The sequence below is a fragment of the Streptomyces sp. NPDC127129 genome (assembly GCF_042671585.1).
Taxonomy (GTDB): domain Bacteria; phylum Actinomycetota; class Actinomycetes; order Streptomycetales; family Streptomycetaceae; genus Streptomyces.
Genome location: NZ_JBHXTV010000014.1, coordinates 1 through 55395, shown reverse-complemented (window position 1 = coordinate 55395; position 55395 = coordinate 1). Strand labels below are relative to the sequence as shown.

The 55395-nt window shown below is 71.3% G+C and carries 54 protein-coding genes and 1 pseudogene (1 of these 55 only partly in view); 34 read left to right on the top strand and 21 right to left on the bottom strand.

The window, feature by feature from the left end; genetic code table 11:
* Positions 1–357 carry the 3' end of a YihY/virulence factor BrkB family protein gene (locus ACFVGW_RS25515; RefSeq protein WP_385853610.1) on the top strand. Its footprint begins 648 nt before the window's first position, so the window shows 357 of its 1005 coding nt (coding positions 649–1005); the start codon falls outside the window, past its left edge; its stop codon occupies positions 355–357.
* 340 nt (positions 358–697) lie between these two features.
* On the opposite strand, the pseudogene ACFVGW_RS25510 reads toward ACFVGW_RS25515, so the two are convergent.
* Positions 698–1420, bottom strand: a pseudogene (locus tag ACFVGW_RS25510) (D-alanyl-D-alanine carboxypeptidase family protein); the annotation flags it as partial.
* A 256-nt stretch (positions 1421–1676) separates the two neighbouring features.
* On the opposite strand from ACFVGW_RS25510, the gene ACFVGW_RS25505 reads away from it, so the two are divergent.
* The 3 genes from ACFVGW_RS25505 to ACFVGW_RS25495 all read left to right on the top strand — a co-directional run bounded on the left by ACFVGW_RS25505 (position 1677) and on the right by ACFVGW_RS25495 (position 5029).
* Positions 1677–1922 (top strand): SCO4848 family membrane protein, encoded by a 246-nt coding sequence (locus tag ACFVGW_RS25505; RefSeq protein ID WP_383223287.1) that lies wholly within the window; start codon positions 1677–1679, stop codon positions 1920–1922.
* A gap of 12 nt (positions 1923–1934) precedes the next feature.
* Positions 1935–3248 carry a metallophosphoesterase gene (locus ACFVGW_RS25500; RefSeq protein WP_385853609.1) on the top strand — a complete coding sequence of 438 codons (1314 nt, stop codon included), beginning with the start codon at positions 1935–1937 and terminating at the stop codon, positions 3246–3248.
* Between the two features lie 224 nt (positions 3249–3472).
* On the top strand, positions 3473–5029 hold the full coding sequence (locus tag ACFVGW_RS25495) for an ABC transporter substrate-binding protein (protein ID WP_385853608.1): 1557 nt from the start codon (positions 3473–3475) through the stop codon (positions 5027–5029).
* Between the two features lie 376 nt (positions 5030–5405).
* On the opposite strand, the gene ACFVGW_RS25490 is transcribed toward ACFVGW_RS25495, so the two are convergent.
* From ACFVGW_RS25490 to ACFVGW_RS25480, 3 genes are read right to left on the bottom strand one after another with little or no spacing between them, the layout of a single operon-like run.
* Positions 5406–6188: a TetR family transcriptional regulator gene (locus ACFVGW_RS25490; protein ID WP_385853607.1), complete on the bottom strand. Its 783-nt coding sequence runs from the start codon at positions 6186–6188 to the stop codon at positions 5406–5408.
* Positions 6189–6208: 20 nt separating this feature from the next.
* Positions 6209–6631, bottom strand: coding sequence for a thiol-disulfide oxidoreductase DCC family protein (locus ACFVGW_RS25485; protein WP_385853606.1), 423 nt, complete (start codon positions 6629–6631; stop codon positions 6209–6211).
* A 10-nt stretch (positions 6632–6641) separates the two neighbouring features.
* Positions 6642–7073: a hypothetical protein gene (locus ACFVGW_RS25480; RefSeq protein WP_385853605.1), complete on the bottom strand. Its 432-nt coding sequence runs from the start codon at positions 7071–7073 to the stop codon at positions 6642–6644.
* 137 nt (positions 7074–7210) lie between these two features.
* Between ACFVGW_RS25480 and ACFVGW_RS25475 the strand changes: the two genes are divergently transcribed.
* The gene (locus tag ACFVGW_RS25475; protein WP_352191954.1) at positions 7211–7996 is read left to right on the top strand and encodes an alpha/beta hydrolase; all 786 of its coding nucleotides are present in this window, start codon (positions 7211–7213) and stop codon (positions 7994–7996) included.
* On the opposite strand, the gene ACFVGW_RS25470 is transcribed toward ACFVGW_RS25475, so the two are convergent.
* The gene (locus tag ACFVGW_RS25470; RefSeq protein WP_385853604.1) at positions 7968–10457 is read right to left on the bottom strand and encodes a DUF4132 domain-containing protein; all 2490 of its coding nucleotides are present in this window, start codon (positions 10455–10457) and stop codon (positions 7968–7970) included. The genes ACFVGW_RS25475 and ACFVGW_RS25470 overlap by 29 nt on opposite strands.
* 44 nt (positions 10458–10501) lie before the next feature.
* Positions 10502–11734, bottom strand: coding sequence for an MFS transporter (locus tag ACFVGW_RS25465; protein WP_385853603.1), 1233 nt, complete (start codon positions 11732–11734; stop codon positions 10502–10504).
* 86 nt (positions 11735–11820) lie between these two features.
* Between ACFVGW_RS25465 and ACFVGW_RS25460 the strand changes: the two genes are divergently transcribed.
* Complete coding sequence (locus ACFVGW_RS25460; RefSeq protein ID WP_383223302.1) at positions 11821–12366, top strand: MarR family winged helix-turn-helix transcriptional regulator; 546 nt, start codon at positions 11821–11823, stop codon at positions 12364–12366.
* Here ACFVGW_RS25460 and ACFVGW_RS25455 read toward each other — a convergent pair.
* The 7 genes from ACFVGW_RS25455 to ACFVGW_RS25425 all read right to left on the bottom strand — a co-directional run bounded on the left by ACFVGW_RS25455 (position 12341) and on the right by ACFVGW_RS25425 (position 18467).
* Positions 12341–13426, bottom strand: a complete 1086-nt coding sequence (locus ACFVGW_RS25455; RefSeq protein ID WP_385853602.1) for a serine hydrolase domain-containing protein — start codon at positions 13424–13426, stop codon at positions 12341–12343. The two genes, ACFVGW_RS25460 and ACFVGW_RS25455, sit on opposite strands and share 26 nt — an antisense overlap.
* 172 nt (positions 13427–13598) lie before the next feature.
* Positions 13599–14141 (bottom strand): hypothetical protein, encoded by a 543-nt coding sequence (locus tag ACFVGW_RS25450; RefSeq protein ID WP_385853601.1) that lies wholly within the window; start codon positions 14139–14141, stop codon positions 13599–13601.
* A 126-nt stretch (positions 14142–14267) separates the two neighbouring features.
* A complete protein-coding gene (locus ACFVGW_RS25445; protein ID WP_352191934.1) occupies positions 14268–15026 on the bottom strand; it encodes a succinate dehydrogenase iron-sulfur subunit in 759 nt (252 codons plus the stop codon).
* The gene (gene sdhA / locus ACFVGW_RS25440) at positions 15026–16780 is read right to left on the bottom strand and encodes a succinate dehydrogenase flavoprotein subunit (protein ID WP_383223308.1); all 1755 of its coding nucleotides are present in this window, start codon (positions 16778–16780) and stop codon (positions 15026–15028) included. The genes ACFVGW_RS25445 and sdhA overlap by 1 nt, the downstream gene beginning before the upstream one ends.
* Before the next feature lie 25 nt (positions 16781–16805).
* Positions 16806–17279 carry a succinate dehydrogenase hydrophobic membrane anchor subunit gene (locus ACFVGW_RS25435; RefSeq protein ID WP_260229269.1) on the bottom strand — a complete coding sequence of 158 codons (474 nt, stop codon included), beginning with the start codon at positions 17277–17279 and terminating at the stop codon, positions 16806–16808.
* An 8-nt stretch (positions 17280–17287) separates the two neighbouring features.
* Complete coding sequence (sdhC, locus tag ACFVGW_RS25430) at positions 17288–17668, bottom strand: succinate dehydrogenase, cytochrome b556 subunit (RefSeq protein WP_352191932.1); 381 nt, start codon at positions 17666–17668, stop codon at positions 17288–17290.
* A gap of 154 nt (positions 17669–17822) precedes the next feature.
* Positions 17823–18467, bottom strand: a complete 645-nt coding sequence (locus ACFVGW_RS25425; protein ID WP_385853708.1) for a 2-oxo-4-hydroxy-4-carboxy-5-ureidoimidazoline decarboxylase — start codon at positions 18465–18467, stop codon at positions 17823–17825.
* Positions 18468–18766: 299 nt separating this feature from the next.
* On the opposite strand from ACFVGW_RS25425, the gene ACFVGW_RS25420 reads away from it, so the two are divergent.
* The 3 genes from ACFVGW_RS25420 (at position 18767) to ACFVGW_RS25410 (ending at position 21736) form a co-directional block, all read left to right on the top strand.
* On the top strand, positions 18767–20380 hold the full coding sequence (locus tag ACFVGW_RS25420; RefSeq protein WP_385853600.1) for a glycoside hydrolase family 20 protein: 1614 nt from the start codon (positions 18767–18769) through the stop codon (positions 20378–20380).
* A 95-nt stretch (positions 20381–20475) separates the two neighbouring features.
* The gene (locus ACFVGW_RS25415; protein WP_385853599.1) at positions 20476–21126 is read left to right on the top strand and encodes a DUF4328 domain-containing protein; all 651 of its coding nucleotides are present in this window, start codon (positions 20476–20478) and stop codon (positions 21124–21126) included.
* A 58-nt stretch (positions 21127–21184) separates the two neighbouring features.
* Positions 21185–21736, top strand: a complete 552-nt coding sequence (locus ACFVGW_RS25410; RefSeq protein WP_383223318.1) for a hypothetical protein — start codon at positions 21185–21187, stop codon at positions 21734–21736.
* 107 nt (positions 21737–21843) lie between these two features.
* Here ACFVGW_RS25410 and ACFVGW_RS25405 read toward each other — a convergent pair whose 3' ends face one another.
* Positions 21844–22578 carry a Clp protease N-terminal domain-containing protein gene (locus ACFVGW_RS25405; protein ID WP_385853598.1) on the bottom strand — a complete coding sequence of 245 codons (735 nt, stop codon included), beginning with the start codon at positions 22576–22578 and terminating at the stop codon, positions 21844–21846.
* 75 nt (positions 22579–22653) lie between these two features.
* On the opposite strand from ACFVGW_RS25405, the gene ACFVGW_RS25400 reads away from it, so the two are divergent.
* The 6 genes from ACFVGW_RS25400 to ACFVGW_RS25375 all read left to right on the top strand — a co-directional run bounded on the left by ACFVGW_RS25400 (position 22654) and on the right by ACFVGW_RS25375 (position 27368).
* A complete protein-coding gene (locus ACFVGW_RS25400) occupies positions 22654–23349 on the top strand; it encodes a hypothetical protein (protein WP_385853597.1) in 696 nt (231 codons plus the stop codon).
* A gap of 56 nt (positions 23350–23405) precedes the next feature.
* The gene (locus ACFVGW_RS25395) at positions 23406–23849 is read left to right on the top strand and encodes a hypothetical protein (protein WP_383295177.1); all 444 of its coding nucleotides are present in this window, start codon (positions 23406–23408) and stop codon (positions 23847–23849) included.
* 117 nt (positions 23850–23966) lie between these two features.
* Complete coding sequence (locus ACFVGW_RS25390) at positions 23967–24545, top strand: RNA polymerase sigma factor (RefSeq protein WP_383223327.1); 579 nt, start codon at positions 23967–23969, stop codon at positions 24543–24545.
* Positions 24542–25264 (top strand): hypothetical protein, encoded by a 723-nt coding sequence (locus tag ACFVGW_RS25385; protein ID WP_385853596.1) that lies wholly within the window; start codon positions 24542–24544, stop codon positions 25262–25264. Before ACFVGW_RS25390 ends, ACFVGW_RS25385 begins: the two co-directional genes overlap by 4 nt.
* Positions 25265–25554: 290 nt before the next feature.
* A complete protein-coding gene (locus ACFVGW_RS25380) occupies positions 25555–26220 on the top strand; it encodes an RNA polymerase sigma factor (RefSeq protein WP_383223331.1) in 666 nt (221 codons plus the stop codon).
* Positions 26220–27368 carry a hypothetical protein gene (locus ACFVGW_RS25375; protein ID WP_385853595.1) on the top strand — a complete coding sequence of 383 codons (1149 nt, stop codon included), beginning with the start codon at positions 26220–26222 and terminating at the stop codon, positions 27366–27368. The genes ACFVGW_RS25380 and ACFVGW_RS25375 overlap by 1 nt, the downstream gene beginning before the upstream one ends.
* A gap of 179 nt (positions 27369–27547) precedes the next feature.
* Here the strand turns inward: ACFVGW_RS25375 and ACFVGW_RS25370 are convergent, their stop codons facing one another.
* Positions 27548–28393, bottom strand: a complete 846-nt coding sequence (locus tag ACFVGW_RS25370; protein WP_383295186.1) for a L,D-transpeptidase family protein — start codon at positions 28391–28393, stop codon at positions 27548–27550.
* A 181-nt stretch (positions 28394–28574) separates the two neighbouring features.
* On the opposite strand from ACFVGW_RS25370, the gene ACFVGW_RS25365 reads away from it, so the two are divergent.
* From ACFVGW_RS25365 to ACFVGW_RS25355, 3 genes are all read left to right on the top strand, one after another.
* Positions 28575–30155 (top strand): methylmalonyl-CoA mutase, encoded by a 1581-nt coding sequence (locus ACFVGW_RS25365; protein ID WP_385853594.1) that lies wholly within the window; start codon positions 28575–28577, stop codon positions 30153–30155.
* 121 nt (positions 30156–30276) lie between these two features.
* Positions 30277–30933 (top strand): leucine efflux protein LeuE, encoded by a 657-nt coding sequence (leuE, locus tag ACFVGW_RS25360; RefSeq protein ID WP_383223339.1) that lies wholly within the window; start codon positions 30277–30279, stop codon positions 30931–30933.
* A gap of 37 nt (positions 30934–30970) precedes the next feature.
* Entirely contained in the window at positions 30971–31795 is an 825-nt protein-coding gene (locus ACFVGW_RS25355; RefSeq protein WP_385853593.1) for a MerR family transcriptional regulator, read from the top strand.
* A gap of 61 nt (positions 31796–31856) precedes the next feature.
* On the opposite strand, the gene ACFVGW_RS25350 is transcribed toward ACFVGW_RS25355, so the two are convergent.
* Both ACFVGW_RS25350 and ACFVGW_RS25345 read right to left on the bottom strand, forming a co-directional pair.
* Positions 31857–33170 (bottom strand): alpha-2,8-polysialyltransferase family protein, encoded by a 1314-nt coding sequence (locus ACFVGW_RS25350; protein ID WP_383296391.1) that lies wholly within the window; start codon positions 33168–33170, stop codon positions 31857–31859.
* Positions 33167–34159, bottom strand: a complete 993-nt coding sequence (locus ACFVGW_RS25345; RefSeq protein WP_385853592.1) for a glycosyltransferase family 2 protein — start codon at positions 34157–34159, stop codon at positions 33167–33169. The genes ACFVGW_RS25350 and ACFVGW_RS25345 overlap by 4 nt, the downstream gene beginning before the upstream one ends.
* Before the next feature lie 187 nt (positions 34160–34346).
* Here ACFVGW_RS25345 and ACFVGW_RS25340 point away from each other — a divergent pair, with 187 nt between their 5' ends.
* The 13 genes from ACFVGW_RS25340 to ACFVGW_RS25280 all read left to right on the top strand — a co-directional run bounded on the left by ACFVGW_RS25340 (position 34347) and on the right by ACFVGW_RS25280 (position 48511).
* Complete coding sequence (locus tag ACFVGW_RS25340; RefSeq protein ID WP_385853591.1) at positions 34347–35615, top strand: DUF6716 putative glycosyltransferase; 1269 nt, start codon at positions 34347–34349, stop codon at positions 35613–35615.
* The gene (locus ACFVGW_RS25335; RefSeq protein ID WP_385853590.1) at positions 35615–36820 is read left to right on the top strand and encodes a cytidylyltransferase domain-containing protein; all 1206 of its coding nucleotides are present in this window, start codon (positions 35615–35617) and stop codon (positions 36818–36820) included. Before ACFVGW_RS25340 ends, ACFVGW_RS25335 begins: the two co-directional genes overlap by 1 nt.
* Positions 36821–36834: 14 nt before the next feature.
* A complete protein-coding gene (locus ACFVGW_RS25330) occupies positions 36835–37728 on the top strand; it encodes an N-acetylneuraminate synthase family protein (protein WP_385853589.1) in 894 nt (297 codons plus the stop codon).
* A complete protein-coding gene (locus ACFVGW_RS25325; protein WP_383223356.1) occupies positions 37725–38900 on the top strand; it encodes a hypothetical protein in 1176 nt (391 codons plus the stop codon). Before ACFVGW_RS25330 ends, ACFVGW_RS25325 begins: the two co-directional genes overlap by 4 nt.
* A gap of 116 nt (positions 38901–39016) precedes the next feature.
* The gene (locus ACFVGW_RS25320; RefSeq protein WP_383223357.1) at positions 39017–40237 is read left to right on the top strand and encodes a M20 family metallopeptidase; all 1221 of its coding nucleotides are present in this window, start codon (positions 39017–39019) and stop codon (positions 40235–40237) included.
* Between the two features lie 276 nt (positions 40238–40513).
* Complete coding sequence (locus ACFVGW_RS25315) at positions 40514–41551, top strand: BMP family ABC transporter substrate-binding protein (RefSeq protein ID WP_352192285.1); 1038 nt, start codon at positions 40514–40516, stop codon at positions 41549–41551.
* A 145-nt stretch (positions 41552–41696) separates the two neighbouring features.
* On the top strand, positions 41697–43340 hold the full coding sequence (locus tag ACFVGW_RS25310) for an ABC transporter ATP-binding protein (protein WP_383296397.1): 1644 nt from the start codon (positions 41697–41699) through the stop codon (positions 43338–43340).
* Positions 43337–44449, top strand: coding sequence for an ABC transporter permease (locus ACFVGW_RS25305; protein WP_352192284.1), 1113 nt, complete (start codon positions 43337–43339; stop codon positions 44447–44449). Before ACFVGW_RS25310 ends, ACFVGW_RS25305 begins: the two co-directional genes overlap by 4 nt.
* On the top strand, positions 44446–45735 hold the full coding sequence (locus tag ACFVGW_RS25300; RefSeq protein WP_352192283.1) for an ABC transporter permease: 1290 nt from the start codon (positions 44446–44448) through the stop codon (positions 45733–45735). The genes ACFVGW_RS25305 and ACFVGW_RS25300 overlap by 4 nt, the downstream gene beginning before the upstream one ends.
* Positions 45732–46136, top strand: a complete 405-nt coding sequence (locus tag ACFVGW_RS25295) for a cytidine deaminase (protein WP_352192282.1) — start codon at positions 45732–45734, stop codon at positions 46134–46136. The genes ACFVGW_RS25300 and ACFVGW_RS25295 overlap by 4 nt, the downstream gene beginning before the upstream one ends.
* Positions 46137–46221: 85 nt before the next feature.
* Positions 46222–47499 (top strand): thymidine phosphorylase, encoded by a 1278-nt coding sequence (locus ACFVGW_RS25290; protein ID WP_385853588.1) that lies wholly within the window; start codon positions 46222–46224, stop codon positions 47497–47499.
* Between the two features lie 100 nt (positions 47500–47599).
* Positions 47600–48175, top strand: a complete 576-nt coding sequence (locus ACFVGW_RS25285; protein WP_385853587.1) for a Uma2 family endonuclease — start codon at positions 47600–47602, stop codon at positions 48173–48175.
* Between the two features lie 66 nt (positions 48176–48241).
* On the top strand, positions 48242–48511 hold the full coding sequence (locus tag ACFVGW_RS25280) for an STAS domain-containing protein (protein ID WP_383223362.1): 270 nt from the start codon (positions 48242–48244) through the stop codon (positions 48509–48511).
* A gap of 9 nt (positions 48512–48520) precedes the next feature.
* Here ACFVGW_RS25280 and ACFVGW_RS25275 read toward each other — a convergent pair whose 3' ends face one another.
* The 3 genes from ACFVGW_RS25275 to ACFVGW_RS25265 all read right to left on the bottom strand — a co-directional run bounded on the left by ACFVGW_RS25275 (position 48521) and on the right by ACFVGW_RS25265 (position 51615).
* Positions 48521–49495, bottom strand: a complete 975-nt coding sequence (locus ACFVGW_RS25275) for a sigma-70 family RNA polymerase sigma factor (RefSeq protein WP_385853586.1) — start codon at positions 49493–49495, stop codon at positions 48521–48523.
* 82 nt (positions 49496–49577) lie between these two features.
* Complete coding sequence (locus ACFVGW_RS25270) at positions 49578–50225, bottom strand: L,D-transpeptidase family protein (protein ID WP_383296394.1); 648 nt, start codon at positions 50223–50225, stop codon at positions 49578–49580.
* Between the two features lie 127 nt (positions 50226–50352).
* Positions 50353–51615 carry an MFS transporter gene (locus ACFVGW_RS25265; protein ID WP_385853585.1) on the bottom strand — a complete coding sequence of 421 codons (1263 nt, stop codon included), beginning with the start codon at positions 51613–51615 and terminating at the stop codon, positions 50353–50355.
* A gap of 62 nt (positions 51616–51677) precedes the next feature.
* Between ACFVGW_RS25265 and ACFVGW_RS25260 the strand changes: the two genes are divergently transcribed.
* Positions 51678–52631 carry a LysR family transcriptional regulator gene (locus ACFVGW_RS25260; protein WP_383223368.1) on the top strand — a complete coding sequence of 318 codons (954 nt, stop codon included), beginning with the start codon at positions 51678–51680 and terminating at the stop codon, positions 52629–52631.
* A 62-nt stretch (positions 52632–52693) separates the two neighbouring features.
* Here the strand turns inward: ACFVGW_RS25260 and ACFVGW_RS25255 are convergent, their stop codons facing one another.
* A complete protein-coding gene (locus tag ACFVGW_RS25255; RefSeq protein ID WP_385853584.1) occupies positions 52694–53470 on the bottom strand; it encodes an alpha/beta hydrolase in 777 nt (258 codons plus the stop codon).
* Between the two features lie 115 nt (positions 53471–53585).
* Between ACFVGW_RS25255 and ACFVGW_RS25250 the strand changes: the two genes are divergently transcribed.
* Positions 53586–54740: an adenosine deaminase gene (locus ACFVGW_RS25250; RefSeq protein WP_383223373.1), complete on the top strand. Its 1155-nt coding sequence runs from the start codon at positions 53586–53588 to the stop codon at positions 54738–54740.
* A gap of 172 nt (positions 54741–54912) precedes the next feature.
* The gene (locus tag ACFVGW_RS25245; protein WP_383223376.1) at positions 54913–55269 is read left to right on the top strand and encodes a hypothetical protein; all 357 of its coding nucleotides are present in this window, start codon (positions 54913–54915) and stop codon (positions 55267–55269) included.
* The last annotated feature ends 126 nt before the right edge of the window (positions 55270–55395 follow it).

Here is a 55395-nt window from a genome sequence, read left to right as displayed (position 1 = left end):
CGCCGCCGCCTGGTGGTGGCGGCGGTGATCGGAGCGATCGGCTTCGAGCTGCTGAAGCTGCTGATCGGCGGCTACATGCGGGAGGTCGCGGGAAAGTCGATGTACGGCGCGTTCGGCGTGCCGGTCGCGCTGCTCCTCTGGATCAACTTCACCGCGAAGCTCCTGCTGTTCTGCGCCGCCTGGACGGCTACGGGGTCGGGGTCCGGTCCGGACCGCCCGGAGCTTCCGGACGGTCGGGATCCTGAACCGCGTCAGGACCCTGAACCGCGTCAGGACCCTGCACCGCGTCAGGACCCGCCGGGCCGTCGGTCCGAGGGCGGCGCCGGACCAGCTCCGGCAGCGGCCAGCGACGGTTGACGAGGAAGGCGGCGCCCGCCAGCAGCACCAGCAGGCCGCCGACGATCCCGAGCGCGGTCCCGACGCCACCGACCTTCCCCCCGGCGGAGGCCTTCTGCGCGGCGTCCGGGGCGTTCTTGCCGGGCGCCGGCGACGAGCCGTCGCTCTCGGTCCCCGGGTTCGTCACGGCGGACTTCGGCGGGACCAGCTCGCCCACCGGCTGCACCTTCCCGGCCGCGGCGAAGCCCCAGTCGAGGAGCCGCGCGGTCTCCTTGTAGACCGCGTGCTGCTCCTTGGACGACGGGTTCAGCACCGTCACGAGCAGGACTTTGCCGTTGCGCTCCGCAACGCCGGTGAACGTGGCGCCGGCGTGCGTGGTGTTGCCGTTCTTGACGCCGGCGATGCCCTGGTACGGGGCGACGCCCAGGTCGCCGGTCAGCAGCCGGTTCGTGTTCTGGATCTCGAAGGTCTCGCGCTTCTTCCCCGGCTTCTCCTCACCCGGGAAGGCGGCGCGCGCGGTCGCCGCGTACTCGCGGAAGTCCGCGTTCTGCATCCCGCTGCGGGCGATGAGCGTCAGGTCGTACGCGGACGAGACCTGGCCCGGGGCGTCGTAGCCGTCCGGCGACTCCACGTGGGTGTCGAGCGCCTGGAGCTCGTCGGCGCGGTCGTTCATGTCCTGCACGGTCTTCGCGAGGCCGTTGTTCATCGAGGAGAGCACGCGCACGGCGTCGTTGCCCGAGCGAAGGAAGACACCGAGCCAGAGATCGTGGACGGTGTAGGTCGACTTCTCCTTGATCCCCACGAGGCTCGATCCCGCGCCGAGGCCGGCCAGATCCTCGGGCGTGACGGTGTGCTTCGTCGTCCTGGGGAACTTGGGCAGCACCGTGTCCGCGAAGAGCATCTTGAGCGTGGAGGCCGGGGCGAGGGGCCAGTGGGCGTTGTGCGAGGCGAGCACGTGACCCGTCTCCGCGTCCGCGACGATCCACGACCGCGCGCTCAGCTCCCTGGGCAGTACCGGCGCTCCGGGCCCGAGCCGCACCTGCGTACCGGGCACGCCGAGCAGCGACCCGCCGACCGACGACATCTTGGCGGGCGGCCTGGGCTGCTTCTCCTCCTTGTTGTCCGCCGTGTCCGCGTGGGCGGGGAGGGCGGTCAGGAGCGGAAGCAGCGCAGCAGCAGTGACCGCCCAAGCGGTCTTCTTCGAAGCAGACACGATCGAAAACGTACAGGCACGGCCCGACGATCCGAACCCCGCCGGGCGGTTCGCCCGGTCACCACCACTCGGGTGCCCGGGCCGCCCCGGAGACGAGGTGCCCGGGGCCGGTGGTGATACTGAGGGTATGAAGCTCAGCCGTCCCGTCTCCTGGTTCCTGCTCGCCTTCGGGGTGTGGAGCTGGTTCATCTGGATCACTTTCGTCAAGAACCTGTGGAACGACGGGAGCGGTCTCGCCTTCGACGACGCGGGCGAGCCGACGGCCTACTTCTGGGTTCATCTGCTGCTCGCCATCACGTCCTTTGTTCTGGGGACGGTGGTCGGCACGATCGGGTTGCGTGGAGTGCGCGCGTCGCGACGCGCGCACGGATAGGGGTTGGGGCGCGTGCTCGTCTTTCTGCTCGTGTTCGTCGTGATCCTCGGGCTCCTGGCCACGGTTCACTGGTACGTGTGGCGGCGCCTGGTGCGCGATGTCACCGCGCGGGGGAGCGTGGCGCGGCGGCTGGGGACCGTGGCGGCGTTCGCGCTGCCCGCGCTGTCGTTCGCGGCCCTGGTCTCCGCCCGGGCCGGCGCCCCCTTCTGGCTCCAGCAGGCCGTGGCCTGGCCCGGCTACCTGTGGCTGGCCGTCCTGCTGTACCTGACCCTCGCCCTGGTGGTCGGCGAGGCCGTCCGCCCGCTGCTGCGGCGTGCCCTTGAGCGCGGGGCGACCGCCCCGAGCCCTTCCGCGGCATCCGTGCAGGCTCCGGCCCCCGCCCCGGCCACGGTCCCGCCCTCCGCTCCCTCCGCCCCGGCCCCCGGGCCCGCCGGGAGCGACGAGCCCGCCGCCCCCGCCGAGAGCGACGAGGCCGCGGGCGTCGCCGGTGCCACCGCCGTCTCCCGGCGGCTGTTCGTCTCGCGTGTCGTCGGCGGGGCCGCGGCGGCCGCCGCCGTGGGGACCGTCGGGTACGGAACGTACGGCGTGCTGCGCGGGCCGCGCGTCAAGCGGGTGACCGTACCGCTGGCCAAGGTGCCGCGGGCCGCGCACGGGTACCGCATCGCCGTCGTCTCCGACATCCACATCGGACCGATCCTGGGCCGCGCGCACACACAGCGCATCGTGGACGCCATCAACCGCACCCAGCCCGACCTGATCGCCGTCGTCGGCGACCTCGTCGACGGCAGCGTCGAGAACCTCGGCCCCGCCGCCGAGCCCCTCGCGCAGCTGAGGGCCCGGCACGGCTCGTTCTTCGTGACGGGCAACCACGAGTACTTCTCCGGCGCCGACGCCTGGGTCGACCATGTCCGCGAACTCGGCCTGCGGCCGCTGCGCAACGCGCGCCAGGAGATCGCGGCCGGATTCGACCTCGCGGGCGTCGACGACATCGCCGGCGAGAGCGAGGGCAAGGGCCCGGACTTCGCCGCCGCCCTCGGCGACCGCGACCGTGCCAGGGCCGCCGTGCTCCTCGCGCACCAGCCGGTCGTCATCCACGACGCCGTACGCCACGGCGTCGACCTCCAGCTCTCCGGCCACACCCACGGCGGTCAGCTCTGGCCCGGCAACTACCTCGCCGAGCTCGCCAACCCGACCGTCGCCGGTCTGGAGCGGTACGGCGACACCCAGCTCTACGTCTCGCGCGGCGCGGGCGCCTGGGGCCCTCCGGTCCGGGTCGGCGCGCCCTCCGACATCACCGTCGTGGAGCTGGCCTCCCGGCAGGCATAGAGGGGCATGTCCGGCATAGCGGGATGGTGTAGCGGAACGGGTCACTCATCGCGCTGGGGCCGATACATGCCGTTGAGTCCCCCGAAGTCGCTCATCACGGACATATACCTGCACTGTGAAGGTTTACTCTTCCACTTGTGAATTCCGTGTGATTGGGTGACGCCATCGCGGCATGGCTGGGTGCCGCCGCGCCAGGGGTGGGCTCGAAAAAAGGAAGCACGGCAATGCGGTCGAAGGTCCGTCTGCGGATCCTCATCACTTGTGGAGTTCTGGTGGCCGCCGGGGTGGGAGGCTGGCAGCTGCTGCCTTCCGACGACGTCCGGACCGACCCGATCACCGTCGGCACCACGGACGAGGTCACCTCGCTCGACCCGGCCGGGGCGTACGACGCAGGCTCGTGGGCGATGTACAGCAACGTCTACCAGTCGCTGCTCTCCTTCAAGCCCGGCTTCGTCACGCCGGTCCCCGACGCCGCCGAGAACTGCAAGTTCATCGGCACCCGGCTCACGACGTACCAGTGCGAGCTCCGGGACGACCTGACCTTCCCCGGCGGCCGCAAGGTGACGGGCGAGGACGTCAAGTACTCCTTCGAGCGCATGCTGAACATCAAGGCGGACGTCGGTCCCGCGCCGCTCTTCGCGACCCTGAAGAGCGTCGTGGCCGACGGCCAGAAGGTCACCTTCAACCTGACCGGCCGGGACGCGACCTTCCCGCTGAAGCTCGCCACGGGCGCCGGCTCGATCGTCGACCGTGACCAGTACCCGGCCAAGCAGCTGCGCGAGGGCACGACGGTCCAGGGCACGGGGCCATACCTCCTCAAGGAGTACAAGCCCGGCGAGAGCGCGCGCCTGGAGCCGAATCCGAACTACCGGGGCGCGGTGGAGAAGCGCGGCGGAACGGTCGTCGTGAAGTACTTCACGGAGTCCGAGGAGCTCGCCGACTCCTGGGAGAGCAAGCAGGTCGACGTCGCGCACCGGCAGATGCCGCCGGAGTTCCTCTCGACGGTGAAGGACGGCAAGGACACCGCTCGGATCACCGAGGCGCAGACGGCCGAGATCCGCAATCTCTACTTCAACGTGAAGTCCGGCTCGCCGATGGCGAAGAAGGCGGTCCGGCAGGCGGTCGCCGCGTTGATCGACCGCCCGGCGATCGTCACCGGCGCGTACCACGGCACGGTCGAGCCGCTGTACTCCCTCATCCCGCAGGGCTTCAACGGCCACAGCACCTCGTTCTACGACACGTATCCCGAGCCGTCCAAGAAGACGGCGAAGAGCCTGCTGAAGGCGGCGGACGTCGACACGCCGGTGAGCTTCACCCTCGGCTACCGCAAGGACGCCACGTACGGCGCCGAGGCGGCGGAGCTGAAGAAGCAGCTGGAGATGAGCGGCCTGTTCAAGGTCAAGCTGGTCGAGGCGGAGTGGAAGGAGTTCCAGCAGGGGTACGTGAAGGGCGACTACGACGCGTACCCCGTCGGCTGGCTGCCCGACTTCCCGGACTCCGACAGCTTCACCGCCCCGCTGGTCGGCACGGACAACGCGATGCACAACGGCTTCGGCAGCAAGAAGATCGATTCGCTGATCTCCGCGACGCAGCAGTACAGCGACCGGGCGGCGGCGGCCAACGACTTCGAGGACATCCAGGCCGAGGTCGCCGAGGACGTCCCGCTGATCCCGCTCTGGCAGAAGAAGGACTACGTCCTGGCGACGACCGAGGTCGCCGGCTCGCAGTACCTGACCGACGGCACCGGCATCTGGCGCCTCTGGGAACTCAGCTGGATCTGACGGGCGCGCGCCCGGACGTCGGCGGCTCGGCCCCTCGGGGCTCGGGCCGCCTTCGGTTTGGGGCCGCTCTCCGGCTGGAGCCGCTTCGGGGCCCGAGCGGCCTTCTGGATTGAGCGGCCTTCCGGCTGGAGCCGCTTCGGAGCCCGAGCAGCCTCCGGCCCGAGCAGCCTCCGGCCCGAGCCGCCTTCGGTTTGAGCCGCCTTCCGGCCCGAGCCGCCTTCGGTTTGAGCCGCCTTCCGGCCCGAGCCGCCTTCGGTTTGGGCCGCCTTCCGGCTGGAGCCGCTTCGGAGCCCGAGTCGCCTTCCGGCCTGAGCCGCTTCGGGGCCCGAGCAGCCTCCGGCCTGAGCCGCTTCCGGAGCCCGAGCGGCCCCGGTCGTCAGTCCTTCGCGGGCTTCGGCCGCTTGGGCTTGCCCGAGGCCGCCATGCCGGCCGCCGTCGGCATGAAGTCGGCGAGGAGGTCGTGGGTCTCGACGACCAGGGGGCGCAGCAGCCGGAAGCGCGAGAGCGAGATCGCGCGGGCGGTGACCGGTGCGAGGCGCTGGACGAGGCGGCGGCTGTTGGCGCAGCCCTCGGAGCGGTCGTACACCCAGAACAGCACCAGGCCCATCTGCTGGAGCCAGAGCAACTGGGGAAGCGGCTCGGCCAGTTCGGGGTCGACCTTGACGTCGGCCCCGGCGATGACCCTGCGGTGGACCTCGATCGCGGCCTCGCGCGGGCCCTCCGACTCGGGGGAGAAGGGGCTGAGCGGGCTGTCCGGGTCGGCCGCGTTCTTGAAGAACTGGGCCGCGAACTCGTGGTACGGCTCGGCGATGTCGAGCCAGCCGAGGAGGACCCCGCGGATGCGGGCCGTGAGGTCCTTCTCGCCGCCGTCGAGCACGTCGGCGACGGCCGCCTGGTGCTCCTCGGCGATCCGGTCGTAGAAGCCCTGGACCAGGTGTTCCTTGGAGGCGAAGTAGTAGTACGCGTTGCCGACGGAGACTCCGGCCTCCTGGGCGATGGCCCGCATGGTCGTCTTGTCGTAGCCGCGCTCCTTGAAGAGCCGGAGCGCGGTTTCGAGGATGAGCGTGCGGGTCTGTTCGCTCTTGGCGGCCTTGGCCGGGGCCTTGGCCCCGGCGTCGGTTCCGGTCCGCTCGGGCTCGGCGGGCTGCACTTCCTTCACGTCCTTCACAGTGCCCGAGCCTAGCCGGGCCTGCCGGGCACTTCGCAGCGCCCGTCGTCGCAGGCCGGTCCGCCCCCCTTGAGCGCCTCGCGCCACTTGGCGGCGGCGAGGACGGTCGCCCGGGCGAAGGGCTGTCCGGCGGGCGTGGCCAGCCAGTGGGCCTTGGGCCGGTGTTCGGCCAGGGCCCAGAGGCAGACGATCCAGGCGGAGGTGGAGCGGTAGACCTGCCCCCGGTCACCGATCACGGTGATCTCCCTGAGGGTGGACTCGTGGTCGAGGTCGGGGAAGCGGCGCCTGGCCTCCTGCGAGGCGGCCGGGACCAGGTCGAGCGGGACGAGCCGGTGCTGCCGCAGCAGCCAGTGACGCAGATGGACGCAGAGCGGGCAGTCGGCGTCGTACAGCACGGTGAGGCGGTGTACGGGGGTCACGGGCGGCCGGCTCATCCGTCTCTCCTCACGCTCCGGCGACGGGCGGAGCCCAGGGGCCCTTGGCCGGGCCGGTCCAGCCCTGCGGCGGCACCGGCGGCACCTGCTCGCGCTCCATCACGCCCCGGCGACGGATCTTGTTGAGGACGTAGACGTTGCCCAGGTGCATCACGCCGAGGACCAGGAGGACCACGCCGAGCTTGACGGACAGGGCCTCGAAGAGCCCCCGGGCGTCGGCGACGGTCTCGTCCTGATTGAGGTAGAGGGCGACGAAACCGAAGTTGACGAGGTAGAAGCCGACCACCAGGAGGTGGTTGACGGCCTCGGCGAGCTTCTCGTTCCCGTGCAGGACGTCTGCCAGGAAGATCCTTCCGTTGCGGCTGAGCGTGCGGGCGACCCAGACGGTCAGAGCCACGCTGATGAGCAGGTAGACGATGTACGCGACGACAGTGAGGTCCATGCCCCACCCTCCCTTGAACGCGTTCAAAAGCTGGCGGTCATGACTGTAGACCTCCGTTTGAACATGTTCAAGTGAGGGTCGGCGGAGGGGCCGGGAAATCCGTAGGTGATCGGGGAGCGCGGCACCTAAGGTGACGCCTGATGCTTTCCTATGACGTGGCCGGTGAAGGCCCTTCCACAGTTGTCCTGCTCCACTCCGGCGTCTGCGATCGGAGGATGTGGGACGCGCAGTTCGCGGCGCTGGCCGCCGCCGGGCACCGCGTGGTCCGCTGCGACCTCCGCGGCTTCGGCGAGACCCCGATCGACCGCCCGCACACCCACTGCGACGACGTCGTGGAACTCCTCGACGCCCTCGGCGTCGAACGGGCCGCGCTCGTCGGCTCCTCCTTCGGCGGCGAGGTCGCGCTGGAGACCGCCGTCCGGCACTCCGGGCGCGTCTCGGCGCTCGCGCTGCTCTGCTCCGGCATCCCCGACTACAGCCCGAGCGACGAACTGCGCTCCTGGGGGCGGCGCGAGGACGAGCTGCTCGAAGCGGGCGACGTGGACGGGGCGGTCGCGCTCAACGTCGACACGTGGCTCGGCCCGGAGGCCGACGACGAGGCACGCGAGCGGGTACGCGTGATGCAGCGGCGCGCCTTCGACGTACAGCTCGCCGCCTCCGACGAGGTCCGCCCGGTCGACGCCGGTGTGACGTCGGCGGAGCTGGCCGGGACCGACCTGCCGTGCCTGGTCGTCTCCGGGGCCCACGACCTGCCCGACTTCCGGGCGATGTCGGCCCGCCTCGCGACGCTGCTGCCCGGCGCCCGTCACGTCGAACTGGAGTGGGCGGCCCACCTTCCGGCTCTGGAGCGCCCCGAGGAGACGAGCGCGCTCCTCGCCGGATTCCTGGCGGAGGTCACAGCCCCCGGCGTATCCGTGAGCTGATCGTGCGGTCGGTGATCCCGGCGTCGGCGGCGAGCAGGAACGCCTTCGCGAGGATCACCGACAGCATCCCGCCGTCCTCCTCGAACGGCAGGAAGAACTTCTCCGGGGTCTGCGACGAGCGGTCCGGCCCGAGGTGGAGCGGGGCGTCCTCCGGCTCCATCAGGACGTTGCCCGAGCCCAGGTGGATCCGGTACACGCGCAACTCGCCCCGGACTCTCAGGAAGCGGTCCGTCAGCTCCGCACGGTCGGCGATCCCGGTGCGTGGCAGCAGCCGTGCCAGCGTCTCCCGGCGGATCCGGGCCGACGCGGTCAGCTCGCCGAACGACCGGCTCTCCCAGTACCCGTCGTACGCCCTCTCCTCGCCGCGGTCCCGCCACTCCGGGTCCGCGCCGATGGACGCCACCGCCACGAACAGATCGACGTCCCGCAGCGCCTCCGACAGTACGAGCGCCGGAACGCCGGCCGGTGCGACCGTCTCCCAGACGCCCCGCGCCCCCGAGGAGGCCACGCGGCGCTCGAAGCGGACCTGGTCGGTGGAGCAGAGCACGGCGATCCCGTCGGCGGAGCTGCCGGCGTCGACCAGCCCGACGAAGAACCGGGCCCGCCAGAACACCCCCTCGCCGACCGGCAGATCACCGGGCCGTGGCAGCTCCCGCACCATCTCGGAGGAGCCGCCTGCCCCGAAGTACCCCAGGTGGTCACCGGTCCAGCCGCGCTCCGCCATCAGGGCGCGCGCCTGCCCGTAGCGCAGGATGTGCCCGGCGAACCGGTTCGAGTACGAGCCGGTCGCCACCTCGGCCGGGGTGAGCGGGTACACCTCGCGGAAGACCTGCTTGAACGGCTGGCGCAGCTCCCGCTCCGTCAGCTCCTCCCGCCACTCGCCCACTTCGTCGGCCTCGGCCCGTATCGGATGCCACAGCCGCAGCCGGGCCCCGGGGGCGACCGGGGTCGCCGTGCCGTCCGCGCCGGCCAGTGCCCAGCCGCCGCCGGTCCGCTCGGGAACCCCGGCCGTCCAGCGCCCGTCGGCCTCCGGCGCGACCTCCCACAGCAGCGCGCGGGCGGCGCGACCGGTCACCGGGTGGTCGATGTAGTACCGCTGCCAGTCCTCCGCGGGCCACGTCGTCCCCGCCGCCAGGTGCTCCTCCAGCCGGGCGCGCTCCACGGCCAGCAGGGTTCTGAGCTCCTTCAGCGCGGTGCGGAGCGGCGCCAGTCGCTCGCCGTACGCCTCACGGACCGCCTTCGGCGCCGACTTCAGCACCCGGCCCTGGGGGCCCCGGAACGACAGCGAGGCCACGCCTGGCTCCTGCACGGAGAGCACCGCGGTGTACTCCCCGAGCGTCTCCTCCCGCATGCCCCGCCCGTCGAGCCCGTGCGCCGGGGTGCCGCGCTCGCGCAGCATCGACGGCGTGAGCCCGGCCCGCCCCGAGACGGCCTCCAGGGCCTTGGCGGCCGCCTTGAGCACCGTCCGGTTGCGGACCTTCCCCCTGACCCGCCCGAGCCACTGGACGGCCTCCTCGCCGTCCGGTCCTTCGCACTCGCCCAGCACGGCGACGGCGGTGGTGGCCAGCGGCTGGCTGCGGCACTCGCCGCCCGATCCGCCGGCCCCCGTGGCCGCGTACAGTGCGACCGCGCCGGTCAGCGGAACGGTCCACGTGTCGTCCAGGTCGAGAGACGCCCACAACAGCCCTCGTACGAGGCACGTGTTGCCGTCGCCCGCGAGGCCCCAGACCCTCATGCCCCACGGGTTGAGATCGGTCACCTCGTGTTCGGGCTGGGCGGCGATCCCCTCCAGCAGCCGCCGCACCAGCTCCGCGCCGGACTCCGTCTCCGCCAGCAGCGCCGAGGCCGTCCTGCGCCAGGTCCTGGTGGCCTTGACCTTGTCCATGAGGGCGCAGTGCGCGAGGAACGCCGACACGCCGCGGCCCGCGAGCAGCTCGCCGTGCGCGGCCCGCATCGCGGGGCCGTAGTCGTCGTGGGCGTCCAGCAGGTGCCGGGGCAGCCGGCCCTCGAAGGCCGGCGTCTCGCGGCGCAGCAGCGCGTCGATCCGGTCGCGTATCCCCGCGAACTCGTCGCTCCGGTAGACACGGAGGTTCTCGGCGGCCCGGCGCAGCACCCGTACCCGGGGCCGGTCGAACTCCTCGGCCTGCTCGGCGGCCGACAGCGCAATCGGCACGAGCGCCCGGAACCTGTCCTGCAGTTCGTGCGGGGCGACGGCGGCGTCCTTCCCCGCCAGCCGCGCGAGCAGCATGTCCGAATCCGCCGTCGACCAGCCGAGCTCCTGCCCGGCGAGCCGGTCGAGCGCGCTCGCCACGGCCGGATCGGCGCGTCGGCACATCGCCTCGTGGAGCAGCAGCCCGCTCTCCCGCCGCCCCGCCGCGTCCAGTCCGTCCAGGAACTCCCGGACCCGGCCCGTCTCCAGTGCCGCGTACAGCCCGCTCTTCACACTCGTGGTCCCCACCATGCGTACGAAGGTAGGCGACCCCACTGACAGCGTCACCGGCCCCCTCAGCGGAACTTCCGGACCCCCGGGACCAGCGCCGTCCCCAGGCAGCAGCCGCCCACCACGACCGCGGCGGCGATCAGCGGGACCTCCGGGCCCCAGGCGTCGGCGGCGATGGGGGCCAAGGCGTAGCCGAGCGGCATGGCGGCGAGCGAGAGCAGCCAGTCGTAGGAGTCCACGCGGGCCAGGGCGTGGGGCGGGACGGCCCGTTGGACGGCCGTCTCCCAGACGGGGGTGAGGAAGCCGAGACCGGCCTGGGCGAGTCCGTACGCGGCGATGGTCAACGGCGCGGGGGCGGGGACGGCCAGCAGGAGGAGCGGCAATGCGTAGACGGCGAGACCGAGGTTGGCCGCCAGGACGGGGCGCCGGGGGCGCAGCCGGTCGGCGAGCAGGGCGCCGGCGAGGAAGCCGACCGCGCCGACCTGGAGGAGCACCACCCAGACGGTGCTGCCGCCGAGATGGGTGAGGGCGATGCCCGGGCCGAGGGTCATCAGGACGGCCGCGGCGCCGTTCCAGGCGCTGTGGCCGATGAGGCTGGTCCAGTACCAGTCGCGGGACCTGACCTCCCGCCAGCCCTCCTTGAGGTCGGTGAGCAGCGAGCTGTGCGGGAGGGGCACGCGCTCGACCCGGACGGCGAGCAGCAGCAGGGCGCTGAGCGCGAAGGTGGCCGCGTCCAGGACGAACGCCCACCCGGCGCCCGCCGTGACGATCAGGGTGCCGGCGAGAGCGGGTCCGGCGAGGCGGGCGACGCTCCCGGCCACCCCCATGGCGGCGTTGGCGCGGTGCAGGGCCTCGGGGGCCACCGTCCCGGTGATCAGGGGGGAGTTGGTGGGCATCGCGAAGGCGCTCGCGGCCCCGCCGACGACTTCGGCGCCGGCGATGGCCCAGAGGGACGGGTCGCCGCTCAGCAGTTGGGCGCCGACGAGGAGTTGGGCCGCGCAGCGGACGAGGTCGGTGGTCAGCGCGACCGTACGGGCGTCGAAGCGGTCGCCGACCACTCCGCCGAGGGGAAGCAGGAGCAGCTTGGGGACCATCGCGCAGGCCAGGACGATCGCGAGCGCGGAGGTCGATCCGGTGGCCTCCCAGACGGCGATGGCCAGCGCGGCGGGGATGGCGGCGTCGCCGAGGAGCGAGAGGAGGCGGCCGGTGAAGAGGATGCGGAAGGAGCGGGTGCGCAGGGGATGGGGGACGGGTGCGGGCGCGGGCACGGTGACCGTGCCGGACGGGGCGGTGGGCATGACAGGGAAGGTAGTTCGGCATCAAATGATTCGTCAACGAAATATTCGTCCTCGAAAAATCATGGAGAGCGACGTACGATCGACCCATGGAGCCGAGCGCGCCCACAGGGCCCACACCGCGCGACTGGACCGACGAGCACGTGACCCGCTGGCAGCCCGTCCTGCCCGGCCTCGACCCGGTGGTGGAGGGCGCCGTGACCCGGATGAAGAAGCTCTCCGTCCATCTGCGGCGGGTCCGCGAGCAGTCCCTCGTCGACTTCGAGCTGGAGCGCCACGAGTTCGACACCCTTCACAAGCTCGCCGGCCGCGGCGGCACCGCGGCACCCTCCGAACTGGCCCAGGACCTCGATCTCGCCCCCGCCTCGGTCACCGGCCGCCTCGACGCCCTGGAGAAGCGGGGCTTCGTCCGCCGTACGCAGTCCACGACCGACCGCCGCCGGGTCGTCGTCCAGCTCACCGACGCCGGCCGGGAGACCTGGCTCGGCGCGATGGACGTCCTCGGTCACGAGGAGGAGCGGCTGCTCGGCGTCCTCGACGAGAAGGAGCGGGCCCTGCTCAACGACATGCTCCGCCGGATCATGATCGTCGCCGAGGAGTCGAACGGGCTCACCGACGCTCCTCGTACCCCTTGAACCCGGCGCCGACGATCCGCAGGACCCGGTCCAGCTCCTGATCGGCGTCCTTCCCCGTCGGGAGCGTGGAGTACACCACGACACGCTCCAGGCCCGGCGTGGCGAACACCCCGCCCGTGTATCCCCGGTTGGTCCCCGTCTTGCCCCAGACGACGGGGCCTCCGCCGGGGGCCGGGGTCCGCATCAGGCCGCCGTAGCTGAACCGCGCGTCCGGTATGGAGGGCGTCCTGAACAGCGCCGCCTGCTCGGCGGGGCGCAGCAGCCCGCCCCGCATCAGCGCCTTCATGAACCGCGTGACGTCGGAGGCGGTGGAGACGATCCCGCCCTCGGCCCACGCCCAGTCGTCGGCGGGCAGGTGGGTGTGGCGCAGTCCGAGCGGCCGCAGGACGCGGTCGTGCAGCTCCGTCGCGTACGGCCTGCCGGTCACCTTCTCGATGAGGAGGCCCGCGACGAAGTAGTTGATCCCGTTGTACTGGACGGCCGTGCCGGGGGCCGTCGGCGTCCCGCAGGAGACCGCGGAGGTCACGACCTCGACCGGCGTCCCCGGCCGGACACATGTGGGCTTCTGCAGCCCGCTGCTGTGGCTCAGCAGCTGCCCGACGGTGATGGGGGCGTACGAGGCGGGCAGCAGGCCCGGGAGATGCTCCTGGACCGTGTCGTCCAGGGAGAGCCTGCCCTCGCCGACGAGCTGGAGGGTGAGGGCGCCGGTGTACAGCTTGGTGACGCTGCCGATGGCGTACGGCGCGTCCGCGGACGTCCAGGCGCCGGCCGTCCCGGTCCATCTGCCGTCCCGTCCGACGACCCGGACCATCGCCCCGCGTACATGGTCGTCGGGCAGCCCGGCGAGCGCGTCCCGCAGGGCGCCCTGATCGATCCGGCCGTGCCCGTGTGCCGCCACGTGGGCGGGCACGGAGACCGGAGCGCCCGCCCCCGACACCGGCGCACGTACCGCCGCCGGCGCGGCGACGGCCGGTACGGCCGCCCCGAACACGCCCACGAGTGCGGCCCCGGCCGCGATCGTCGCCGTCCAACGTGCCCTGCTGATCCGTGAGTTCGTCATGGATCAAGGTTCCCGCCCTCGGCGCCCCCGGACCATCGGGGACACCCCTGGCCGGACCCCGGACCGACCCGGGCACGCCCCTGACCCGAACCCCCTAGGACGATCACGGCGCTCAGCCGCTCAGCCCCGCTCAGCGGCTCAGCCGTTCAGCCCCGCTCAGCCGTTCAGTCGCTCAGACACTCAGCGAGCGGGCGAAGTTGACCTGGCTCATCACCCAGTGGAAGGTTTCGGGGCCGGTCGCGGGGATCATCGTGGAGTGATGCCGGCCGCCGCTGGTCACCGTGATCTGGATGAAGCCGGTCGTCTGCTTCTCCTTCATCAGCAGGAACAGCAGACCCAGCAGACAGAAGATGAAGAAGATGACGGCCAGCACGATCGCGACCGTGGGCATCTTCTCCTCCGTCCGCGACATGTCCATCGCGTTCCACACGGCGCCCTTGAGCGGCATCGCACCGGCCGGAGTGATGATCTGGTCGCCGACGACGGTGATGTCGCCGAGGCTCAACAGCGGTGCCCCGCCGCCTCCCTGACCCATCGGCGGGTGCTGCGGCGGCACCGGCACGCCCGCTGCCAGGGTCGGCTCGTACGAAGGTCCGGGCACCGCCGGCGGATACCCGTAGCCCGGCGCCCCCTGCGGGTACCCGTACGCGGGCGTTCCCGGCTGGTCGGGCCCCCACTTGTACTCACCGTCCGCGTAAGGGTTCGGCTCGCTCATCAATCCCCGCTCTCCCCGAAGTGTTTCGGACACATGGTTCGGACACATGGTGCGCACCTGGAAAACCCGAAGGCCCGTTCCCGCACGCCGCAGCGTACAGAAACGGGCCTCCGGCCGTGGCGACGGTCAGAAGCGACGCGTGATCAGCGCGCGCTTCACTTCCTGGATCGCCTTCGTGACCTCGATGCCACGCGGGCAGGCGTCCGTGCAGTTGAACGTCGTGCGGCAACGCCACACGCCGTCCTTGTCGTTCAGGATCTCCAGGCGCTGCTCGCCCGCCTCGTCACGCGAATCGAAGATGAATCGGTGCGCGTTGACGATCGCGGCCGGGCCGAAGTACTGCCCATCGTTCCAGAAGACCGGGCAGGACGACGTGCACGCGGCGCACAGGATGCACTTCGTGGTGTCGTCGAAGCGCTCACGGTCCTCGGCCGACTGCAGACGCTCGCGCGTCGGCTCGTTGCCCTTGGTGACCAGGAACGGCATGACGTCCCGGTACGCCTGGAAGAAGGGCTCCATGTCGACCACGAGGTCCTTCATCACCGTGAGGCCCTTGATGGCCTCGACGGTGATCGGCTTCTCGGGGTTGATGTCCTTGATCAGCGTCTTGCAGGCGAGCCTGTTCTTGCCGTTGATCCGCATCGCGTCCGAGCCGCAGATGCCGTGCGCGCAGGAGCGGCGGAAGGTCAGCGACCCGTCCATGTCCCACTTGATCTTGTGAAGGGCGTCGAGGACACGCTCCTTCGGGTCGATCTCGATCTGGAAGTCCTCCCAGACCGACGCGTCCGACACCTCGGGGTTGAAGCGGCGGATCCGCATCGTGACCGTGATGTACGGGGAGGCGGCGGACTCCGCCTCGACCTTGTCCAGTACGGGGGTAGCCATCAGTACTTACGCTCCATCGGCTGGTAGCGGGTCTGGACGACCGGCTTGTAGTCGAGACGGACGGTCTCGGAGCCGTCGTCGCCGACCTCGCGGTACGCCATGGTGTGGCGCATGAAGTTGACGTCGTCGCGGTTGGGGTAGTCCTCGCGGTAGTGACCGCCGCGGGACTCCTTGCGCGCCAAGGCCGAGACGGCCATGACCTCGGCCAGTTCGAGCAGGTTGCCCAGCTCGATCGCCTCGAGGAGGTCCGTGTTGAAGCGCTTGCCCTTGTCCTGGATGGACACGTTCTCGTAGCGCTCGCGCAGCTCGGCGATCTTCTCGACGGCCGTCTTGATCGTCTGCTCGGTGCGGAACACCATCACGTTGGCGTCCATCGTCTCCTGGAGCTCACGGCGGATGTCGGCCACCCGCTCGCTGCCCGTGGAGTTGCGCAGCTTGTCGATCTGCGCGACGACGAGGGCCTCCGGGTCCTCCGGCAGCTCGACGAAGTCGTGCTTGGCGGAGTACTCGGCGGCGGCGATGCCGGAGCGCTTGCCGAAGACGTTGATGTCGAGCAGCGAGTTGGTGCCGAGGCGGTTGGCGCCGTGCACCGACACGCAGGCGACCTCGCCGGCCGCGTACAGACCCGGGACGACGGTGGTGTTGTCCGCCAGGACCTCACCCTCGACGTTGGTCGGGATGCCGCCCATGGCGTAGTGCGCGGTGGGCTGGATCGGGATCGGGTCCGTGTACGGCTCGATGCCGAGGTACGTACGGGCGAACTCGGTGATGTCCGGGAGCTTGGCGTCGAGCTGCTCCGGCGGAAGGTGCGTCAGGTCGAGGTAGACGTGGTCGCCCTCGGGACCGCAGCCGCGGCCCTCGCGGATCTCCGTGTAGATGGAGCGGGAGACGACGTCACGGGACGCGAGGTCCTTCATGACCGGCGCGTACTTCTCCATGAAGCGCTCGCCGTCCTTGTTGCGGAGGATGCCGCCCTCACCACGGGCGCCCTCCGTCAGCAGGATGCCCATGCGCCAGATGCCCGTCGGGTGGAACTGGAAGAACTCCATGTCCTCCAGCGGCAGGCCGCGGCGGTAGCAGGCCGCCTGGCCGTCACCCGTCAGCGTGTGCGCGTTGGAGGTCACCTTGAAGAACTTGCCCGTGCCGCCGGAGGCGTAGATCACGGCCTTGGCCTGGAAGATGTGGATCTCACCGGTGGCCAGCTCGTACGCGACGACGCCGGCGGACTTCTTGACGCCGTCGACCTCGGTGATCAGCTGGTCCAGGACGTAGAACTCGTTGAAGAACTCCACGCCCTCCTTGACGCAGTTCTGGTACAGCGTCTGGAGGATCATGTGGCCGGTGCGGTCCGCGGCGTAGCAGGACCGGCGGACCGGCGCCTCGCCGTGGTTGCGGGAGTGGCCGCCGAAGCGGCGCTGGTCGATGGTGCCGTTCGGGGTCCGGTTGAACGGCAGACCCATCTTCTCCAGGTCGAGGACGGCGTCGATGGCCTCCTTCGCCAGGATCTCGGCGGCGTCCTGGTCGACCAGGTAGTCACCGCCCTTGACCGTGTCGAAGGTGTGCCACTCCCAGTTGTCCTCCTCCACGTTGGCGAGCGCGGCGGCCATGCCGCCCTGCGCGGCGCCCGTGTGGGAGCGGGTGGGGTAGAGCTTCGTCAGGACGGCGGTGCGGCTGCGCTTCGTCGACTCGATGGCGGCGCGCATGCCGGCGCCGCCGGCGCCGACGATGACGGTGTCGTACTTGTGGATCTTCATGACGTGGATTACCTCAGCCCCGTGCCTAGCGGATGTTCGGGTCGAAGGTGAAGATCACCAGCGTGCCCAGAAGGATGGTGAACACCGTGGCGGTGTACAGCAGGCCCTTGAGCCACAGGCGCGTGTTGGCCCGCTCCGCGTAGTCGTTGATGACCGTACGGAGGCCGTTGGCGCCGTGCAGCATGGCGAGCCAGAGCATCAGCAGGTCCCAGACCTGCCAGAACGGGGACGCCCAGCGGCCGGCCACGAAGGCGAAGCCGATCTTGGAGACGCCGCCGTCGAGGAAGAGCTGGATCAGCAGGTGGCCGAGGACCAGGACGACGAGGACGATGCCCGAGAGGCGCATGAAGAGCCACGCGGCCATCTCGAAGTTGCCTCGCGTCGCCCGCGGGGTCTTGCCGGTGCGCTTGCGGGGGGCCTCGATGTACGGGGCCGGGTTGTCCACGTCGTAGGAGGCGCCTTCGACGGGACCGATCGCGGAAGTGGTGTCAGCAGACATGTCTGGCGTCAGCTCCCGAACAGTTCACGTGCGGCGTGGCCGAGGACGGGGTAGATGGAGCCCGCCATCAGCACGACCCAGATGCCCACGACGGTCCAGAGCATCTGCTTCTGGTAGCGCGGGCCCTTGGACCAGAAGTCCACGGCGATGACCCGCAGGCCGTTCAGCGCGTGGAAGAGGATGGCGGCGACCAGGCCGTACTCGAGGAGTGCGACGATCGGCGTCTTGTACGTGGCGACCACGTCGTCGTAGGCCTCGGGAGAGACGCGGACGAGAGCGGTGTCCAGCACGTGTACGAACAGGAAGAAGAAGATGAGGACGCCGGTGACTCGATGAGCCACCCAGGACCACATTCCTTCCCGGCCGCGGTACAGCGTTCCAGCCGGCACGGAAAAACCCTCCGGGAGCGGGGATCAGGGTCGGCCGGCTTCAGTGTCGGTCTGACCCGGCCGGGTACGGTCCACCGGCCCTGGTCATCGTAGCGACGACTTGTCGGTTCGCTCGCGCGGGGTCCATAGGTGTGATCAAAGAGGCACGGACGGGCTATCGTCGCCGCCCGAATCGCCGCATTCCGGACGCCTGTACGGGGGTGGCCGCCGCGCCGGGAGAGGACGGCGCGCCGGGAGCGGGGGTGGCGCCGGGAGGGGCTGCGTCCGGAGCGAGCGTCACGCCGATGTGGTGGGCGAGGCGGGCGCGCGCCAGTCGGCGCAGCTCGTCGGCGGCGACCACCCGCTCCTCCTCCGGCTCGTTGGCGAGCCGGGACCGGATGCCGGCGAGCACCTGGTCGAGGCGCTCACCGGGCCGTACACCGTCGAGGCTGATCACGAAGGCGTGCCCGAACCTGCTCTCGTACGCGGCGTGGGCGGCCCGCAGCGCGGTCTGCGCGGCGGGCGGGGCGTCGGGACGGGGTGCGGCGGAGGACTCGGCGGCCAGCGCCTCCTGACGGTCGGCGGCCGGCAGGTCGTACCCGGCCTCGTCGGCGGCGGCGAGCAGCGCGTCGAGCGTCGGGTACGGACGGTGCGCGGTCACCCGTTCGGCCCAGCGGGGGCTGTGGCAGCAGGAGAGGAGCAGCTCCTCGGCGACCTCGGCCGGGACGGCGTTGAAACACGCGAGACCGTCGGGCGTGGCGGGCGTGGCGGGAGCGGCGGTCACGGCGGGGTGCCGGGGATCGCCCTGCTGGGCAGGTATCGCGGGGCGCGCGGAGTGCGGGGGATTCGCGGGCGTCCCGGGCGTCGCGGCGGGTGTCCCGGGCGTCGCTGCGGAGCCCGGGGTCCGGTTCCGGGACGGGGCGCGGGTGTCGCTGGTCAGCGTGGACTCCGGGAAAGGTGGGGTGGGTGTGACGCAACGTTATCGAGGGGGTGCGGGAACTGTCCGACCGATGCACGAATTTCACCCGGAAGGGAGAGTTTCGGAACGTGTCCGTGACGTTCCGGGGTCGGGATCCTGCCCCGAATGGCCGCACGCGGCCGCCTGAGGGAGGATTCCGAATGATGCGGTACGCCATACGAAGGCCCCACGCGGGCCCCACCCTCCTCGCGGCCGCGGTGGCGCTGGTCACCGTGACCTCCTGCTCCGACGGCGCGTCCTCCGGCCCGACCGCCGGTGCCGGTACGCCGTCGCAGGTCACCAGCGCCCCGGCGAGCACACCGCCGCCCAGCCCCACGCCCACCCGGACGTACCCCCTCTCCTCCGCGCCGCTCACGGTCCCCGCCGTCCGCTCGCACGAGGCGGCCAGGGGCCCCGGCTGGCGCCCCACGCCGCAGGCCGGTGTCGTCGTCGCCGCGGGCAGCGAGGGCCTCGCCGACGAGGGCCGGCTGCTCGCGGGGGAGCTCAAGATCGCGTACCGGGGTGCCGTCGCCGCCCGCGCGGGCGACGTCGAACTGGCCCTCGGCGGCAAGGGCGCGCCCGAGTCGTACACCCTCACCACCCGCGACGACCGGGTCAGGATCACCGGCCCGGACCAGGCCGGGGTCTTCTACGGGACCCGCACCCTGAAGCAGTCGGTGAACGGCTCGGGCGCGATGCCCGAGGGCACCGTCACCGACGCGCCCGCCAAGCCCCAGCGCGGCCTGAACCTCGACATCGCCCGGAAGTTCTTCACCGTCGAGTGGATCGAGGCGCGGCTCCGGGAGATGGCGGACCTCAAACTCAACCAGTTCGGTCTGCACTTCTCCGACGACCAGGGGTTCCGGATCCAGTCGGACACCCACCCCGAGATCGTCTCGGCCCAGCACCTCACCAAGGCCGAGGTGCGCCGGATCCTCGCCCTCGCGCAGACCCTGCACATCACCGTCGTACCCGAGATCGACTCGCCCGGACACCTCGGCGCCGTCCTGCGCGCCTACCCGGACCTCCAGCTCCGCAACGTCCAGGGGGTCCCGCGCCAGGGCGCCATCGACATCTCCAAGCCCGCCTCGGCGCGGCTCGTGGACGAGCTGCTGCGCGAGTACGCCGGGCTGTTCCCGGGCGGCTGGTTCCACGTCGGCGCCGACGAGTACCAGGCGCTGACCGTCCGCGACCCGGCGGCCTCCTACCCGCAACTGGCCACGGCGGCGCGCCAGAAGTACGGCCCCCAGGCGGGCGTCCAGGACCTGGCGGAGGGCTGGCTGAACGACCGGGCGGCCGTGGTCCGCTCCCAGGGCAAGACGGCGAAGGCCTGGAACGACGGCTTCTTCCGCGGCGGGGTCGTCCACGCCGACAAGGACATCGAGGTCGAGTACTGGACCGGCAAGGAGATCGGAGCCCGGCCGCCGGCCGAGTACCTGGCCGAGGGCCGCAAGGTCGTGAACCTGAACGACGAGTTCCTGTACTACGTCCTCGGCGAGCCGAACCAGTTCACGTACCCCACGGGCCGCCGCATCTACGAGCAGTGGACCCCGCGGGTGCTGCGCGGCACGACCCCCGTGCCGGCGCGGTACGACGCCCAGATCCTGGGCGGCCGGTTCGCGGTCTGGTGCGACCTGTCCCAGTCGCAGACGCAGGCGCAGGTGGCGGAGGGGATCCGGATGCCGCTGACGGCGACGGCGCAGAAGCTGTGGGACGCGCGGACGCCGACGATGACGTGGGAGCAGTTCCGGGCGCTGGCCGCGAACGTGCGCTGAGCGGGTGGGAGTACGCTCCCCCAGCGCGGTGGCCGCCCGGGCCGCCCCGGTGCCTCGGGGAGGGGCACCGCTCACCCTCGGGGGTCCGTCCGGTCATGCTCCGCAATCCCATAGGACTGTCGTACGCCGTGGTGGCGCTGCTCGCGGCCACGGCCGTGGTCGACGTCGCTCTCTTCGCCGCGGCCCTCGACGTACGGCTGCTGATGTCCGGCGGCCTGAAGGACCACCCCGACCCCGCGGGCTTCGCCCACCTGGGGCTCGACGTCGCGACGGTCGTCCAGGTGCTGAGCCAGCTGGCGCTCGGCGTCGTCTTCATCATCTGGTTCTTCCGGGTCCGCAAGAACGCCGGGGTCTTCGCGCCCGATGGGCACCGGGGCGGTCCCGGCTGGGCCATCGGAGCGTGGTTCGTCCCGGTCGCCAACCTCTGGTGGCCGCGGACCGTCGCGGCCGGCACGTGGCGGGCGAGCCGCCGTGGCGCGTACGGCGACGGCGCCGGCAAGGGCGAGTCCCTCGCCCTGCTCAACTGGTGGTGGGCCTTCTGGATCCTGACGAGCCTCGCCGGCTACTTCGCGGGCGCGGTGTACGACGACGCGGACACGGTCGAGGAGTTCGCGGCGGGGGCGGGGTTCCTCATGGGCGCGTCGGTGGTGGACATCGTCGCCGCCGTTCTCGCGATCCTGTTTGTCCGGCGTTTGACCTCTATGCAGCACCACAAGGCCACTGGCATGATTCCGGCCGCGCAGTGACGTAATCGCGCCAAGTGGCGCAGTAAGGGAAGTACTGCGTCCGCAACGGGAGGCCCCGATGAGCCTGCTGGAACTGATCGACCGCGCCGACGAACGGAGTCTGGCGGCCTCCGGGCTCGCCTGCCTGGACCGGTGCCTGCCGCTGCTCGCACCCGACGGCGGCGAGGTCCTGCGGCCCGTCTGGGCGGCGGTGGCCCGCGGGGACGGCGGGGCCTGGGGCGAGGCGGTCGCCAAGGCCCGTGTCGAGCTGGACGGTGCCGGTACGCAGGAGGGCGAGGCGGCCGGGCTCGTACGCGAGATGCTGGGCGCCGCGCCCGCCGAGTGGGCCGACGGGCCGCTGCGGGCATGGGCCTCCGGATGCTCCGTCACCGCGCTCGCCCTGCACGGCCGGTACGACGCCGCCGCAGTCACCGACGAGTCGATCGCGCGCTGCAGGGCCGGGGACGGCTCCGGCGCGGGTCCGCTCCTCGCCGGTGAGCTGCGCCGGCAGGAGACCGTCCTCGAATCGGTCGCGCACGGCCCGACGGGCCTGCGCCGGGCCCGCGAACTCTCCACGGAGGGCGGCCGCGTCCTCCGCGCCGTGGTCTCCCGCCGCGCCCGCACGACCTGAGGCTGAGCCCGGCCGGACCGCACGCGCGCCGGGCCGTCCGGGCCCGGGGCGCGGTCCCGGGGCCGGACGGCCGGGCGCGGACGGCCGGGGCCGTCATCGCCTCGCCGTCACTCCGCCGGCTTGATCGCGATCTGCTCGATCACCGCGGCGATGTCCGCCTCCGCCCGGGCCTTGTCGAGGCCGAGGCCCGTGAGGGGGCCCTCGCCGTCCTCGAACTCCAGCAGCGCCAGCAGGATGTGCTCGGTGCCGACGTAGTTGTGGCCGAGCCGGAGCGCCTCGCGGAAGGTCAGCTCCAGGACCTTCTTCGCCGCCGCGTCGTACGGGATGAGCTCGGGCACCTCCTCGGCCGCCGGCGGCAGCGTCGGGGTGATCGCCTCGCGCAGCGCCTCGGCCGTCACGCCCTGTGTGGTCAGCCAGTGCACCGCGATGCCCTGGGGCTCCGCGAGCAGTCCGAGCGCCACGTGCGCCGTGCCGATCTCGGCGTTGCCCGCGGCCGAGGCCTCGTTCTGGGAGGCCACGACCACGTTCCTGGCCCGGGGCGTGAACCGGCTGAACCCGGCGCTCGCGTCCATCTTCTCCGCGTCCGGGTCCTTGGGGACGAAGCGCTTCTGGGCCGCCTGGCGGGTGACGCCCATGCTCTTGCCGATGTCGGTCCAGGAGGCGCCGGAGCGCCGGGCCTGGTCGACGAAGTGACCGATCAGATGGTCGGCCACGTCGCCGAGATGGTCCGCCGCGATCACCGCGTTCGACAGCTGGTCGAGCGCGTCGGTGTGGCTCTTCTTGATCGCTTCGATGAGGTCGTCGAGCCGGACGGGAATGGTCTTGCCGACTGGTTTCGTCATAGAGGCAACCCTAGGTTGACAGTAGTGGGGTGTCAACCTTCGGTTGACAGTTCGACGCACGTCATGATGATCGCCATGACGACGACGAGCGGCCCCACCGCCCCCGGCATCACCGCCGACGACCTCCAGCACGCCGTCCGCCTCTCCCTCACCACCCTGCGCGGCGCCGCCGCGGCGGCGACCGCCGCCGACGACTGGCAGCGTCCCGCCGGCACGCTGTCCTGGAGCTGCTGGGAGACCGTCGAGCACCTCGCCGACGACCTCTTCGCCTACGCCGCTCAGCTCGGTCTCGACGCCCCGGCGCTCGACACCGAGGTGCCCTTCCTCTGGGAGCGGCGCCGCGAGGGCGGCCCCGCCAACGTCACGTACGCCGACCCCCGGGCCGGGACCACAGGGCTGCTCCAGGTCCTGGAGTCCTGCGGCGCGCTGCTGACCGCCGTGGTCCGCACGGCTCCGGCCGACCGGCGCGCCCACCACGGCTTCGGCCGCTCCGACGCCGAGGGCTTCGCGGCCATGGGCATCGTCGAGACGCTCGTCCACACGCACGACATCGCCACCGGCCTCGGGGTCCCGTTCCATCCGCCGGCCGGCCTCTGCGGCCAGGTGCTCGCCCGGCTCTTCCCCGACGCCCCCGCGGACACCGACCGCTGGCCGACCCTGCTGTGGGCCACCGGCCGCGGCGAACTCCCCGGGTTCGAACGGCGCACGTCCTGGCGCTGGTTCGGCGCACCGCGTACGGAGGGGGAGCCGGCCGCCGATCTGACGGTGTGACCAGCGCCACTTCCGTCACCAGTGACACTTGCGTCCCATCGGTCGCTTGGTTGGGCATGTACCCGGAATCCGACAACGTGCCGGCCCTGCCGTCCGCCGACGGAATGCGCGCCTACGTGTCCCATGTCGTCGAGCGGCTCACGGCCAGAAGCCGGCTGCCGCTCGACTACTCCGTGGCCAGCCTCCGCCTGGTCGACCTGATCGTCGACGGGCTGCGCCGCGACCACCCCGACCGCGACCGGGTCGACGGCATCCTCCAGGGCCTCGGCGCGTACACCGGCGAGGTCATCGTGCGCCGGGCGGGCGCGCGCTGGGTGGACTTCGACGAGGGGCAGCGGGAGTTCTTCCGTCAGCCGGTCGGGATACGGATGCCCGACGGGCGGGCCTGGAACCCGCTCGGAAAGGTCGTCAACCGATTCGAGACAGGTCCGGAGGAATCCGTACAGCGCTTCTACCTGCTGCTGCACGGGCGGGCCAGGACGCCTGTGCGCTGCCTGTGAACCAGTGACGTTTCGGCGGGTCCGCGCGCTGAGAGAAGGGGGGACGGCGCGTCGCGCCCTGCCTCACGCGGGGCATGGGCACGGTGTGCGGTGCCGAGTCGGCACGAAGAGGGAAGTGTGGGCGCGTACGACGCGGAACTGGGCCTTCTCGTCGAGCGCGCGCAGCGCGGGGACGAGGACGCCTTCGCGGCGGCCTACCGTCTCGTTCACCCCGGACTGCTCGGCTACGTACGGGGTCTGGTCGGCGAGGACGCCGAGGACGTGGCGTCCGAGGCCTGGCTGGAGATCGCCCGCGACCTCGGACGGTTCCGCGGCGACGGGGCGGGATTCCGTGGCTGGACCGCGGCGATCGCCCGCCACCGCGCGCTCGACCATCTGCGCCGGCAGCGGCGACGGCCCCTCACCTCCTTACTGGAGCAGGACGTGTGGGAACTGCCCGGCGGTCTCGACACGGCGGACGCCGTCCTGGAGCGGCTGTCGACGCAGGAGGCGCTCGCCCTGGTGCGCACCCTGCCGCGCGACCAGGCCGAGGCGGTGCTGCTGAGGGTGGTCGTCGGCCTGGACGGGCCGGCCGCGGCCCGCGTCCTGGGCAAGCGCCCCGGCGCGGTCCGCACGGCGGGCCACCGGGGGTTGAGGAGACTGGCGGGACTGCTCGCCGCCGCGGAGCCGCCGCGACGGCGGAAGGATGGGACATGACACGCGAACCGGACGGGCTCGCCGACGCGCTGAGCGCGGCGCTGCGGCGCGAACAGGACGGTGCCGACACGGGCGAGGCCCGGGCGCGCGCGGCCTACCGGGCGGCGCGGGACGCCGAAGCGAACGTGGCGCGCCGCACCAGACGGCGGGACGACTGGCGTCCGGCGCCGGTACGAGGACGGTGGCGTGGATCCCTGCGGACCACCGCCTTCGGTGTGGCCGCGACGGTACTGCTCGGCGGTGTCGCGGTGGCCGCGTCGGGCACCCTCGACCCGGCCCCGCCCGCCCCGCCGGCACCGGCACCCGCGCCGGAGGCCCCGGAGACCTTCGGGACCTCTGAGTCCCCCGGGACTCCTGGGCCCACCGGGGCGTCCGACGCCGGCCGCAGCGCGTCGGCCACGCCCACGTCGAGGGGCGAGGTGCGGGACGGGCCCTCGAAGGCCGACGGCAAGGCCACGACCAAGGGCGAGGCAAAGGGCAAGGCAAAGGGCGAGGCCAAGGACCGGACCAAGGGCCGGAGCGTCCACAAGGACGCACCCCACGCCGAGAGCACCGGGGCGAGCACCGGGGAAGGTACCGGGGCGAGCGACGCCGAGCGCAACGCCGAGAGCTACGGCCGGAGCAGCGGCAAGAGCATCGACAAGGGTGAGAAAGCGGCCGGGAGCAAGGGCGGGAACCACGGCGTGAACGGCCCGAGGGCGAGAGGCCGGACGCCCTGAAGACAGGCCGGACGCCCTGAGAACAGGGCGGAAAAAGAAGACGACCGGGGCCGCCACCCCCCACAGGAGAGGCCCCGGTCGCCGTCCGCCGGGGCCGCAGCACGGCCCCGTACTCCCTTCAGCGCCGTACAAGCGTTTTCTGTCACACCACCGCCCATGTCCCAAATTGGTTGCAGGTTGCACAATCAAGGGGCGAACGTGGACGGGGCGCCGGACAAGGACGTAGCGTGCTGGTGCGTGCCGGATGGTGCGACGGTGGTGACCAGCCGTGATGGACGAACAGGGTGTGGATGCTGGGGGAGGACGCGGAGCTGACGGCCGCGCTGCTCGCTGCGCAGAACGGGGACGAGGACGCCTTCCGTACTGTGTACCGTGCCGTGCACCCACGGCTTTTCGGCTATCTGCGCTCACTCGTCGGTGACGCCGACGCGGAGGACGTCGCCTCCGAGTCCTGGCTCCAGATAGCCCGCGATCTCGACCGCTTCAGCGGCGACGCCGACCGCTTCCGCGGCTGGGCGGCCCGTATCGCCCGCAACCGGGCGCTCGACCACATCCGGATGCGGGGCAGGCGCCCCGCGAGCAGTGGCGACGAGACCGAACTCACCGACAAACCCGCCGACTCCGACACCGCGGACGAGGCACTGGAAGCACTGACCACCGGCGACACCATGCATCTGATCGCCCAACTTCCGCAGGACCAGGCCGAGGCCGTCGTGCTGCGGGTCGTGGTCGGCCTGGACGCCAAGAGCGCCGCCGACACCCTGGGCAAGCGCCCCGGCGCGGTCCGCACCGCCGCGCACCGCGGCCTCAAGCGACTCGCCGAACTCCTCGGCGCCGAAGGCGACGGCAGCCAGGCCTCCCTCGGTGGCGTACCCCCGCAGCGCGGTCGCAGGCCGGGGGCTCCGGCCCCCGGTGGTGTGACGCAATCGCGCCCGCGGACGCAGAAGGACATGTGATGGCCGACGAGTACCAGTGGCTCGACCAGGACGCCGCGGAGCGGTTGCTGCGCGGCGAGCCGGTCGACGCCGTCGACGATCACGCACGAGCCGAGGCGATGCGGCTGGCCCAGGCCCTCGCGTCGGCCCGCCCCGCCCCCCTCGCCCCCATGGCACAGGCAGAACTCCCCGGGGAGGCCGCCGCCCTGGCGGCTTTCCGGAAGATCAGGGCCGAGCGCGGTCTCGCCGCGGCCCCGTCGGACTTCACCCCCGCCACCGAACTCGGCACGGTGCGGATCGGGCGTTCGCCCGCCGCCCGGCGCTGGGGCCGTTCGTTGCGGTACGGACTGGCCGCCGCGGTCGCCGCCGTGGCGGTCGGCGGGGTGGCCGTCGCCTCCGGCACGGGACTGTTGCCCTTCACCTCGGACCGCCCGGCTCCCGCCGGATCCGTGTCGGCGGTGGACACGCCCGCGCCGATCGCCTCGGACGACTCCGCGGAGCGCCCGGACGTCCCGGAGGCATCGGGCATCCCGGAGCCGGGCGCCACCACGGGTACGCCCTCGGCGCCCCCCACGGCCGACGGCGCCACGCCGGACGCCGCCACCTCGACGCCCGGCACCCCGGCCACGGCCGGAAGCGGCGGTACGGGAGGAGAGGGCGGCAGGGGCGAGGCCACCCCGAAGCCGGAGAACAGCACGGGCGGCCCGTCGGAGAAGGACGGCGCGGACTTCGGCGCCAAGATCGTCAACGCCTGCAAGGAGTACCGGGCCGGACGCCTCGACGAGACCGCCAAGAGGCGGCTGGAGAAGTCCGCGCGCGGCGGCGAGACCGTACGGCGCTTCTGCGACCGCGTCCTGGGCGGCGGCTCGGCCGGCGGCGAAGGCGGCGGCGGCAACGGTGACGACGACCCGTCCGGAGAGGGCGAACGAGCGGGTTCCGCCGAGCGCACCGACGACTGGGGCGATGGCGGGAACTCGCGTACGTCCGACTCGGCCACCGGTCACGCCAAGGGGTCCGCTCCCAGCCTGGACCACGCCCCGGTCCGCATCGACCTCCGCGCTCCGCTGCAGGCCCGGACCCTCGCCCCGCGACCCGTCACGGACGCCCCGGACCGCACCGGAAACCTCGTCCCGGCACTGGTCGGCAACCTCGTGACACACGAGGTGTGACACTTTTCGGCCCGCCGGCGCAGTAATGAGTGAGCCGACTGGTCATCGGCCGCGCGTGAGCCGAGGTTCCCCCCGTACCTCCGGCTCCGCGCACCGGCGCGGGTGGGACACGTTCCCCCGGTCCCACCCGCGCCCCTCACTCCGCCTCGCTTCCGGTGCCTGACAGTGCCTTTCAGCGCCTACCAGTGCACGACGACCTTGTCGCCGACCTTCACCTGGTCGAAGAGCGTCGCGAGCTTCGCCCGGTCCCTGACGTTCACGCAGCCGTGCGAGCCGCCGTTGTAGCCGCGTGCCGCGAAGTCCGCCGAGTAGTGCACCGCCTGGCCGCGGCTGAAGTACATCGAGTACGGCATCGGCGTGTGGTAGAGCTTCGACCAGTCGTCGCGGACCTTGCGGTCCACGTTGAAGATGCCCTCGCGGGTCGGGGTGTTCTCCGAACCGAAGCGGACATCCATCGACGAGACGACCTTGCCGTCGATCATCCAGGCCAGCGTGCGGGTCTCCTTGCTGATGCAGAGCACGCGCCCGGTCATGCAGCGCGGGTCCGGCGTGTCCAGCGCGTTGGACGTGGACGGCTTCAGCTCGTCGGAGGTCGGCTTGCGGGTCATCCCGACCAGCCGCTGCCAGGTGACCTCGTCCACCGAACCGGTCTGCGGCAGCTCCCGCTTCTTCTGGAAGGCCGAGACCGCCTTGCCGGTGATCGAGCCGTAGAAACCGGTGGGCGCGCGGTCGAAGTAGCCGATCTGCCGCAGCCGTGCCTGAAGCTCCCGCACCTGCTTGTTCTCGTCGCCGTCCTTCATCAGGACCTTGCCGACGGGCTGGGCGGAGGTGGGGGTGGAGCTGGGCGTGGGGGAGGACGGCTTGTCGTCCGTCGTCGGCGTGGCGCTCGGGGAGTCCGAGGTCGGCGCCGCGGTGGTGGGCGCGGCCGAGGAGGAGCTGGACGGCCCGCTCGTCGCGGGCGTGCTGCCGCCGCCAGCCGCCTGGGCCGTACAGCCGGTGGCGATGGCCACCGCGGCCGCGGTCATGAGTGCTCTGCGTATGACGGACGAACGGCGCATGTGTGCCCCCCCGGGAATCAGTCTGTGTACCTATTGGATGCTTCCCGCGCGCGCTTGGTTGCGCACCCGGCGCATCTGCGGAGCATCCTTGGGAGGAAGGTCCCAGCGTGCGGCCCTCCACCCTTCGTCCGATCGGGAGGCACATCAGATGGCGCGTGAGTCGGAGTCGGGGTTGCCGATCGAGCCGGTGTACGGGCCGGGTGTGCTGGAGGGGTGGGATCCGGCGGTGGAGTTGGGTGAGCCGGGTTCGTTTCCGTTCACGCGGGGTGTGTACCCATCGATGTATACGGGCCGGCCGTGGACGATGCGGCAGTACGCGGGTTTCGGTACGGCGGTGGAGTCGAATGCCCGGTACAAACAGCTGATCGCGAACGGCACGACGGGTTTGTCGGTGGCTTTCGATCTGCCGACGCAGATGGGTCACGACTCCGATGCCCCGATTGCGCATGGTGAGGTCGGCAAGGTGGGTGTCGCGATCGATTCGGTCGACGACATGCGGGTGTTGTTCGACGGTATTCCGCTGGACCGGGTGTCCACGTCGATGACGATCAATGCGCCGGCCGCGCTCCTTCTGCTGCTCTACCAGCTCGTGGGTGAGGAGCAGGGCGTCCCAGCAGAAAAGCTGACGGGGACGATCCAGAACGATGTGCTGAAGGAGTACATCGCGCGGGGTACGTACATTTTCCCGCCGAAGCCTTCGTTGCGGTTGATCGCGGACATCTTCAAGTACTGCAAGGCCGAGATCCCGAAGTGGAACACGATCTCGATCTCCGGCTATCACATGGCGGAGGCGGGTGCCTCGCCGGCGCAGGAGATCGCGTTCACTTTGGCGGACGGCGTCGAGTACGTCCGTACCGCCGTCGCGGCCGGGATGGATGTGGATGATTTCGCGCCCCGTCTCTCCTTCTTCTTCGTGGCGCGGACGACGATCCTGGAGGAGGTGGCGAAGTTCCGGGCGGCGCGGCGGATCTGGGCGCGGGTGATGCGCGAGGAGTTCGGTGCGAAGAATCCGAAGTCGCTGATGCTGCGTTTCCACACGCAGACCGCGGGTGTGCAGCTCACCGCGCAGCAGCCGGAGGTGAATCTGGTGCGCGTCGCGGTGCAGGGTCTGGCGGCGGTGCTGGGCGGTACGCAGTCGTTGCACACCAACTCCTTCGACGAGGCGATCGCGCTGCCGACGGACAAGTCGGCGCGCCTGGCGTTGCGGACGCAGCAGGTGCTTGCGTACGAGACGGATGTGACCGCGACGGTGGATCCGTTCGCGGGGTCGTATGTGGTGGAGAAGCTGACGGACGACGTCGAGGTGGCGGTGCTGGAGCTGATGGGGAGGGTCGAGGACCTGGGCGGTGCGGTGAGTGCGATCGAGCGGGGCTTCCAGAAGGGGGAGATCGAGCGTTCGGCGTATCGGATCGCGCAGGAGACCGATTCCGGTGAGCGGGTGGTGGTGGGGGTGAACCGGTTCGCGGTGGAGGTGGAGGAGCCGTACGAGCCGTTGCGGGTGGATCCGGTGATCGAGGCGCAGCAGGCGGAGCGGCTGGCCGGGCTGCGTGCGGAGCGGGACCAGGCGGCGGTGGACGCGGCGCTGGCGGAGCTGCGGAAGGCGGCGGAGGGCACGGACAACGTGCTCTATCCGATGAAGGACGCGCTCAGGGCACGGGCCACCGTCGGCGAGGTCTGCAACGCCCTCCGCGACATCTGGGGCACACACGTCCCGGCGGACGTCTTCTGATCCGCGCGTCCTGAGCCTTTGCCTGCCTGGTCACCGCGTGTCCTGAGCTTCCGCACGCGCCGATCTTCCGCGATACGAAACACCCGGGCGGAGTGTCGTACCCCCGTGCGACACTCCGTTCATGCTGGGTGTCACCGATCTTCCGACCTATCTCGTGGGCCTCGTCCTCATCATCCTTCTGCCGGGGCCGAACTCGCTCTACGTGCTGTCCGTCGCCGCCCGCAAGGGCACCCGGACCGGGTACAAGGCCGCCGCCGGCGTCTTCACCGGCGACGCGGTCCTGATGACGCTGGCCGCGCTCGGCGCGGCCTCGCTGCTCCAGACCACGCCGCTGCTCTTCATGATCGTGAAGTACGCGGGCGCGGGCTATCTGGCGTGGATGGCGTACGGGATGATGCGCTCGGCCTGGGAGATGTGGCGCTCGCGCGGGGAGGCCGTGGTCGAGGAGAGCGAGCAGGCCCACGCGGCGCCGGGGGAGAACCCGTACCGCAGGGCGCTGATCATCAGCCTCTTCAACCCGAAGGCGATCCTCTTCCTGATCTCGTTCTTCGTGCAGTTCGTGGACCCCGCGTACGCCTATCCGGCCCTCTCCTTCCTCGTGCTCGGCACGCTCCTGGAGATCGGCAGCTTCCTCTACCTCACGATGCTGATATTCGGCGGGACCCGGCTCGCCACTGCGTTCCGGCGCCGCAGGCGGCTCTCGGCCGGGGCGACCTCCGCCGCGGGCGCGCTCTTCCTCGGCTTCGCCGCGAAGCTCTCCCTCAGCAGCGCCGCTTGACCCTCACACCGTGTGAGGCCGTGTCGTAGGAGTCGTCATGTTCACCATCGGAGACTTCGCCCGGCACGGGCGGGTGTCGGTCCGCATGCTGCGCCACTACGACGCCATCGGACTGCTGCGCCCGGCCCATGTCGACCCGCACAGCGGCTACCGCTTCTACGAGGCGGACCAGCTCGCCCGCCTCAACCGCGTCATCGCGCTCAAGGAGCTCGGCTTCACCCTCGAACAGGTGGGGTCGATCCTCGGCGAGCACGTCGGCGCGGAGGAGCTGCGCGGCATGCTGCGGCTGCGCCAGGCAGAGCTGGAGACGGCCCTGGCGGAGGCGGCGGGACGGCTGGCCCAGGTCGGTGCGCGGCTCCGAGCCATCGAGAGCGAGGGGCACATGCCCACGCAGGACGTCGTGATCAAGAGCATTCCGCCGGTACGGCTCGCCGAGCTGAGCGGTGTGGCAGGCGGCTTCGGCCCCGGACAGATCGGCCCCGTCATCCAGCCGCTGTACGAGGCGCTGTGCGCGCGCCTGGAGGCGGCGGGCGTCACGGGGTTCGGCCCCGGGATCGCGTACTACGAGGACGCGGGGCGGGGGGACGGCTCGGTCGTCGTCCACGCGGGGATGACGCTCCCCGCGGGCACCGAGGAGGTGGCGGGCGTCGACGTCGTCGTGCTGCCCGGCCTGGACGAGGCGGCGACCGTCGTGCACCGGGGTCCGATGGAGGAGCTCCTGCCGACGGTCCAGACCCTGGCCACCTGGATCGACGCCAACGGCTACCGCTCGACGGGCTACTCCCGCGAGCTGTACCTGGAGTGCCCGGACGACCGCGCGAAGTGGGTGACGGAACTCCAGGAGCCGGTCACCCGCGCCTGACGCGGCAGAGACCGACAGAGCAGGGGGCCCACCCGGACACGTGTCCGGGCGGGCCCCCTGCTCACTTCGCCAGCGCCCGCTTCAGTTTCAGGGCGCGGCGGGCGAGGCGGCGGACCCTGGGGTGGCGGGGGACCGGGATGCCGCCCGGGAGGCCCAGGACGGTGAGGCGGCGGCGCTTGAAGTAGTGCCGCGTCCCCTCCGCGAGCGGGCCCGACAGGTGTCGTACCGCCGCGCCCCGCAGGTCCGGCCGGACCTTGGGCTGCATCGCGAAGCCGACCGCCGCGACCAGGCCCGTGAGGGCCTCCGCGTCCCGGGCCGTGGCCGGCGCGGTGTCGTCCTCCAGGTCGGGGACGAGCGCGTCCACCAGGGTCACCGGGATGCGGTTGCTGTTCTGGAACGGGGTCAGCTTCTCCAGGAGCGTCCGCGTACCGACCCGGGCCACCGGGATCCCGTAGAAGGCGCGCGCCGTCATCAGGGCCGTCGAGAAGCAGCCCACCACCAGCGCGGGACGCTGCTCCCGGTACACCACCTCGGCGAGCACCGGCCGGTCGAGGACGGTGAGTTCGGCGCCCAGCGCCTCCGCCTCCCGTGCCAGCCGGCGGGTCCAGGCGTCCGGGGCCGTGGGGTGCGGCTTGAAGACGAGCCGCCGGTGCCCGCGCGCGATCGCGCCGCGCACCATCCGTACGTGCAGCTCCTCCTCCTCGGCCGGGGTGAGCAGCGAGAGCGCCGCGAGGTACTGGCCGAGCAGCAGCGCCGGGCCCTCCTCCTCGGCGGCGGGGCCGGCCGTGTCCGCCAGTTCGGCGACCACCTTGGTGAAGGCCTCCGTCGGGACCACCTCGGGCGTCGGCCCGAACTCGCCCAGCAGCAGCGGCGCGAGACCGGGCACCAGGTCCAGATGGAGCAGCCGCCGCACCCGGTCGCCGACCAGCGGGTCGATCTTGTTACGGGTCGGGCCGTAGCTCATCAGCCCGTCGGCGTAGACGTCGAGCCGCGCCTCCGGGAACAGCCGGGCGATCGTCAGCGCCGGCGCCACCTGCACCGACTCCAGGGCGATCTCGATCCGGTCGTCGCCGAGGTCCCACAGCCGCCGCAGATGACGTTCGAGCATCGGCACGTCGTCCCCGCGGGGCGACCAGCCCGCCGGGTGCAGCGGCGAGATCGCCTCGTTCCAGGACAGCACCGCGTCGAAGCGGCCGCGCAGCCGCTCGAAGCCGGGCATCTCGTCGAGGGCCGGTGTGGTCTCCGGCACCGCCGCGTTGTTGCCGACGAGCAGGAGCCGCCGGTCGGCCGGGCCGAAGCAGCCGCTGTCCAGGGCGGCGGCCAGCGTCGTCGCGCCGTACAGGGTGGACGCGTAGAAGATCTGGGTGGTCCTCACGCGGCGGCCCCCGCGCCCTGGTTGAGGGAGGCCGCGCGGCGGCGGCGCAGCTTGCGCAGGACGCCCGCCCGCTCCTCGTCCATCGAGGACAGCGCCTCGTCGAGCACGTCCTGCGGCATGCGCCGCAGCGCCCCCGCACTCATCGAGCGCAATTTCTTCGCCACCGCCGGTTCGAATCGTTCAATGGAGGAGACGTGGTGCGAAATGAGCGCGCAATAGGTACGGACGGCTTTCGGAAGAAGCCGCTCCGCGTCCACGTCGTCGGCTGTTTCCTCGATCACCTGGTCGAAGGCCCGGATGAAATCGAGTTGGCGGATATCGCCGATCTGGGTGAGCGAGGTGGAGACACCGCGCCGGTAGAAGATTCCCAGTGTGCTCACCGCGGCGAAGGAGTCCGCCTCCCGGTGCAGCTTCCAGATCCACGGCCGGTCCTCCGCCGTCCGCAGGCCCGGCGTGAAGTGGAGCAGCCCGCGGTCGAGCAGCCGCCGGTGGTACATCCCCGCCCAGGCGTACGGATAGTCGACCGAGGTCGTCCGGTTGGCCGGCAGGATCGCGTCCCGGGGGCGCAGCAGCTCGCCACGCCGCGCGATCGGCGCGCGGCGCACGGACCGGCTCCGGTCGGTGTTCACCACGTGGTCGGTGCGCAGGAAGTCGCAGTCCAGCTCGTCCATGGCCGTGACCAGCCGGGACAGATGCCCGGGGGCGAGCCAGTCGTCGCCGTCGAGGAAGGCGAGGTAGCGCCCTCGGGCGGCGTCGAGTCCGGTGTTGCGCGCGGTGGCAAGACCCTCGTTCTTCTCGTGCCGGAGCAGAACGGCCCCCGGGATGTCGCGCGCGGCCCGTTCGAGGACCTCCGGCGTCCCGTCCGTCGAGCAGTCGTCGACGAGAAGGAACTCGAAGTCCTCGCGGGCGTTCGCGCGCAGGCTTGTCAGGGTGTCTGGGGCATATGTCTGCACGTTGTAGAACGGCACGACGACGGAGAGCTTGACCACCCTGCCGACGCTAGGCGCCGCCCCGGCATTCGTTCTGACCGGCAGAGGGATGTTCGGTGAACACGAAGAGGCGGGCGGCTTAACCGCCCCCGATCCCGGCCGTTTTCAGCGTGCGGAGAGGCTCTGTTCACCGTTTGTTGTGGCTCAGTTGGGCCAGCACACGAAATGCGTCTCTAGCGTCCTCGACGTGCCAGCAAGTACCCATGAACGAGTACGCGTCGCCGTACTCGCCGATTCCGACACCCGGTGGAAATGGGGCGCGCTCACCGCGCGCCGCATCACGGCTGCCGAACCCACCGGTTTCGTCCTGCGCGGCCGGGCGACCCCCACCGCGCGTCAGCTCGCCGAGACCGGGGTGTCCACCACACCCCCGCGCGAGGTGACGGGCGCGGAGTTCCTTCGTGAGGTACGGGACGGGGAGTACGACCTCGTCGTCCTCTCCCTGGTCGGCGGTACGGTCCGCGCGGTCCTCCAGGGGATCGCCGACCTGGGCCTGGAGCGCCGCCCGGTGATCGTCACCGGCTATGTCGGAGTCGTCTACGAGAAGCTCGCCGACGGTCTCCTGCTGCGCCACGGCGCGGACGTCGTCCTCGCCAACTCCCGCCACGACGCGGAGCGTTTCCGCGCCGTGTACGAAGGAGTGGGCGCCGACGCCTCCTCGGTCGTGGAAGCGGCGCTGCCGTTCCTCGGCGGTGCGCCCTACGCCCCCGAGCCCGGCCGGGACACCCTCGTCTTCGCCGCCCAGCCGTCCGTGCCGGTCACCCGCGCCGACCGTGCGTACCTGCTCCGCAGGCTCGTCGGGCACGCCCGGCTGCACCCCGGGCGGGAGGTGCTGCTCAAGCTCCGCTCCAAGCCGGGCGAGCACACCACCCACCTGGAGGAGCTGCCGTACCAGAAGCTGGTGCGCGACCTGGACACCCCGCCCAACTTCCGTCTGGTGTACGGGCACATGGGCGAGGTCCTGGACCGCACCGACCTGCTGGTCACGGTCTCCTCGACGGCCGCGCTCGAAGCGCTGCACCGGCGGATCCCCACGGCGATCCTCACCGACATGGGCGTGCGCGAGGTCCTCGGCAACCACCACTTCATCGGATCGGGGCTGCTGACCTCCTTCGACCGGCTCGACGCGGACGTCCGCCCGAAGCCGGACGAGGAGTGGCTCGCCCGGCAGGGCGTCGCGTCCGACGGCGGCTACGAGAAGGCCTTCGACGCAGCCCGCGCGCGGGTCGCCGAACTGCTCGACGGGCCGCCGCTGCCCCCGATCACCCCCTACTACACGACGGAGACGGCCCCGGGGTACCTGCCCGGGATCCTCGCCCGCCACCGCCTCGACGTGACCGCGCCGGCGACCCGCGACAGCGGGCTGCGCCGGATCGTCCGGGAGGCGGCGCGGGGCGCGTACCGCCACGGCGTCCAGCGCGTGGCCCCCGTCATCCGCCGTCTTGGAGAACTCTGATGACCACGACCGTGCTTGCCGTCATCCCGGCGCGGGGCGGATCCAAGGGCGTCCCCGCCAAGAACCTCGCCCCGGTCGCGGGCGTCCCGCTGGTCTCCCGTGCGGTCCGCGCCTGCCTCGGCGCCCCTCTGGTGACCGATGTCGTCGTCTCCACGGACGACGCGGCGATCGCCTCGGCGGCCCGCGCGGCCGGCGCGGAGGCGATCCACCGCCCGGCCTCGATCGCCGGCGACACGGCCACCAGCGAGTCGGCGGTCCTGCACGCGATGGACGCCTTCGAGGCGACGAGCGGGCGCCGCGTGGACGTGATCCTCCTCGTCCAGTGCACGAGCCCCTTCCTCACGGCGGGCGAGGTCAACGGAACCGTGGAGCGGATCGTCGAGGGCGGCGCGGACACGGCCTTCACCGCCGCCCCGACGCACGGCTTCCTCTGGCGCGAGAGCTCCGGAGGCGGGACCGGCGGGGAGGACTCCGGTGCCTGTGGCGTCAACCACGACAAGGCGCACCGCCCCCGCCGGCAGGACCGGGAGCCCGAGTACCTGGAGACCGGCGCCGTCTACGCGATGGCCGCCGAGGGCTTCCGTACCCACAGGCACCGCTTCTTCGGCCAGACCGCGCTCGTCGTCACCGACCCCGCCCGGGTCCTGGAGATCGACGACCCGCACGACCTGGCCCGCGCCCGCGCCCTCGCGCCACTGCTCGACACCCCGATCACCCCCGGCTTCGACGACATCGACGCCGTGGTCCTCGACTTCGACGGCACGCAGACCGACGACCGGGTCCATCTCGATTCCGAGGGCCACGAGTTCGTCTCCGCGCACCGGGGCGACGGCCTCGGGATCGCGGCCCTGCGCCGCGCGGGCATGCCGGTCCTGATCCTCTCGACCGAGCAGAACGCCGTCGTCGCCGCCCGTGCCCGCAAGCTCAGGATCCCTGTCCTGCACGGCATCGACCGCAAGGACCTCGCCCTCAAGCAGTGGTGCGAGGAACAGGGCATCGACCCGCAGCGCGTCCTCTACGCCGGCAACGACGTCAACGACCTCCCGTGCTTCCACCTCGTCGGCTGGCCCGTCGCGGTGGCGAGCGCGCACGACTCCGTACGGGCCGCCGCCCGTGCGGTGACCCTCACCCCCGGTGGCTCCGGAGCCGTCCGCGAGATCGCGGCCTGGCTTCTCGGACCCGAGCTCCACACCCCCAACTCCTAAGGAACACCAGAACCATGACCACTCGCCTCCGCACCTTCGGCAGCAAGACCGCGGGCCCCGGCCAGCCCGTCTACGTCACCGGTGAGATCGGCATCAACCACAACGGTGACCTGGAGAACGCCCTCGCGCTCATCGACGTGGCCGCCGAGGCCGGCTGCGACGCCGTGAAGTTCCAGAAGCGCACGCCCGAGATCTGCACCCCGCGCGACCAGTGGGACATCGAGCGGGACACCCCCTGGGGCCGCATGACCTACATCGACTACCGCCACCGTGTGGAGTTCGGCGAGGACGAGTACCGCGCCATCGACGAGCACTGCAAGAAGCGCGGCATCGACTGGTTCGCCTCCCCGTGGGACACCGAGGCCGTCACCTTCCTGGAGAAGTTCGACGTCCCGGCGCACAAGGTCGCCTCCGCCTCCCTCACGGACGACGAGCTGCTCCGCTCGCTGCGCGCCACCGGCCGTACGGTCATCCTCTCGACCGGCATGTCGACGCCGAAGCAGATCCGTCACGCGGTCGAGGTCCTGGGCAGCGACAACATCCTGCTCTGCCACGCCACGTCCACGTACCCGGCCAAGGCCGAGGAGCTCAACCTCAACGTGATCAACACGCTGAAGGAGGAGTACCCGAACGTCCCGATCGGCTACTCCGGCCACGAGACGGGCCTCCAGACCACGCTGGCCGCCGTCGCCCTCGGCGCCACGTTCGTCGAGCGCCACATCACCCTCGACCGCGCCATGTGGGGCTCCGACCAGGCCGCCTCGGTCGAGCCGCAGGGCCTGCAGCGCCTCGTCCGCGACATCCGCACGATCGAGACCGCGCTCGGTGACGGCATCAAGAAGGTCTACGAGTCGGAGCTCGGCCCGATGAAGAAGCTCCGCCGGGTCCAGGGGTCTGTCGCCGCATGACCGGCCAGCTGGCGTTCGTCGAGAGCCCGGTCCAGCTCCTGAACGTCCTGGAGTGGGCACATGCCCAGTCCCTCGCCGTCGGGGGCACGACCGCCCCCGACGGCCGGGGGGCCGCGATACACGCCAGCTCCGAGGAGCCGGACTCGGCCCCTCCCCCCGGCGTGGGCCCGGTGCAGGCCCCGGCGGACCTCACCCTCGTGGTGCTCTCGCCGACCGACCCGATGTCGCGCGGCCAGCTGCGCCGGATGGCCCAGCTGGCCCGCGACGACGGGTTCACCGTGCACTGGCAGGAGGCGCGCGGCTCCCGCGGCTCCCTCGGCCGGACGCTGCGCGAGCTCGCCCCGCTGCTGCGGTCGGCCGAGCGCGTGATCGTCGGGGACCCGTTCTCCCGCTACGTGCAGCTGCTGCTCACGCTCTTCGCCCCCAGGCGTCTGACGGTCGTCGACGACGGCACGGCCACCATGGAGTACGCCGCCCAACTGGCCCGTGGTGAGCGTCTGGTGCGCTGGCACCGGCGCGGCAGCCGGGGGCCGCGCGAGCTGGTGCTCGCGCCGGTGACCGCCGCCGCCCGCCGCAAGCTGGCTCCGACCCGGAGCCGTACCGTCGAGATCTTCACCTCGCTCCCGGTCGAGCCCCCGCCCGGTACGACCGTCACCCAGAACACCTTCGCCTGGACCCGGTCCCGCTTCGGCCCGCCCCGGCTCACCAAGGGCGCGGACCTGGTCGGCACCTCGCTGGTCGAGACCGGCGTGGTCGATCCCGACCAGTACGCCGCCGTCGTCGCCGAGCTGGCCCGCGTCCACGGCGCCACCCGCTACTTCGCGCACCGCCGCGAGGCGACGGAGAAGCTGCACCGGATCGCGGTGGAGACCGGTCTGGAGATCGTCCGGCCCGATCTGCCGCTGGAGCTGATCGCCCGGCGCGGCCCGATCGGCCGAACGGTGGTCAGCTTTCCCTCGACCGTCGTCCACACCCTGCCGCTGGCTCTGGCCGGCACGGGGGTCAAGGTCGCCGTCTGCGAGATCGCGCCTGAGTGGCTCAAGGAGACCGCCTCCCCCCGGGCCCAGGGCTTCCTGGCCGGAGTCGCGGGCACGGCGGCCCACGAGGTCGACCGGCTGACCGCCCAGGCGGCCCAGGCCACCCAGACCCCACAACGGCTCGAATTCGGGTGAGCTTACCCACAAGGGATGGTCGTCAAGCCTGGTAAACCGAGATTCTTTCCCCTATCGGGCTGAACTTTTCGTGATCAACGGGCAGTTGATCTCTGAAGGGGCCTACCCTTCAAAAGGTGAACCAGTTGAAGTCCCGTGAGCCCGGCTCCGTCGCTCTGCCCGGAACGCTGTCCGCGCCGCTGCGCGCCGAACTGATCGCGTTCCGCCGCGACTTGCACATGCACCCCGAGCTCGGCAACCAGGAGTTCCGGACGACCGCGGCCGTGAAGGCCCGCCTGGAGGCCGCGGGACTCGCGCCGAAGGTCCTCCCGGCGGGCACGGGCCTGGTGTGCGACATCGGCACCTGGAACCGGACGCGCCCCATGCTGGCGATCCGCGCCGACCTCGACGCGCTGCCCATTCCGGACGTCAAGACCGTCGCGTACCGCTCCACCGTGCCCAACCGGGCCCACGCATGTGGACACGATGTCCACACCACCACCGTCCTCGGCGCCGGACTCGTCCTCGCCGAGCTCGACCGGCAGGGACTGCTCCCCAACGCCGTACGGCTGATCTTCCAGCCCGCCGAGGAGGTCCTGCCCGGCGGCGCGGCCGACGCCATCGAGTACGGCGTCCTGGACGGGGTCGGCCGGATCGTCGCCGTGCACTGCGACCCGAAGGTGGACGCCGGCCGGATCGGCCTGCGCCCCGGGCCCATCACCTCCGCCTGCGACCGCCTCGAAGTCACCCTCGACGGCCCCGGCGGCCACACGGCCCGCCCGCACCTCACCACGGACCTCGTCACGGCCGCAGCCCGGATCGCCGTCGACGTCCCGGCCCTGCTCGCCCGCCGGGTGGACGCCCGCTCGGGCCTCGCGGTCACCTGGGGCCGCATCGAGGCCGGCCACGCCTGCAACGTCATCCCGCAGCACGCCGAGCTGTCCGGCACGGTCCGCTGCCTCGACCTGCCCGCCTGGCGCGACGCCCCGGACCTGGTCCACGCGGCGATCGACGAGATCGCCACCCTCCACCGCGCCAAGTCGACCATCAACTACGTCCGCGGGGTCCCCCCGGTCGTCAACGACCCGGTCATCACCGAACTGCTCCGGGACGCCATGACGGCCCGCAGGGGAGCGGAGCAGGTCGAGGACACCGAGCAGAGCCTCGGCGGCGAGGACTTCTCCTGGTACCTGGAGCACGTCCCCGGTGCGATGGCCCGCCTGGGCGTCCGCACCCCGGGCGACACGACACGCCGGGATCTGCACGCGGGCGACTTCGACGTGGACGAGCGGGCCATCGCGGTCGGTGTCGAGTTCTTCACCGCGGCGGCCCTGCTCGACGCCGCACCGCGGCTCTGACGCTCCGAGACGCGGTTCATCCGGCCGGCCCAGCGGCCGACGCACGTCCGGCCCAGCGGTCCGCGCGCCGTCGCGCGGGCCCGGGTCGAACGCCCGCACCAGCGTGTATAACCGGTCGTGCCGGGGCGGACGCCGTCGGTCGTCCTTCTGGCCGGTTCGCGACGATCCGATAACGACTCATGAACGGGTCTTTAACTGACATCTACGCGCGTTACGATCCACGCGAAACCAGCGCCGGAAGAGGCGCTTTCGGTCAGTCTCGAAGGGACCCTCCTCTTGCGCCGGGTATCCAAGATCGTTTCCGCGTCCGCAGTGACCGCGGCCCTCGCTCTCACCGCCACCGCTTGTGGTGAGTCGTCCACCGAGTCCGGATCCGACTCGGACACCATCAAGGTCGGCATGGCGTACGACGTCGGCGGCCGTGGTGACAACTCGTTCAACGACTCCGCCGCCCGTGGCCTCGACAAGGCCAAGGCCGACCTCGGTGTCGAGACCAAGGAGCTCACCGCCAAGACCGGTGAGACCCCGGCCGACCGCGAGCAGCGCCTCACCTCCCTTGCCGAGGGTGGCTTCAACCCGGTCATCGGTGTCGGCTTCGCCTACAAGGACGCCATCGACAAGGTCGCCGCGAAGTTCCCGAAGACCACCTTCGGCCTCGTCGACTCGGTCTCCGACGTGAAGAACGTCGACTCGATCGTCTTCACCGAGGAGCAGGGCTCGTACCTCGCCGGTGTCGCGGCCGCGCTGAAGTCCAAGGACGGCAAGATCGGCTTCATCGGCGGTGTCGACACCCCGCTGATCAAGAAGTTCGCCGCCGGCTTCCAGCAGGGTGTCAAGGACACCAAGCCGGACGCCTCGGTCACCATCCAGTACCTGTCCACCGGTACGGACTTCTCCGGCTTCGGCGCCCCGGACAAGGGCAAGGCCGCCGCCAAGGGCATGCTCGACAAGGGCATCGACGTCATCTACGCCGCCGCGGGCGGCTCCGGTGCCGGTGCCATCGAGGCCGTCGCCGCCAAGCCCGGCACCTGGGCGATCGGCGTCGACTCGGACCAGGCCAAGGACCCGGCCCTGTCCAAGTACGCCGGTTCGATCATGACCTCGATGGTCAAGAACGTCGACACGGGTGTCTTCGAGCTCATCAAGTCCGTCCAGGACGGCAAGCCGGCGACCGGCACGCACGTCTACTCGCTGGCCGAGAACGGTGTCTCGCTGACCACCACCGGTGGCCACCTCGAGGACATCCAGCCCAAGCTGGACGAGGCCAAGAAGAAGATCATTGACGGACAGATCAAGGTCAACACGACCCTCTGACCTCCGTCGGACAGGGGCCCGGAGAGCGGCTTCGGCCGACACTCCGGGCCCCCTTCACACGTCTGCCCGCGGGCAGTTGAACGATTTTCCAAAAGCTACGCGCGTAGCGTGCGCCGTACAGGGTATTTTTCGCCACCGACAGCGCCTGCGCACCGCCTCATCCCCTCCTCACGCTCCCTGCCTAGGAGAGTGCGTCATCAAAGCCTCCAGCCCCAGCAGTCCCAACGCCGTAGAACTCCGCGGCATCACCAAGCGTTTCCCCGGAGTCGTGGCCAACCACGACATCGACATCACCGTGCGCCGCGGCACCGTGCACGCCCTCGTGGGCGAGAACGGCGCGGGCAAGTCGACCCTGATGAAGATCCTGTACGGCATGCAGAAGCCGGACGAGGGCACCATCACGGTCGACGGCGAGCTGGTGACGTTCAACAGCCCCGGCGATGCCATCACCCGCGGTGTCGGCATGGTGCACCAGCACTTCATGCTCGCCGACAACCTCACGGTCCTCGAGAACGTCGTCCTCGGCTCCGAGAAGCTGTACGGCATCGGCGACAAGGCCCGCGCCAAGATCAAGGAGATCTCCGGCGCGTACGGCCTCGGCGTCCGTCCCGACGTGCTCGTCGAGGACCTCGGTGTGGCCGACCGCCAGCGCGTGGAGATCCTCAAGGTCCTCTACCGCGGCGCCCGCACCCTGATCCTCGACGAGCCGACCGCCGTGCTCGTCCCGCAGGAGGTCGACGCGCTCTTCGACAACCTGCGCGAGCTCAAGGCGGAGGGCCTGACGGTCATCTTCATCTCGCACAAGCTGGGCGAGGTCCTGTCGGTCGCCGACGAGATCACCGTCATCCGCCGCGGCACCACGGTCGGCACCGCCGACCCGAAGCACACCACGACCAAGCAGCTCGCCGAGCTGATGGTCGGCGCCGAGCTGCCCTCGCCGGAGACCCGCGAGTCGACGGTCACGGACGTGCCGATGCTGACGGTCCAGGACCTGTCGCTCAGCGCCGTCGACCCCGACGGCGTGGTCCGCGCGGTCCTCGGCGGCATCACCTTCACCATCCACAAGGGTGAGGTGCTCGGCATCGCCGGTGTCGAGGGCAACGGCCAGTCCGAGCTCGTCGACACGATCATGGGCATGCGCAACGCCGACCGGGGTGTCCTGACCCTCGACGGCGCCGACATCTCGTCCGCCCCGACGCGCAAGCGGCGCGAGGACGGCATCGGCTGCATCCCCGAGGACCGCCACCGGCACGGTCTGCTCCTGGAGGCCCCCCTCTGGGAGAACCGCATCCTCGGCCATGTCACCGAGAAGCCCAACTCCAAGGGCGCCATCCTCGACCTCAAGGCCGCCCGCAAGGACACCGAGCGGATCGTCCGCGAGTACGACGTCCGTACCCCCGGCATCGAGGTCACCGCGGCCTCCCTCTCCGGCGGCAACCAGCAGAAGCTGATCGTCGGCCGCGAGATGAGCCACGACCCCAAGCTGCTGATCGCCGCCCACCCCACCCGTGGCGTGGACGTCGGCGCGCAGGCGCAGATCTGGGACCAGATCCGCGCGGCGCGCCGGGAGGGCCTCGCGGTCCTGCTGATCTCCGCCGACCTGGACGAGCTGATCGGCCTCTCCGACACCCTGCGCGTGATGTACCGCGGGCGTCTGGTGGCCGACGCCGACCCGGCGACCATCACCCCGGAGGAGCTGGGCTCGGCCATGACCGGCGCCGCCGCCGGCCACCTTGAGCACCCTGAGAGCCCTGAGGGCACCGACGGCCCGGAGGACGAGGCCCGATGAAGAAGTTCGACAAGGAGCGGCTGCTCCTCGGCATCGCGGCACCGCTGCTCGCGATCGTCGCCGCCTTCCTGATCACCGCCCTGGTGCTCGCGGCGACCGGCAAGGAGCCGTTCAGCGCCTTCGGGATCATGTTCGACTACGGCATCAAGTCGGACAGCCAGGTCTACATCATCAACAAGGCGACGACGTACTACCTGGCGGGCATCGCGGTGGCCATCGGCTTCCGCATGAACCTGTTCAACATCGGTGTCGACGGCCAGTACCGTCTCGCGGCGTTCTTCGCCGCCGCCGTCGGTGGCGCGCTGACCCTCCCGGGCGTCGTCCAGATCCCGCTGATCATCATCACCGCGATGATCGTCGGCGCGATGTGGGCGGGCATCGCCGGTGTCCTGAAGACCACCCGGGGTGTCAGCGAGGTCGTCTCCACGATCATGCTGAACTTCATCGCGACCGCGATCATCGGCTACCTGCTCCAGCCCGGCCGTCTCGGCCACCTGGACGCGGCCGGTACGAAGGTCGCGACGACCCCGCTGCCGGAGTCCTCGCGCTTCTTCGAGTTCCCGACCACGCCGACCCCGGTCTACGGCTTCGTCGTCGTCGCGGTCATCGCGGGCATCGGCTACTGGTTCACGCTCTCCCGCACCCGCTTCGGCTTCGACCTGCGCACCGTCGGCCAGTCCGACACGGCGGCCGCGGCCTCCGGCGTCAACGTCAAGCGGATGGTCGTCACCTCCATGCTGATCTCCGGCGGCATGGCCGGTCTGATCGGTATGCCGACGCTGCTCAACGACTCGTACGAGTTCGGCGGCGACTTCCCCGTCGGCATCGGCTTCACCGGTATCGCCATCGCCCTGCTGGGCCGCAACCACCCGATCGGCATCGCGCTCGCCGCGATCCTCTGGGGCTTCCTGGAGCGCGGCGGCCAGCAGCTGGAGTTCGAGGACTACGACCGGGAGATCGTCGGCGTCATGCAGGGCGTCATCGTCCTCTGCGTCGTCATCGCCTACGAACTCGTCCGCCGCTACGGCCTCAAGCGCCAGCAGCGTCAGGTCGGCGAGAAGCTCGCGGCCCAGGCCCGTTCCAACAACTCGACGGAGGTGTCGGCGTGACCGCCACGGCGACTTCCACCCCGCCGCCCGCCGCGCCCAAGGCGGCCGGTGGCAAGGGCGGCCGCACCCGCCTCTCCCTGCCCTGGATCCTGCTGATCGTCGCGGGCGGGCTCATCGCCCTCTCCGCCGTCCGGGCCATCACCGGCGCGCAGGACCTCACCTCGGCCGGCCAGATCGGCGCCGCGCTCTCGCTCGCCGTGCCGATCGGTCTCGCCGGTCTCGGCGGTCTGTGGGCCGAGCGCGCGGGCGTGGTCAACATCGGCCTCGAAGGCATGATGATCCTCGGCACCTTCTTCGGTGCCTGGGCCGGCTGGCAGACCAGCCCCTGGCTCGGCATCCTCGCCGGCATCGTGGGCGGCATGCTCGGCGGCCTGCTGCACGCCGTCGCCACGGTCACCTTCGGCGTCGACCACATCATCTCCGGCATCGCGATCAACATCCTGGCGGTCGGCTTCACGACCTACTTCGCCAAGCTGTGGTTCAACACCGGCGAGGCGGCCACGAAGGGCGGCAGCCCCAAGCAGTCCCCGCCGGCCGAGGAGATCACCTCGGTCACGATCCCGGGCCTGTCGGACTGGCTGGCCGACATCGAGAAGCACCACTGGTTCCTGATCTCGGACGTCGCCGGCATCCTCGGCGGCCTGGTCACCAACGTCTCGGTGGTCACGATCATCGCGGTGCTGCTGGTGATCGGCACGTTCTTCGTGCTGTGGAAGACCGCGTTCGGTCTGCGCCTGCGCTCCTGCGGTGAGAACCCGATCGCCGCCGAGTCCCTCGGCGTCAACGTCTACAAGTACAAGTACATCGCCGTGATCGTCTCCGGCGGCATGGCCGGTCTCGGCGGCGCCTTCCTGTCGCTGGTCACCTCGCACATCTACAACGAGGGCCAGACCGGTGGCCGTGGCTACATCGGCCTCGCGGCGATGATCTTCGGCAACTGGCGGCCGGGCGGCCTGGCGATGGGCGCGGGCCTGTTCGGCTTCGCCGACGCGCTCCAGCTGCGCAGCGGCGGCGAGTCCGTGCACGCGCTGCTCCTGCTGCTCTTCGCGGTGCTCGTCGCGATCGCGGCCTGGAAGGCGTACAAGAAGCGCTGGATCACCTCCTCGATCGCCATCGTCATCGGTGTCGGCGTGTTCATCTGGTACCTCGGCACCGAGACGGTCCCGGTCGAGTTCGTCAGCGCCACGCCGTACGTCGTGACCCTGCTGGTGCTGTCGCTCTCCGCGCAGCGCCTGCGGATGCCCAAGGCGGACGGCATGCGCTACCGCAAGGGCGAGGGCAAGTGACGCCCAGCAGTCCGGCGCCCGACTGGGAGCTGCTGCGGGTGACGGCCCGGGACGCCATGTCCCGTGCCTACGCCCCGTACTCCGGCTACCCGGTCGGCGCCGCCGCGCTCGTCGACGACGGGCGCGTGGTCTCCGGCTGCAACGTGGAGAACGCCTCGTACGGCCTCGGGCTGTGCGCGGAGTGCGGGCTCGTCTCGCAGCTCCAGGCCACCGGCGGCGGCCGGCTGACCCACTTCGTCTGCGTGGACGGCCAGGGCGAGTGCCTGGTGCCGTGCGGACGGTGCCGGCAGCTGCTGTACGAGTTCGGGGGGCCCGAGCTCGTCCTGGAGACCCCGGCCGGGTTCGCCACCCTCGCCGAGATGCTCCCGCAGGCCTTCGGCCCCGGGCACCTCAGGAAGTAACACCGAGGAGAGCGGCCCTTCCGGCACCATGGGGAGGGCCGCTCTCTCCTCTCACCCCTCTATGCGCGTAGAAAGAGGCACCACCATGGACGTCATCTCCGTCATCCGCACCAAGCGGGACAAGGGCGAGCTGAGCCCGGAGCAGATCGACTGGGTCATCGACGCCTACACCCGCGGCGAGGTCGCCGACGAGCAGATGTCCGCCCTGGCCATGGCCATCCTGCTCAACGGCATGAACCGCACGGAGATCGCCCGCTGGACCGCCGCGATGATCGCGAGCGGCGAGCGCATGGACTTCTCCTCGCTCTCCCGTCCCACCTCCGACAAGCACTCCACGGGCGGTGTCGGCGACAAGATCACCCTTCCGCTCGCCCCGCTGGTCGCCGCCTGCGGCGCGGCCGTGCCGCAGCTGTCGGGCCGGGGCCTCGGCCACACCGGCGGCACGCTGGACAAGCTGGAGTCGATCCCCGGCTGGCGCGCGCTGCTCTCCAACGAGGAGATGCTGCACGTCCTGGACACGACCGGCGCGGTGATCTGCGCGGCGGGCGACGGCCTGGCGCCGGCGGACAAGAAGCTCTACGCGCTGCGGGACGTCACCGGCACGGTGGAGGCCATCCCGCTGATCGCCTCCTCGATCATGTCGAAGAAGATCGCCGAGGGCACGGGCTCGCTGGTCCTGGACGTGAAGGTCGGCTCCGGCGCGTTCATGAAGAACCTCGAGAACGCCCGTGAACTCGCCTCCACGATGGTGGGCCTGGGCACGGACAGCGGCGTGAAGACGGTCGCGCTGCTCACCGACATGTCGACCCCGCTCGGCCTGACCGCCGGCAACGCCCTGGAGGTCCGCGAGTCGGTCGAGGTCCTGGCGGGCGGCGGCCCGGCGGACGTCGTCGAGCTGACGATCGCGCTGGCCCGCGAGATGCTCGACGCGGCCGGGATCAAGGACGCGGACCCGGCGAAGGCGCTGGCGGACGGCTCGGCGATGGACGTCTGGCGCCGGATGATCGCGGCGCAGGGCGGCGACCCGGACGCGACCCTCCCGGTCGCCCGCGAGCAGCACGTCGTGACCGCGGCCTCGTCGGGCGTCCTGACCCGCCTCGACGCGTACGACATCGGCATCGCCGCCTGGCGCCTCGGCGCCGGCCGGGCCCGCAAGGAGGACCCGGTCCAGGCGGGCGCGGGCGTCGAGCTGCACGCCAAGCCGGGCGACACGGTCACGGCGGGCCAGCCGCTGCTGACGCTCCACACGGACACGCCGGAGAAGTTCGACTACGCCCTGAAGTCCCTGGACGCCGCCTGGGACATCGCGGCGGAGGGCACGGCGTTCACCCCGAACCCGATCGTCCTGGACCGCATCGCCTGAGGGATATGCCTCTGACACCTTCGGGTGAACGGGACCGGTGGACCCCCACCGGTCCCGTTCGGCATGCTGGGATCGGTGACGACCGACTGAGGAGCACACCATGAGCGCACTCGCCGCCGAGCCCGGGCAGGGCTGGGACGACCTCGTCCGTCTCTGGCATGAGATGGACTGGCCCGAGGGCTGCAAGGTGGAGATCATCGAGGGGATCATCACCGTGGCGCCTTCGCCCGCCAACCAGCACAACGGCATCGCCAACAAGCTGCAGCGTCGGCTGTATCAGGCAATTCCGGAGGATTGGGGCGTCTACCAGACTCAGGCGGTTGCCATCCCGACCCGCTCGGGGATGTACATTCCAGACCTGTTGGTGACACCCGAAGTGGCTCTCAACGAACCTGGCCACTACATCCCGGCCACGGCAGCCGAGCTCGTTGTCGAGATCACTTCGCAGTCGAACGCCAATCATGACCGCATCAGCAAAGAGGCGGGATACGCCACGGCAGGCGTGCCGCTGTATCTGCTCATCGATCGGTGGGCACCCGGTGGCCCGACGGTGACGCTCTTCGGCGAACCGCGGAGCGATGTCTACCGTGTGCTGCGTGCCGTGAAGTTCGGCGAGGAAATCCACCTCCCCGACCCCTTCGACCTCACGCTCGACACCAGCACCTTCCCGGTCTAGGCGCCGCCCGGGCCGCCGCGGCCCGTCCCGCCGATGAGTTCCGGCCGCCGCGCGGGTCTCCCTGGTGTGGACACCAGTCGACCGCTCGTTCTGACCCTCGCCGCCCGGGCCACCTCCGACGAGGTCGCCCGGCTGTGCGCCGTGCTCGAAGGGGTGCCGCCCACCGACGTGATCTGCGAGGTCGGGGGCCTGACGCACACCGACCTCGCCGCCGTGGACGCCCTCGCCCGGCTGAAGCTCACCGCCGGGCGCCTCGGACACCGGCTCACGTTCCGGGGGGCCGGCGCGGAGCTGCGGCTCCTCCTCGACCTGACCGGGCTCGCCGACGTCCTGTGACCGGAGCCCTTACGCCGGGAGCCGCTCCGGAAGGTCGAAGAGCGGGAACCACCGCTTGGTGTCCAGGAAGAAGTCCATCCCGCCGACCTTGCCGTCCCGCACCTCCAGGACGATCAGGGCCCACGGGCTGTACCCGCCCTCCGGGTCCGGGTGGTAGTGCGCGAACGCCGGCGAGCCGTTCGCCACGGTCGGCACCAGCTTCGAGCCGCGGCAGACGTCGCCGACCCCGAGCATCCAGCCCACGATGTCGTCGTGGCCGCGCAGCCACAGGTCGTACGGCGGCATGGACATCGTCGCGTCCTCGTGGAGGAGCGCGGTCAGCGCCTTCATGTCGTACCCCTCGAAGGCCGCGACATAGCGCTCCAGGAGCTGCTTCTGCTCCTCGTCCAGCGGGTCCGCCGCGTCCGAGACCGCCGGTTCGTTCTCGGCGATCGTGGCGCGCGCCCGCTGCAGCGCGCTGTTGACCGAGGCGACCGAGGTGTCGAGCAGCTCGGCGACCTCGCTCGCCTTCCAGGCCAGCACCTCGCGCAGGATCAGCACGGCCCGCTGCTTCGGCGGCAGGTGCTGCAGGGCGGCGACGAACGCGAGGCGCACGGTCTCACGGGAGACCGCGGTCTCGGCGGGGTCGGCCACCGACGGCAGCACCCGGCCGTCCGGGACCGGCTCCAGCCAGGTGATCTCCGGCCGGGCGTTCAGCTGTGCCTGGGCGACCGGCGTGGCGGCCGTCAGATCCATCGGCCTGGCCCGCTTGTTCCCCGCGTTGAGCGAGTCCAGACAGACGTTCGTCGCGATGCGGTAGAGCCAGGAGCGCAGGCTGGAGCGCCCCTCGAAGGAGTGGAACGAGCGCCAGGCGCGGACCATCGTGTCCTGCACGGCGTCCTCGGCCTCGAACGACGAGCCGAGCATCCGGTAGCAGTAACCGGTCAGCTCCGTACGGTACTTCTCCAGCTCGGAGTTCCGGTCCGCGGTTGCGAGGTCACTCATGAACGTCCACCCCAGTCGCCCCTCACCGGCACCGGTGCTGTGCCGATGAGGGGAAGCTACCGCAGCCCACTGACAGCGCGGGTCAGGTTCCGGGCTTCCGTCCGTAGACGTACACGTCGTCACCGTTCCTGAGCAGGTTCCAGTACGCCTTGGCGTCGGCCGGACGCATGTTGACGCAGCCGCCCGAACCCGGCGGGTTCCACATGGACTTCGTCGTGGAGTGGAACGCCTGCCCGCCGTCGAAGAACTGCGAGTACGGCATCGAGACGTGGTAGAGCGTCGACCAGTGGTTGATCTTGCGCCAGTAGATCTTCTTGGCGCCGGTGCGGGTCTCGGTCCCGTTCTTTCCCGTACGGACCGGCACCGGCCCGTACTTCAGCTTCTTCCCGTCCTGGATCCAGCTCAGCTGCCGCGTCAGGTCGACGCAGGCGATCCGGCCCTTGTTCGTCGGGCACTTCCCGGCCTTGTTCGGGTTCTTCCCGGCGGCCTTCTGCTCCAGCATCGTGTTCATCGTCCGCCAGGTCAGCGGACCCGCGTACCCCATGGTCGGGGTGATGCCGTGCTTGCGCTGGAACGACTGGATGGCCTTGCAGTCGGCCGACGACTGCTTGCCGTCCACCTTCAGGCCGAGGAACTTCTCCACCTGCTTCTGGTGCGGTCCCGTCGTCACGTTGCACGACGCCGCCTGGGCCGTACCCGCGCCGAGGGCCACCGTCAGCGGCACCACCATCGAGGTGATGCCGAGGACGATCCCCGCGCGCTTCCTTATCCCGTGCATGATCACCAACTCCCCCTTGAGGCCTATGCCTCAGAGGACGAGCGGGACCGCGTTCTGGTTGTACGGATCCGGTCTCGATTCAGTGCGCGGTGCGCAGCGAGAGGTTCCGCGCCCGGACCCGCGCGCTGTGGCTGCCGTAGAGCGTGACCGACACGACGCCCAGGACCGCGACGAGACCCAGGAGGACCGTGCCCGCCCAGCCGCCGGAGTGGAAGGCGATCGCACCGAGCGTGCCGCCCGCGCTGCTGCCGATGTAGTACGCGGACTGGTAGAGCGCCGAGGCCTGCGCACGGCCCGTCGTCGCGGTCCGGCTCACCGAGGAGGAGGCGACCGCGTGCCCGGCGAAGAAGCCGGCCGTGATCAGGACCAGGCCGAGCAGGACGGCGGCGAGGGCGTCGGAGAGCGAGAGCAGCAGGCCGGCCGCGGTCGTGCCGACGGCCAGGTAGAGCGCCCCGCGCCGGCCGAGCCGGCCCACGAGCTTCCCGGCCGCCGCCGAGGAGACCGTACCGACCAGGTAGACCAGGAAGATCGAGCCGATGACGCCCTGGGGGAGCGAGAACGGGGCCTCGACCAGGCGGTAGCCGATGACGGTGTAGACCGCGCCGAAGACCGTCATGAACAGGGCGCCGATCGCGTACAGACGCATCAGCAGGGGGTCGGCGAGATGGGTGCGGACCGTCGCCGCGAGCGCCTTCGGGTTGAGCGAACCCGGCGTGAAGTGGCGGGCCTTGGGGATGAGGACCCGGAAGGCGACCGCGCAGGCCACCGCCATCAGGCCGACCGCGAGGAGTCCGGTGCGCCAGCCCCACATCTGCGCCACCCAGCCGGTGACGATGCGGCCGCTCATCCCGCCGATCGAGTTGCCCGCGACGAAGAGGCCGATCGCGGCGATCAGCGCCTTGGGCCGTACCTCCTCGGCGAGGAACGCCATCGCGGAGGCCGGCAGGCCCGCGAGCGCCGCGCCCTGGACGGCGCGCAGGGCGACCAGCCACTCCAGGCTCGGGGCGAACGGGACGAGCAGACCGACGGCGACCGCGACGCAGAGCGAGGCGGTCATCATCTCGCGCCTGCCGAAGCGCTCGGAGAGGGCGCTCATCGGGAGGACGAGCAGGGCGAGGGCGAAGGTCGCGGCGGAGACCGTCCAGGAGGCCGCGGAGGCGGTGGCACCGAACTCGGCGGAAATCGCGGGGAGGAGGGCCTGGGTGGAGTAGAGGAGCGCGAAGGCGGCGAGGCCGGCGGCGAAGAGCGCGAAACTCATCCGGCGGTGACCGGGGGCTCCGGGGGCGAGGCGGGTGTCGGCGACCGTGCTGGTGGCGGCCGCCTTGGTACTGGCGGAAGGCATGCCTCGAACGTAGGACGATTCGTTTCATGCGTCCAATGCATGGAACTGCTGTAATCGTTCCCATGGTGCATGAGTACAGGTCACAGGGTCGGCTGTCACCGAGTAGTTACGAAGAAGACATGGGGCTGCTGCTCGCGCCGCGGCTCGCGTACTTCGCGGCGGTGGCCCGCCACGAGCATGTGACCAGGGCCGCGGCCGAGATGGGGGTGCCGCAGTCGACGCTCTCGCGGGCGATGGTCCGGCTCGAACAGGACCTGGGGGTGGCCCTCTTCGCCCGGAAGGGCCGCACGGTCTCGCTCACCCCGGCCGGCCGGACGTTCCTGGCCTCCGCCGAGCGGGCCCTCGCCGAGGTGGAGCGGGCGGCCGACTCCGTACGGGCGGACGCGGACCCGGCGGCGGGGCGGGTCGCGTTCGGGTTCCTGCACACCATGGGCTCCGAGACCGTCCCCGGGCTCATCCGCGCCTTCCGGGTCGACCACCCCCGGGTCCGCTTCACCCTCGTCCAGAACTACGGCGAGGCGATGATCGAGCGGCTGCGGGCCGGCGACCTGGACCTGTGCCTGACCTCTCCCGTCCCGGACGCGCCCGACCTGGTGGCCCGACGGCTGGACGAGCAGCGCCTGCGGCTCGTCGTCCCCGACGACCACCGGCTCGCCACCCGCAAGCGGATCCGTCTGGCGGAGGCGGCCGAGGAGACCTTCGTGACCCTGGAGCCGGGCTACGGGCTGCGGCGCATCACGGACGACCTGTGCGCCGAGGCCGGTTTCACCCCGCGCGTCGCCTTCGAGGGCGAGGAGGCCGAGACCCTGCGGGGCCTGGTCGCGGCCGGACTGGGCGTCGCGCTGCTGCCGCCGCCCGCGGTTCCGCGCCCCGGCGTCGTCGAACTCACGGTCACGGCCCCGCGCGCGGTGCGCGAGATCGGAGTCGCCTGGCTCGACGGCCACCCGGACACGGCCCCGGTGGCGGCCTTCAAGCGCTTCCTGCTCGGCAAGCGGGGCAGCCTCCTGCCGGAGTAGGCGCTCCCGACGGCGCAGGGCCGACGGCGCAGTGCCGACGGCGCAGGGCAGGCGGCGCAGGGCTAGCGGCGCAGGGCGCGGCCGAAGCCCGCGGCCAATGGCATCCGCAGTCCCAGCGGCGGCGGAGCCGCGAGCGCGTCCGCGACCGGGCGGGCGAAGGAGCGGGCGAAGAGGGAGCCGAGGACGAAGTCGGCCGCCAGGGCGTGGACTTCGTCGTGGTACTGGCGCAGCGCGTGGCCGTCGGAGTGCACTTCGAAGCGGCACGTGTCGCGGTTCGCCTTCTTCGCCCGTTCCGCCAGCCGGTACGACAGCTCCGGATCCGTCCGGGCGTCGTTCGTGCCGTGCACGATCAGGATCCGGCGTCCGACCAGCTGGCGCACGGGCTCGGGCTCGGCCGCCACGTCGTCCTCCGGCAGCCACGGCGCGAGTGCGAGCACCGCGTCGACCGCCGCGTGTCCGGCCGCGCGCAGCGCGGCCCGCGCGCCCATCCCGTGGCCGGCCAGGCAGACCGGGACGTCGCCGTAGCGCCGTACCGCCTCCGCCACCGCCCAGGAGGCGTCCGAGGCCAACTGGGCGTCCGTGCCGTTCCAGCCGCGCCCCCGGTAGCGCACCACGTGCGCCAGCAGGCCCTCCTCGCGCCCCGCCCTGGCCAGCCGGCGGCCCAGCGGCAGCAGCGCCGCGTGGGCCCGCAGCGAGGCGCCCCGCGCGGAGGCCACCTCGCCGTCGGGAAGGAGCAGGACCACACCGCCCACCGCCGTACCGGGGTGCGATGCGCCGACGGGCCGTCCGAGCCGGGGTGTCCGGCTGCCGGCAGTCCCTACGAGTGCGGAGTGCGCCATGGCAGAACAGTCTCAGAAGCCGAGGTGTACGCCATCCGTACGCGCGGTCACTGTTACGTATCGACAAGCGAGTTGAGGAGGGGCGCTCTACGCGCGTAGGGGCTAGAGTGCGGAAATGACGAGCCAGACCTCCAACGTGCCCACCGCGGACCAGATCCGCCGCGCCCCGAAGGTGCTCCTCCACGACCACCTCGACGGCGGACTGCGCCCCGGCACGGTCATCGAACTCGCCCTCGCGCAGGGCTACGACAACCTCCCCGAGACGGAACCCGACAAGCTCGGCATCTGGTTCCGCGAGGCCGCCGACTCCGGCTCCCTGGAGCGCTATCTGGAGACCTTCGCGCACACCTGCGCCGTCATGCAGACCCGCGAAGCCCTCGTCCGGGTCGCCGCCGAGTGCGCGGTGGACCTCGCGGAGGACGGTGTCGTCTACGCCGAGGTGCGCTACGCCCCCGAGCAGCACCTGGAGGCCGGGCTCACCCTGGAGGAGGTCGTCGAGGCGGTCAACGAGGGCTTCCGCGAGGGTGAGCGCCGGGCCAGGGCGAACGGCCACCGCATCCGGGTCGGCGCGCTGCTGACGGCGATGCGGCACGCCGCCCGCGCCCTGGAGATCGCCGAACTCGCCAACCGCTACCGCGACTCCGGCGTCGTCGGCTTCGACATCGCGGGTGCCGAGGCCGGGTACCCGCCCACCCGCCACCTCGACGCCTTCGAGTACCTCAAGCGGGAGAACAACCACTTCACGATCCACGCCGGCGAGGCCTTCGGGCTGCCGTCGATCTGGCAGGCCCTGCAGTGGTGCGGCGCCGACCGGCTGGGCCACGGAGTGCGGATCATCGACGACATCGAGGTCGCCGACGACGGCTCGGTGCGGCTCGGCCGGCTCGCCGCGTACGTCAGGGACAAGCGCGTCCCGCTGGAGATGTGCCCGACGTCCAACCTGCAGACCGGCGCCGCGGACTCCATCGCGGAGCACCCCATCGGCCTGCTCCGCAAGCTGCATTTCCGTGCCACGGTCAATACCGACAACCGGCTGATGAGCGGTACGAGCATGAGCCGGGAATTCGAGCAGCTGGTCGAGGCATTCGACTACACGCTCGACGACATGGCGTGGTTCACGGTCAATGCGATGAAATCAGCGTTCATTCCTTTCGATGAACGTCTGGCCATGATCAATGACGTGATCAAGCCCGGATACGCCGAGCTGAAGTCCGAATGGCTGTTCCGGCAGACCGCCACGACCAGCGAGTCTTCCTCGCAGGCGGGCTGAGGGAGAGCTTCTGGGTGGGAGTGGGGCGGCCGGGGAACATCTGCTCGGCCGCCTTTCGGTGTTTGCGGGAGCGTCATCCGGTGGCTAGGTTCCTAAGCCGCTCTGCATTCACCGAATTTCCTGCTTTCCCCGAAGCTCGAAGATCCCCAAGATCCCCAAGGATGATTTTCTGATGAAGCAGTCTGCCGCCAAGACGCTCGGTGTCGCCGCTCTCGGTGCCGCTTTCGCCGCTGCCGCCGCCGGCACGGCCTCCGCCGCACCGTCGCTGCCCGCCTCCCCGGACGCGGCGCTCGGTCTGGTGACCCAGGCCGTGCCGCTGGGTGACGGCCTCACCGAGCTCCCCGACGGCGCCGCCGAGTCCCTCCTCTCCGGCCAGTCGTCGGTCGACCAGGGCGTCAAGACCCTGCCGGCCGCCGCGGGTGCCGCCACCCAGCACCTCCCGCTCGACGCCGCCAACGGCCCGCTGGCCAGCACCCCGGTCGGCGGCCTGCTCGGCGGCCTGCCGGTCGGTGCCCTGCCGCTCGGCTGACCCGATCACGCCGTACGGACGCCGATGGGGCGCCGCCCGAAGCTCGAAGATCCCCAAGATCCCCAAGGATGATTTTCTGATGAAGCAGTCTGCCGCCAAGACGCTCGGTGTCGCCGCTCTCGGTGC

Excerpts from the sequence above, each read along its gene's own strand:
- ACFVGW_RS25505 (WP_383223287.1), top strand. The coding sequence starts at position 1,677 with ATGAAGCTCAGCCGTCCCGTCTCCTGGTTCCTGCTCGCCTTCGGGGTG.
- ACFVGW_RS25495 (WP_385853608.1), top strand. The coding sequence starts at position 3,473 with ATGCGGTCGAAGGTCCGTCTGCGGATCCTCATCACTTGTGGAGTTCTG.
- ACFVGW_RS25485 (WP_385853606.1), bottom strand. The coding sequence starts at position 6,631 with ATGAGCCGGCCGCCCGTGACCCCCGTACACCGCCTCACCGTGCTGTAC.
- ACFVGW_RS25480 (WP_385853605.1), bottom strand. The coding sequence starts at position 7,073 with ATGGACCTCACTGTCGTCGCGTACATCGTCTACCTGCTCATCAGCGTG.
- ACFVGW_RS25470 (WP_385853604.1), bottom strand. The coding sequence starts at position 10,457 with ATGGTGGGGACCACGAGTGTGAAGAGCGGGCTGTACGCGGCACTGGAG.
- ACFVGW_RS25465 (WP_385853603.1), bottom strand. The coding sequence starts at position 11,734 with ATGCCCACCGCCCCGTCCGGCACGGTCACCGTGCCCGCGCCCGCACCC.
- ACFVGW_RS25460 (WP_383223302.1), top strand. The coding sequence starts at position 11,821 with ATGGAGCCGAGCGCGCCCACAGGGCCCACACCGCGCGACTGGACCGAC.
- ACFVGW_RS25455 (WP_385853602.1), bottom strand. The coding sequence starts at position 13,426 with ATGACGAACTCACGGATCAGCAGGGCACGTTGGACGGCGACGATCGCG.
- ACFVGW_RS25450 (WP_385853601.1), bottom strand. The coding sequence starts at position 14,141 with ATGAGCGAGCCGAACCCTTACGCGGACGGTGAGTACAAGTGGGGGCCC.
- ACFVGW_RS25445 (WP_352191934.1), bottom strand. The coding sequence starts at position 15,026 with ATGGCTACCCCCGTACTGGACAAGGTCGAGGCGGAGTCCGCCGCCTCC.
- sdhA (WP_383223308.1), bottom strand. The coding sequence starts at position 16,780 with ATGAAGATCCACAAGTACGACACCGTCATCGTCGGCGCCGGCGGCGCC.
- ACFVGW_RS25435 (WP_260229269.1), bottom strand. The coding sequence starts at position 17,279 with ATGTCTGCTGACACCACTTCCGCGATCGGTCCCGTCGAAGGCGCCTCC.
- ACFVGW_RS25420 (WP_385853600.1), top strand. The coding sequence starts at position 18,767 with ATGATGCGGTACGCCATACGAAGGCCCCACGCGGGCCCCACCCTCCTC.
- ACFVGW_RS25415 (WP_385853599.1), top strand. The coding sequence starts at position 20,476 with ATGCTCCGCAATCCCATAGGACTGTCGTACGCCGTGGTGGCGCTGCTC.
- ACFVGW_RS25410 (WP_383223318.1), top strand. The coding sequence starts at position 21,185 with ATGAGCCTGCTGGAACTGATCGACCGCGCCGACGAACGGAGTCTGGCG.
- ACFVGW_RS25405 (WP_385853598.1), bottom strand. The coding sequence starts at position 22,578 with ATGACGAAACCAGTCGGCAAGACCATTCCCGTCCGGCTCGACGACCTC.
- ACFVGW_RS25400 (WP_385853597.1), top strand. The coding sequence starts at position 22,654 with ATGACGACGACGAGCGGCCCCACCGCCCCCGGCATCACCGCCGACGAC.
- ACFVGW_RS25395 (WP_383295177.1), top strand. The coding sequence starts at position 23,406 with ATGTACCCGGAATCCGACAACGTGCCGGCCCTGCCGTCCGCCGACGGA.
- ACFVGW_RS25385 (WP_385853596.1), top strand. The coding sequence starts at position 24,542 with ATGACACGCGAACCGGACGGGCTCGCCGACGCGCTGAGCGCGGCGCTG.
- ACFVGW_RS25380 (WP_383223331.1), top strand. The coding sequence starts at position 25,555 with ATGCTGGGGGAGGACGCGGAGCTGACGGCCGCGCTGCTCGCTGCGCAG.
- ACFVGW_RS25375 (WP_385853595.1), top strand. The coding sequence starts at position 26,220 with ATGGCCGACGAGTACCAGTGGCTCGACCAGGACGCCGCGGAGCGGTTG.
- ACFVGW_RS25370 (WP_383295186.1), bottom strand. The coding sequence starts at position 28,393 with ATGACCGCGGCCGCGGTGGCCATCGCCACCGGCTGTACGGCCCAGGCG.
- ACFVGW_RS25365 (WP_385853594.1), top strand. The coding sequence starts at position 28,575 with ATGGCGCGTGAGTCGGAGTCGGGGTTGCCGATCGAGCCGGTGTACGGG.
- leuE (WP_383223339.1), top strand. The coding sequence starts at position 30,277 with ATGCTGGGTGTCACCGATCTTCCGACCTATCTCGTGGGCCTCGTCCTC.
- ACFVGW_RS25355 (WP_385853593.1), top strand. The coding sequence starts at position 30,971 with ATGTTCACCATCGGAGACTTCGCCCGGCACGGGCGGGTGTCGGTCCGC.
- ACFVGW_RS25335 (WP_385853590.1), top strand. The coding sequence starts at position 35,615 with ATGACCACGACCGTGCTTGCCGTCATCCCGGCGCGGGGCGGATCCAAG.
- ACFVGW_RS25330 (WP_385853589.1), top strand. The coding sequence starts at position 36,835 with ATGACCACTCGCCTCCGCACCTTCGGCAGCAAGACCGCGGGCCCCGGC.
- ACFVGW_RS25325 (WP_383223356.1), top strand. The coding sequence starts at position 37,725 with ATGACCGGCCAGCTGGCGTTCGTCGAGAGCCCGGTCCAGCTCCTGAAC.
- ACFVGW_RS25305 (WP_352192284.1), top strand. The coding sequence starts at position 43,337 with ATGAAGAAGTTCGACAAGGAGCGGCTGCTCCTCGGCATCGCGGCACCG.
- ACFVGW_RS25290 (WP_385853588.1), top strand. The coding sequence starts at position 46,222 with ATGGACGTCATCTCCGTCATCCGCACCAAGCGGGACAAGGGCGAGCTG.
- ACFVGW_RS25285 (WP_385853587.1), top strand. The coding sequence starts at position 47,600 with ATGAGCGCACTCGCCGCCGAGCCCGGGCAGGGCTGGGACGACCTCGTC.
- ACFVGW_RS25275 (WP_385853586.1), bottom strand. The coding sequence starts at position 49,495 with ATGAGTGACCTCGCAACCGCGGACCGGAACTCCGAGCTGGAGAAGTAC.
- ACFVGW_RS25270 (WP_383296394.1), bottom strand. The coding sequence starts at position 50,225 with ATGGTGGTGCCGCTGACGGTGGCCCTCGGCGCGGGTACGGCCCAGGCG.
- ACFVGW_RS25265 (WP_385853585.1), bottom strand. The coding sequence starts at position 51,615 with ATGCCTTCCGCCAGTACCAAGGCGGCCGCCACCAGCACGGTCGCCGAC.
- ACFVGW_RS25260 (WP_383223368.1), top strand. The coding sequence starts at position 51,678 with ATGGTGCATGAGTACAGGTCACAGGGTCGGCTGTCACCGAGTAGTTAC.
- ACFVGW_RS25255 (WP_385853584.1), bottom strand. The coding sequence starts at position 53,470 with ATGGCGCACTCCGCACTCGTAGGGACTGCCGGCAGCCGGACACCCCGG.
- ACFVGW_RS25250 (WP_383223373.1), top strand. The coding sequence starts at position 53,586 with ATGACGAGCCAGACCTCCAACGTGCCCACCGCGGACCAGATCCGCCGC.
- ACFVGW_RS25245 (WP_383223376.1), top strand. The coding sequence starts at position 54,913 with ATGAAGCAGTCTGCCGCCAAGACGCTCGGTGTCGCCGCTCTCGGTGCC.